The 55,345-nt window shown below is 69.9% G+C and carries 55 protein-coding genes (2 of these 55 cut by a window edge); 32 read left to right on the plus strand and 23 right to left on the minus strand.

Annotated elements, in window-relative coordinates; translation table 11 throughout:
• The 4 genes in view from C8E83_RS17735 to C8E83_RS17750 are tightly spaced (at most 44 nt apart) and all read left to right on the plus strand, a layout consistent with a single transcriptional unit that may run on beyond the window.
• A protein-coding gene (locus C8E83_RS17735; RefSeq protein ID WP_121371405.1) for a carbohydrate ABC transporter permease crosses the window boundary here: on the plus strand, positions 1 to 634 show its 3' portion. 158 nt of this gene lie to the left of the window's left edge; 634 of the gene's 792 nt are visible here — the last part of the coding sequence; the start codon falls outside the window, past its left edge; its stop codon occupies positions 632 to 634.
• A gap of 44 nt (positions 635 to 678) precedes the next feature.
• Positions 679 to 1,044 (plus strand): tautomerase family protein, encoded by a 366-nt coding sequence (locus tag C8E83_RS17740; RefSeq protein ID WP_121371406.1) that lies wholly within the window; start codon positions 679 to 681, stop codon positions 1,042 to 1,044.
• A 44-nt stretch (positions 1,045 to 1,088) separates the two neighbouring features.
• A complete protein-coding gene (locus C8E83_RS17745) occupies positions 1,089 to 2,138 on the plus strand; it encodes an NAD-dependent epimerase/dehydratase family protein (RefSeq protein WP_121371407.1) in 1,050 nt (349 codons plus the stop codon).
• Positions 2,139 to 2,166: 28 nt separating this feature from the next.
• On the plus strand, positions 2,167 to 3,090 hold the full coding sequence (locus C8E83_RS17750; protein ID WP_121371408.1) for an aldo/keto reductase: 924 nt from the start codon (positions 2,167 to 2,169) through the stop codon (positions 3,088 to 3,090).
• Between the two features lie 277 nt (positions 3,091 to 3,367).
• Here C8E83_RS17750 and C8E83_RS17755 read toward each other — a convergent pair whose 3' ends face one another.
• From C8E83_RS17755 to C8E83_RS17770, 4 genes are read right to left on the minus strand one after another with little or no spacing between them, the layout of a single operon-like run.
• Positions 3,368 to 4,291, minus strand: coding sequence for an NAD-dependent epimerase/dehydratase family protein (locus C8E83_RS17755; protein ID WP_121371409.1), 924 nt, complete (start codon positions 4,289 to 4,291; stop codon positions 3,368 to 3,370).
• Between the two features lies 1 nt (position 4,292).
• A complete protein-coding gene (locus C8E83_RS17760) occupies positions 4,293 to 4,802 on the minus strand; it encodes a ribose-5-phosphate isomerase (RefSeq protein WP_121371410.1) in 510 nt (169 codons plus the stop codon).
• A gap of 24 nt (positions 4,803 to 4,826) precedes the next feature.
• On the minus strand, positions 4,827 to 6,554 hold the full coding sequence (locus C8E83_RS17765; protein WP_121369996.1) for a dihydroxyacetone kinase family protein: 1,728 nt from the start codon (positions 6,552 to 6,554) through the stop codon (positions 4,827 to 4,829).
• Positions 6,551 to 7,447: a DeoR/GlpR family DNA-binding transcription regulator gene (locus tag C8E83_RS17770; RefSeq protein ID WP_121371411.1), complete on the minus strand. Its 897-nt coding sequence runs from the start codon at positions 7,445 to 7,447 to the stop codon at positions 6,551 to 6,553. The genes C8E83_RS17765 and C8E83_RS17770 overlap by 4 nt, the downstream gene beginning before the upstream one ends.
• A gap of 216 nt (positions 7,448 to 7,663) precedes the next feature.
• Between C8E83_RS17770 and C8E83_RS17775 the strand changes: the two genes are divergently transcribed.
• From C8E83_RS17775 to C8E83_RS17800, 5 genes are all read left to right on the plus strand, one after another.
• Entirely contained in the window at positions 7,664 to 8,986 is a 1,323-nt protein-coding gene (locus C8E83_RS17775) for an MFS transporter (protein WP_121371412.1), read from the plus strand.
• Positions 8,973 to 9,866: a cyclase family protein gene (locus C8E83_RS17780; protein WP_170159999.1), complete on the plus strand. Its 894-nt coding sequence runs from the start codon at positions 8,973 to 8,975 to the stop codon at positions 9,864 to 9,866. The genes C8E83_RS17775 and C8E83_RS17780 overlap by 14 nt, the downstream gene beginning before the upstream one ends.
• A 68-nt stretch (positions 9,867 to 9,934) precedes the next feature.
• Positions 9,935 to 10,975, plus strand: a complete 1,041-nt coding sequence (locus C8E83_RS17785) for a four-carbon acid sugar kinase family protein (protein WP_170160000.1) — start codon at positions 9,935 to 9,937, stop codon at positions 10,973 to 10,975.
• Entirely contained in the window at positions 10,972 to 12,018 is a 1,047-nt protein-coding gene (gene pdxA / locus C8E83_RS17795) for a 4-hydroxythreonine-4-phosphate dehydrogenase PdxA (RefSeq protein ID WP_121371414.1), read from the plus strand. Before C8E83_RS17785 ends, pdxA begins: the two co-directional genes overlap by 4 nt.
• The gene (locus C8E83_RS17800; protein WP_121371415.1) at positions 12,015 to 13,196 is read left to right on the plus strand and encodes a mandelate racemase/muconate lactonizing enzyme family protein; all 1,182 of its coding nucleotides are present in this window, start codon (positions 12,015 to 12,017) and stop codon (positions 13,194 to 13,196) included. The genes pdxA and C8E83_RS17800 overlap by 4 nt, the downstream gene beginning before the upstream one ends.
• Here C8E83_RS17800 and C8E83_RS17805 read toward each other — a convergent pair.
• The gene (locus C8E83_RS17805; RefSeq protein ID WP_121371416.1) at positions 13,193 to 14,140 is read right to left on the minus strand and encodes a family 43 glycosylhydrolase; all 948 of its coding nucleotides are present in this window, start codon (positions 14,138 to 14,140) and stop codon (positions 13,193 to 13,195) included. The genes C8E83_RS17800 and C8E83_RS17805 overlap by 4 nt on opposite strands.
• A gap of 26 nt (positions 14,141 to 14,166) precedes the next feature.
• Positions 14,167 to 15,474: an ABC transporter substrate-binding protein gene (locus C8E83_RS17810; RefSeq protein WP_121371417.1), complete on the minus strand. Its 1,308-nt coding sequence runs from the start codon at positions 15,472 to 15,474 to the stop codon at positions 14,167 to 14,169.
• Between the two features lie 161 nt (positions 15,475 to 15,635).
• Here C8E83_RS17810 and C8E83_RS17815 point away from each other — a divergent pair, with 161 nt between their 5' ends.
• Entirely contained in the window at positions 15,636 to 16,676 is a 1,041-nt protein-coding gene (locus C8E83_RS17815; RefSeq protein WP_121371992.1) for a LacI family DNA-binding transcriptional regulator, read from the plus strand.
• A 33-nt stretch (positions 16,677 to 16,709) separates the two neighbouring features.
• Here the strand turns inward: C8E83_RS17815 and C8E83_RS17820 are convergent, their stop codons facing one another.
• Positions 16,710 to 18,428, minus strand: a complete 1,719-nt coding sequence (locus C8E83_RS17820) for an amylo-alpha-1,6-glucosidase (protein WP_121371418.1) — start codon at positions 18,426 to 18,428, stop codon at positions 16,710 to 16,712.
• Positions 18,425 to 20,296, minus strand: a complete 1,872-nt coding sequence (locus tag C8E83_RS17825) for a glucosidase family protein (RefSeq protein WP_147430240.1) — start codon at positions 20,294 to 20,296, stop codon at positions 18,425 to 18,427. The genes C8E83_RS17820 and C8E83_RS17825 overlap by 4 nt, the downstream gene beginning before the upstream one ends.
• Before the next feature lie 190 nt (positions 20,297 to 20,486).
• Here C8E83_RS17825 and C8E83_RS17830 point away from each other — a divergent pair, with 190 nt between their 5' ends.
• From C8E83_RS17830 to C8E83_RS17845, 4 genes are all read left to right on the plus strand, one after another.
• On the plus strand, positions 20,487 to 21,827 hold the full coding sequence (locus C8E83_RS17830; RefSeq protein ID WP_170160001.1) for an ABC transporter substrate-binding protein: 1,341 nt from the start codon (positions 20,487 to 20,489) through the stop codon (positions 21,825 to 21,827).
• Complete coding sequence (locus tag C8E83_RS17835) at positions 21,824 to 22,774, plus strand: carbohydrate ABC transporter permease (RefSeq protein WP_121371421.1); 951 nt, start codon at positions 21,824 to 21,826, stop codon at positions 22,772 to 22,774. The genes C8E83_RS17830 and C8E83_RS17835 overlap by 4 nt, the downstream gene beginning before the upstream one ends.
• Positions 22,771 to 23,637, plus strand: coding sequence for a carbohydrate ABC transporter permease (locus tag C8E83_RS17840; RefSeq protein ID WP_211331724.1), 867 nt, complete (start codon positions 22,771 to 22,773; stop codon positions 23,635 to 23,637). Before C8E83_RS17835 ends, C8E83_RS17840 begins: the two co-directional genes overlap by 4 nt.
• Positions 23,638 to 23,703: 66 nt before the next feature.
• Positions 23,704 to 24,756, plus strand: a complete 1,053-nt coding sequence (locus C8E83_RS17845) for a LacI family DNA-binding transcriptional regulator (protein ID WP_121371422.1) — start codon at positions 23,704 to 23,706, stop codon at positions 24,754 to 24,756.
• A gap of 41 nt (positions 24,757 to 24,797) precedes the next feature.
• Here the strand turns inward: C8E83_RS17845 and C8E83_RS17850 are convergent, their stop codons facing one another.
• The gene (locus tag C8E83_RS17850) at positions 24,798 to 25,409 is read right to left on the minus strand and encodes an NADPH-dependent F420 reductase (protein WP_121371423.1); all 612 of its coding nucleotides are present in this window, start codon (positions 25,407 to 25,409) and stop codon (positions 24,798 to 24,800) included.
• Between the two features lie 93 nt (positions 25,410 to 25,502).
• Here C8E83_RS17850 and C8E83_RS17855 point away from each other — a divergent pair, with 93 nt between their 5' ends.
• The 5 genes from C8E83_RS17855 (at position 25,503) to C8E83_RS17875 (ending at position 31,574) form a co-directional block, all read left to right on the plus strand.
• The gene (locus tag C8E83_RS17855; RefSeq protein WP_121371424.1) at positions 25,503 to 26,165 is read left to right on the plus strand and encodes a TetR/AcrR family transcriptional regulator; all 663 of its coding nucleotides are present in this window, start codon (positions 25,503 to 25,505) and stop codon (positions 26,163 to 26,165) included.
• A 111-nt stretch (positions 26,166 to 26,276) separates the two neighbouring features.
• Positions 26,277 to 27,935, plus strand: a complete 1,659-nt coding sequence (locus tag C8E83_RS17860) for an ABC transporter substrate-binding protein (RefSeq protein WP_245981807.1) — start codon at positions 26,277 to 26,279, stop codon at positions 27,933 to 27,935.
• The gene (locus tag C8E83_RS17865) at positions 27,932 to 29,617 is read left to right on the plus strand and encodes a dipeptide ABC transporter ATP-binding protein (RefSeq protein WP_211331725.1); all 1,686 of its coding nucleotides are present in this window, start codon (positions 27,932 to 27,934) and stop codon (positions 29,615 to 29,617) included. Before C8E83_RS17860 ends, C8E83_RS17865 begins: the two co-directional genes overlap by 4 nt.
• On the plus strand, positions 29,614 to 30,579 hold the full coding sequence (locus C8E83_RS17870; RefSeq protein WP_121371427.1) for an ABC transporter permease: 966 nt from the start codon (positions 29,614 to 29,616) through the stop codon (positions 30,577 to 30,579). Before C8E83_RS17865 ends, C8E83_RS17870 begins: the two co-directional genes overlap by 4 nt.
• Positions 30,576 to 31,574: an ABC transporter permease gene (locus C8E83_RS17875; protein ID WP_121371428.1), complete on the plus strand. Its 999-nt coding sequence runs from the start codon at positions 30,576 to 30,578 to the stop codon at positions 31,572 to 31,574. The genes C8E83_RS17870 and C8E83_RS17875 overlap by 4 nt, the downstream gene beginning before the upstream one ends.
• A 37-nt stretch (positions 31,575 to 31,611) precedes the next feature.
• Here C8E83_RS17875 and C8E83_RS17880 read toward each other — a convergent pair whose 3' ends face one another.
• Genes C8E83_RS17880 through C8E83_RS17890 form a run of 3 tightly spaced genes read right to left on the minus strand, consistent with a single transcriptional unit; the run spans position 31,612 to position 34,609 of the window.
• On the minus strand, positions 31,612 to 32,625 hold the full coding sequence (locus C8E83_RS17880) for a substrate-binding domain-containing protein (RefSeq protein ID WP_121371429.1): 1,014 nt from the start codon (positions 32,623 to 32,625) through the stop codon (positions 31,612 to 31,614).
• The gene (locus C8E83_RS17885; RefSeq protein WP_121371430.1) at positions 32,622 to 33,611 is read right to left on the minus strand and encodes an amidohydrolase family protein; all 990 of its coding nucleotides are present in this window, start codon (positions 33,609 to 33,611) and stop codon (positions 32,622 to 32,624) included. The genes C8E83_RS17880 and C8E83_RS17885 overlap by 4 nt, the downstream gene beginning before the upstream one ends.
• Positions 33,611 to 34,609: a substrate-binding domain-containing protein gene (locus C8E83_RS17890; protein WP_121371431.1), complete on the minus strand. Its 999-nt coding sequence runs from the start codon at positions 34,607 to 34,609 to the stop codon at positions 33,611 to 33,613. Before C8E83_RS17890 ends, C8E83_RS17885 begins: the two co-directional genes overlap by 1 nt.
• Before the next feature lie 118 nt (positions 34,610 to 34,727).
• On the opposite strand from C8E83_RS17890, the gene C8E83_RS17895 reads away from it, so the two are divergent.
• Entirely contained in the window at positions 34,728 to 35,363 is a 636-nt protein-coding gene (locus C8E83_RS17895) for a TetR/AcrR family transcriptional regulator (RefSeq protein WP_121371432.1), read from the plus strand.
• A 6-nt stretch (positions 35,364 to 35,369) separates the two neighbouring features.
• Here the strand turns inward: C8E83_RS17895 and C8E83_RS17900 are convergent, their stop codons facing one another.
• Positions 35,370 to 35,786: a VOC family protein gene (locus C8E83_RS17900; RefSeq protein ID WP_121371433.1), complete on the minus strand. Its 417-nt coding sequence runs from the start codon at positions 35,784 to 35,786 to the stop codon at positions 35,370 to 35,372.
• A gap of 100 nt (positions 35,787 to 35,886) precedes the next feature.
• Here C8E83_RS17900 and C8E83_RS17905 point away from each other — a divergent pair, with 100 nt between their 5' ends.
• Positions 35,887 to 36,873 carry a helix-turn-helix transcriptional regulator gene (locus C8E83_RS17905; protein ID WP_121371994.1) on the plus strand — a complete coding sequence of 329 codons (987 nt, stop codon included), beginning with the start codon at positions 35,887 to 35,889 and terminating at the stop codon, positions 36,871 to 36,873.
• 79 nt (positions 36,874 to 36,952) lie between these two features.
• Here C8E83_RS17905 and C8E83_RS17910 read toward each other — a convergent pair whose 3' ends face one another.
• Positions 36,953 to 37,558 (minus strand): TetR/AcrR family transcriptional regulator, encoded by a 606-nt coding sequence (locus tag C8E83_RS17910; protein ID WP_121371434.1) that lies wholly within the window; start codon positions 37,556 to 37,558, stop codon positions 36,953 to 36,955.
• Positions 37,559 to 37,642: 84 nt separating this feature from the next.
• Here C8E83_RS17910 and C8E83_RS17915 point away from each other — a divergent pair, with 84 nt between their 5' ends.
• Positions 37,643 to 39,217, plus strand: coding sequence for an FAD-dependent monooxygenase (locus C8E83_RS17915; protein WP_121371435.1), 1,575 nt, complete (start codon positions 37,643 to 37,645; stop codon positions 39,215 to 39,217).
• 20 nt (positions 39,218 to 39,237) lie between these two features.
• Here C8E83_RS17915 and C8E83_RS17920 read toward each other — a convergent pair whose 3' ends face one another.
• Together C8E83_RS17920 and C8E83_RS17925 are read right to left on the minus strand one after the other, a co-directional pair.
• Positions 39,238 to 39,642, minus strand: coding sequence for a hypothetical protein (locus C8E83_RS17920; protein WP_121371436.1), 405 nt, complete (start codon positions 39,640 to 39,642; stop codon positions 39,238 to 39,240).
• Between the two features lie 153 nt (positions 39,643 to 39,795).
• Positions 39,796 to 40,218: a MerR family transcriptional regulator gene (locus C8E83_RS17925; protein ID WP_121371437.1), complete on the minus strand. Its 423-nt coding sequence runs from the start codon at positions 40,216 to 40,218 to the stop codon at positions 39,796 to 39,798.
• 96 nt (positions 40,219 to 40,314) lie between these two features.
• Here C8E83_RS17925 and C8E83_RS17930 point away from each other — a divergent pair, with 96 nt between their 5' ends.
• Entirely contained in the window at positions 40,315 to 41,139 is an 825-nt protein-coding gene (locus C8E83_RS17930; protein ID WP_121371438.1) for an SDR family oxidoreductase, read from the plus strand.
• Positions 41,140 to 41,295: 156 nt separating this feature from the next.
• The gene (locus C8E83_RS17935) at positions 41,296 to 42,063 is read left to right on the plus strand and encodes an SDR family NAD(P)-dependent oxidoreductase (protein WP_121371439.1); all 768 of its coding nucleotides are present in this window, start codon (positions 41,296 to 41,298) and stop codon (positions 42,061 to 42,063) included.
• 17 nt (positions 42,064 to 42,080) lie between these two features.
• On the opposite strand, the gene C8E83_RS17940 is transcribed toward C8E83_RS17935, so the two are convergent.
• Together C8E83_RS17940 and C8E83_RS17945 are read right to left on the minus strand one after the other, a co-directional pair.
• Positions 42,081 to 42,527, minus strand: a complete 447-nt coding sequence (locus tag C8E83_RS17940; protein WP_121371440.1) for a VOC family protein — start codon at positions 42,525 to 42,527, stop codon at positions 42,081 to 42,083.
• Between the two features lie 39 nt (positions 42,528 to 42,566).
• Positions 42,567 to 43,514, minus strand: coding sequence for a DMT family transporter (locus tag C8E83_RS17945; RefSeq protein ID WP_121371441.1), 948 nt, complete (start codon positions 43,512 to 43,514; stop codon positions 42,567 to 42,569).
• An 89-nt stretch (positions 43,515 to 43,603) separates the two neighbouring features.
• On the opposite strand from C8E83_RS17945, the gene C8E83_RS17950 reads away from it, so the two are divergent.
• The 3 genes from C8E83_RS17950 to C8E83_RS17960 all read left to right on the plus strand — a co-directional run bounded on the left by C8E83_RS17950 (position 43,604) and on the right by C8E83_RS17960 (position 46,689).
• Positions 43,604 to 43,945, plus strand: a complete 342-nt coding sequence (locus tag C8E83_RS17950) for a VOC family protein (RefSeq protein WP_121371442.1) — start codon at positions 43,604 to 43,606, stop codon at positions 43,943 to 43,945.
• A 116-nt stretch (positions 43,946 to 44,061) separates the two neighbouring features.
• A complete protein-coding gene (pgi, locus tag C8E83_RS17955; RefSeq protein WP_121371443.1) occupies positions 44,062 to 45,807 on the plus strand; it encodes a glucose-6-phosphate isomerase in 1,746 nt (581 codons plus the stop codon).
• 354 nt (positions 45,808 to 46,161) lie between these two features.
• Positions 46,162 to 46,689 carry a hypothetical protein gene (locus tag C8E83_RS17960; RefSeq protein ID WP_121371444.1) on the plus strand — a complete coding sequence of 176 codons (528 nt, stop codon included), beginning with the start codon at positions 46,162 to 46,164 and terminating at the stop codon, positions 46,687 to 46,689.
• Between the two features lie 18 nt (positions 46,690 to 46,707).
• Here the strand turns inward: C8E83_RS17960 and C8E83_RS17965 are convergent, their stop codons facing one another.
• Positions 46,708 to 47,547: a trypsin-like serine peptidase gene (locus C8E83_RS17965; protein WP_121371445.1), complete on the minus strand. Its 840-nt coding sequence runs from the start codon at positions 47,545 to 47,547 to the stop codon at positions 46,708 to 46,710.
• Positions 47,548 to 47,620: 73 nt separating this feature from the next.
• The gene (locus C8E83_RS17970; RefSeq protein ID WP_121371446.1) at positions 47,621 to 48,349 is read right to left on the minus strand and encodes a class I SAM-dependent DNA methyltransferase; all 729 of its coding nucleotides are present in this window, start codon (positions 48,347 to 48,349) and stop codon (positions 47,621 to 47,623) included.
• An 87-nt stretch (positions 48,350 to 48,436) separates the two neighbouring features.
• Between C8E83_RS17970 and C8E83_RS17975 the strand changes: the two genes are divergently transcribed.
• Together C8E83_RS17975 and C8E83_RS17980 are read left to right on the plus strand one after the other, a co-directional pair.
• Entirely contained in the window at positions 48,437 to 49,273 is an 837-nt protein-coding gene (locus tag C8E83_RS17975) for a tryptophan-rich sensory protein (protein ID WP_121371447.1), read from the plus strand.
• 178 nt (positions 49,274 to 49,451) lie between these two features.
• Positions 49,452 to 49,916: a riboflavin kinase gene (locus C8E83_RS17980; protein WP_121371448.1), complete on the plus strand. Its 465-nt coding sequence runs from the start codon at positions 49,452 to 49,454 to the stop codon at positions 49,914 to 49,916.
• 98 nt (positions 49,917 to 50,014) lie between these two features.
• Here the strand turns inward: C8E83_RS17980 and C8E83_RS17985 are convergent, their stop codons facing one another.
• The 3 genes from C8E83_RS17985 to C8E83_RS17995 all read right to left on the minus strand — a co-directional run bounded on the left by C8E83_RS17985 (position 50,015) and on the right by C8E83_RS17995 (position 52,864).
• Positions 50,015 to 50,881, minus strand: coding sequence for a hypothetical protein (locus tag C8E83_RS17985; protein ID WP_211331726.1), 867 nt, complete (start codon positions 50,879 to 50,881; stop codon positions 50,015 to 50,017).
• A 26-nt stretch (positions 50,882 to 50,907) separates the two neighbouring features.
• Entirely contained in the window at positions 50,908 to 51,771 is an 864-nt protein-coding gene (locus C8E83_RS17990) for a helix-turn-helix transcriptional regulator (RefSeq protein ID WP_121371449.1), read from the minus strand.
• 73 nt (positions 51,772 to 51,844) lie between these two features.
• Positions 51,845 to 52,864, minus strand: coding sequence for a LacI family DNA-binding transcriptional regulator (locus C8E83_RS17995; RefSeq protein ID WP_170160002.1), 1,020 nt, complete (start codon positions 52,862 to 52,864; stop codon positions 51,845 to 51,847).
• A gap of 136 nt (positions 52,865 to 53,000) precedes the next feature.
• Here C8E83_RS17995 and C8E83_RS18000 point away from each other — a divergent pair, with 136 nt between their 5' ends.
• The 3 genes in view from C8E83_RS18000 to C8E83_RS18010 are tightly spaced (at most 10 nt apart) and all read left to right on the plus strand, a layout consistent with a single transcriptional unit that may run on beyond the window.
• Positions 53,001 to 53,948, plus strand: coding sequence for a carbohydrate ABC transporter permease (locus C8E83_RS18000; protein WP_211331727.1), 948 nt, complete (start codon positions 53,001 to 53,003; stop codon positions 53,946 to 53,948).
• Between the two features lie 10 nt (positions 53,949 to 53,958).
• Positions 53,959 to 54,861, plus strand: a complete 903-nt coding sequence (locus C8E83_RS18005) for a carbohydrate ABC transporter permease (RefSeq protein ID WP_121371451.1) — start codon at positions 53,959 to 53,961, stop codon at positions 54,859 to 54,861.
• On the plus strand, positions 54,858 to 55,345 hold the start of the coding sequence (locus C8E83_RS18010) for an ABC transporter substrate-binding protein (RefSeq protein ID WP_121371452.1). The gene runs 877 nt beyond the window's last position; the window shows 488 of its 1,365 coding nt (coding positions 1-488); its start codon is at positions 54,858 to 54,860; the stop codon falls past the right edge of the window. The genes C8E83_RS18005 and C8E83_RS18010 overlap by 4 nt, the downstream gene beginning before the upstream one ends.

Consider the following 55,345-nt stretch of genomic DNA (forward strand, 5'->3'; position numbering starts at 1 on the left):
CTTCGCGCTGTTCTTCCGCAACAGCGCGATCATCGCGGCCATCACGATCGCCCTCGTGCTCGCGGTGACGATGCTCGCGGCGTTCGGCTTCTCGAAGCTGCACATGCGTGCCCGCGAGATGTACTTCTGGGCTCTGCTCGCCTGCCTGACACTGCCCGAGGTGGTGCTGCTCACGCCGCTCTTCGTGACCGCGTCGACGCTGGGGCTCTACAACACGTACTGGTCGGTGATCCTGCCCCTCGCCGCCCTGCAGGTACCTTTCGCGGTTCTGCTCGCAAGGAACTTCGTCAACGGGATCCCCGATGAGCTCTTCGAGGCGTCGCGAGTCGACGGTGCCAGCGTTTATCAGTCGTTCTGGTACATCATCGTGCCGCTGACTCGTCCGATCATGGCGTCGATCGTCATCATCACCCTCATCGCCGCGTGGAACGACTACCTGTTCCCGCTCGTGTTCTTGCAGGACACGGGGACGCAGACAGTGACTCTCATCCCGCAGTTCTTCGTGGGCCAGTTCACGAACGACCAGACGAAGGTCCTCGCCTCGGCGGTCATCACGGCCCTGCCCGAGGTCGTCGCCTATCTCTGCCTGCAGCGCCTGTTCGAACGCGGCCTCGCCGCGGGCGCTCTCAAGTAAGACCAGCACACCCCACCGATCAGAAACCCCTCCGAAGGAGAACCATGCCTCTCATCCGAGTCGACCTCGACCGAGCCCTGTTCGACGAGAAGCACGACCAGATCAGCACCGAGATCCACCAAGCGCAGATCGATGCACTCGAGATCCCCGCCGACGACAAGTTCCAGACCTTCCATCCTCACGGCGCGGGCGAGCTCAAGTTCGACCCGACCTACGGCGGCGTCGACCGGCAGAGCCTCGTCATCATCCAGATCCTGATGGTGCGTCGCTACACCGTCGAGATCAAGCGTCGCCTGTACCGCGCGATCGTCGAACGGCTCGAAGCCATCGGGATCAGGCGCGAGGACATCCAGATCGGCGTCGTCGAGAACTACTACGAGGACTGGTTCGCCGGCACGCTCGCCGACTGACGAGCACTCGCGACCGACCGAACCACCGATCACAAGGGATCATCATGACTTTCCACACTCCGCTTTCCGTGCTCTTCATCGGCGGCACAGGAACCATCAGCGCCTCGAGCGTGCGCCGAGCCGTCGCCGACGGCATGACCGTCACCGTCCTCAACCGGGGCGTCAACGCGGCCTCCCGCGACCTGCCCGACGAGGTGACGTGGCTCACCGCCGACGTCCACGACCCCGAGGCGGTCACGAATGCGGTCAGGGACAGGACGTTCGACTCGGTCGTGAACTTCCTGTCGTTCACCGCGGAGGACACGGCCGCGTCCGTCGACCTCTTCCGCGACCGGACGAAGCAGTACATCCACATCAGCACGGCCTCTTTGTACGGCAAACCCGTGTTGCAGGTGCCGATCACCGAGTCGACGCCGATCCACAACCGGTTCGTGGCCTACTCCCGGGCCAAGATCGAGGCCGAGAGAGTGCTCCAAGAGGCCTACGCGACGAGCGACTTCCCGATGACGATCGTGCGTCCCTCGCACACCTACGATGACGCCAACCCACCGCTTCCCGGCGGGTGGACCGTCGTGGACCGCATCCTCCGCGGCGCCGAGATCCCCGTGCACGGAGACGGCACGTCCCTGTGGACCCTCACCCACTCCGACGATCTCGCCCAGGGTCTCATCGGCCTGATCGGCAACCCCCGTGCCATCGGCGAGGTGTTCCACATCACCAGCGATGACGTCTACACCTGGGACCAGATCTACACGATCGTCGCCGAAGCCCTCGGCACGAGGGCGAACCTCGTGCACATCGCGTCCGAGATGTTCACCGTGGCCGCACCCGAGTGGGGCTGGTCGGAGCTGTACCGGGGCGACCTGGGCCACAGTGCGATCTTCGACAACACGAAGATCCGCCGCTTCGTCCCGAGTTATTCGCCGCACCTGACGTTCCATCGTGCGGTCCTGAGAATGCTCGAGTGGCGCTCCGCCCATCCTGAGTCGACCGGATCCGACTCGAGCACCGAGGCGATCCTCGACCGGATGGTCGAGGGCTACCACCGTTCGCGGGCGGTCTTCGAGTCGCTCACGCCGGCACTCGCTCACTGAGTCCCCCAGTGCACACAGGGGCGAAGAGATGACGCAGGGGCCCGGCCGACGTCGACTCGGTCGGTCGGGTCTCCCCGTTACGGCGATCGGCATCGGCACGAGCCCTCTCGGTGGCATGCCGAGCCTCTACGGGTACGACGTCGGCGAAGAGCAGGCCATCGCCACGGTCCTGGCCGCCCTCGAAAGCCCGGTCCGTTTCCTCGACACGTCGAACGGCTACGCCGATGCAGAGCGTCGAATTGGAGCAGCCATCGGCCGCCGAGGTGGCCTGCCTGACGACTATGTGCTCGCAACAAAGGTCGATCCGTTGCCGGGGAGCCTCGATTTTTCCGGCTCCCGCGTCCGCGCCTCGTTGGAGGAGAGCCTGACCCGACTGGGCGTTTCCCGCCTCAAACTGCTGTACCTTCACGACCCGGAGAGAATCAGCTTCGAGACGGCCATGTCGACCGGTGGGCCGGTCCGCGAGCTCGTCCGTCTCCGAGACGAAGGAGTCGTCGACCATCTTGGCGTCGCCGGCGGCGACCTGACCCAACTCGCCGCCTATATCGACACGGACATCTTCGATGTCATGCTCACCCACTCCAGGTTCACGCTGCTGGACCGCTCGGCGTCAGAGTTGATCGACATCGCGCACGCCAGGGGAATCGGGGTCGTGAACGCGGCCCCCTTCGCAGCCGGCCTCCTCTCGCGCGGGCCCGGCAAGCAACCCGGTTATGCCTATCCCGCCGATGACCAACGACTGAATCGCAAAGTCGACGAGATGATCGAGGCGAGCAGCAAGTTCTCGATCCCGCTGGCCGCGGCAGCTCTCCAGCTCTCGCTGCACGACGAGCGCATTTCGTCGACCGTCGTCGGAATGTCGTCGCCCACGCGCCTGCAGTCCCTCGTCGAGCTCGCACAGGTGCCTATACCCGAGGAGCTGTGGACGGCGTTACACAGAATCAGCCGATGATCCTCCGAGTACGAGCGAGCCGAGCGACTCCAACAGGACTCATGCAGCCGTACATGCAACCGAGAGAACCGATGACTCTACACGAGCAGAAGTCGTCGGGCTGCAGAGAAGTCGGACCCCTTCGTATCCAGTCCCGGTCTCCAGAGTCGAGGCCGATCCCGACGTATCCGGCCCGTGGGACCGCATCGTCACGTTCACGGAAGGCATCGGACTTTCGTCGGCAGGGCGCGCGGCCGCACGTCGCCGGACGAGGTCCAGCCCGTCGCCAGCTAGTGCGTCATCGACCTGACGACGGAGTTCCGGGTGAGGTCGAGGAACGACCCTGCAGCGACCTTCCGTCGGAATCCAGGTAATCCCGCCACGACCGAGTCGGTGTCCAGCCGAGCAGGCGGCGAGCCTTCTCGGTCGTGATGCCCGAGGCATCCGGTCGTTCCAGAGGACGAAGCTCGATGCCTTCGCCGTAGTAGCGGCGCAGGATCTCGGCGAAGTCGTGGCCGCCGGCGTTGTCAGCCGCAGCTATGTAGAACACCTCATGGCCGGGGAGATCCGATTCGGCCGCGAGAACGAGCGCGTCGGCGAGGTCGTACACGTCGATGTAGCTGCCGAAATTGGCGCTCACCTCTGACGCGTCGCGAACCTTGGGTCCGAGGTTGGACTCGTAGTTGTCCTCGTTGTGCACCGTGCTGGGCCGGATCGAGATGGCACGCAGATCGGAGCGCCGAACAGCGGCGTCCATCAGCTGCTCGCCGAAGGACTTCGAAAGCGCGTAGGGATCCTGCGGGTACAGCGGGTGCTGCTCGTCGACGGGCACGTAGTCGGGCAGGAAGTCCCTTTCCGGGAAGAAATTGCCGACGATGCTCTCGCTCGACACGTTGACGAACCGCTTCACCCCGAATCGGACCGCCGCTTCCACGAGGTTGAACGTCGACATCAGATTCGTCTGGAAGACCACGTGCGGCGGATGCCCCGTCGGCTGCGGGATCGCCGCGACGTGCACGACGGCGTCCGCTCCTGCGACGACGGAGAACGCGGACCCGGCATCGGTGAGGTCTGCCATGACGTAGCGGCCCGGCACCACCTCACCCGCGTCGAACACCGGGCGGACGAGGTCGACTCCGACCACGTCATGGCCGGCATCGACGAACGCCCGGACCGTGGCGCGGCCCACCTTGCCACGCGACCCCGTCACGACGACGCGCACGTCAGCACCCTTCCGCGACTGAGAGCGCTTCCGAAGGGTTCGAGTGGGCGTTGGATTGTTCGTAGTCGGTGAGCACCTGGACCTTCTCGGCCGAGGCGCTGGACTCGTCGAAGCGGTAGGTGAGCCACTCGCGCACGTTGCGGCGCGCCAGTTCGATGCCGACGACGCGCTGGCCCATGCACAGGATCTGCACGTTGTTCGAGAGGATCGACCGCTCGACCGAGAACGAGTCGTGCGCGGTGACGGCGCGGATGCCGGGCACCTTGTTGGCGCTCATCGCGACGCCGAGGCCGGTGCCGCAGATGAGGATCGCACGGTCGGCGTCGCCGCGGGCGATGATCTCGGCGGCGGCGATCGCGACCGACGGGTACGGGGTGTGGGAGTCGGCGTCGACGCCGACGTCGATCACGGAAGCGACGCCCTCGTTCTTCTCGAGGTCGCCCTTGATGATCTCCTTGTAGTCGAAGCCGGCGTCGTCGGCGCCGATGACGAGTCGAAGCTGATCGGTCATGATGCTCTCCTTCTGTCTGGTTTGTTACGAGCGGGCGTCGGCGAGGACGCCTGCGATGGTCTGGGTGATGAGGGCGAGCGAGACGGCGCCCGCGTCGGGCGTGCCGAGGCTCTTCTCGGCGTGCGGGCGGGCGCGGCCCATCTTCGGCAGGAGGTCCTTGGTCGCGTCCGCGGCGGCGGTCGCCACGTCGGCGGCGGCCTTCCAGGCGTCGACGAGGGTGTCTCCGGCGTCGATGCGCTCGGTGAGGGTGTCGCTGAACGGCACGAGCACGTCGACCATGGTCTTGTCGCCGACCGTGGCGCCGAAGTCGAGGATCTCGGACTTCGCGCTCGCGACACCTTCGGCGATGCGGTGCCGCGACGCGGGCTCGGTGTCGGTGAGTGCCGCTCCGACGGCGGCGAGGGCCGAGCCCCAGAGGGCGCCCGAGGTGCCGCCGGCCCGGTCGGACCACGCGTCGCCGGCGAGGTTCAGCACCGTCTCGGCTCCTGCGCCCTTGCCCGACGCGTCGCGGGCGGCGTCGACGGCGGCGTGGACTCCGCGCTGCATGCCGATGCCGTGGTCGCCGTCGCCGGCGACCGCGTCGATGCGGCCGAGCTCGTCGGCGTTCTCGTCGATGGTGCCCTTGATCGCTTCCAGGGCGGTCACGACGAGCGCGGCAGCCTCCCGCGATTCGGGCGAGGAGTCAGGGATGGCGGCGGCGAAGTCGTCCTCGTCGTGGATGTCCGCTGCTCCTGCGACCTCGGCGACCGCGCCCTTCTTGTAGGCGGGAGCGTCGCACGGAGCCGACCAGAAGCCCTCGAGCTCGTCGTCGAGCCAGAACAGCGTCAGCGAGGCGCCGGCCATGTCGAAGCTCGTGACGAGCTCGCCGACCTCGGGCTCGACGATCTCGATGCCCTTCTCGGTGAGCAGCTGGTCGATCTTCGCGTAGACGACGAAGAGCTCTTCGTACTTCACCGAGCCGAGACCGTTCAGGATCACGGCCACCCGCTGCCCGGCCGCCTGCTCGACCCCGTCGGGCAACTCGGCCAGCAGGGTGTCGACGAACAGCTCGGCGAGGCCGTTCGCGGTCGGGATGTCGGTCTCGGAGATGCCGGGCTCGCCGTGGATTCCGAGGCCCACGGCCATGCGGCCCTCGGGCACGGTGAACAGCGGCTCGTCGGCACCGGGCAGCGAGCAGCCGGTGAAGGCGACGCCGAACGACCGGGTGCGCTCGTTGGCCTTCTGCGCGACCGCGACCACCTGGTCGAGGTCGTAGCCGGCGTCGGACGCCGCGCTCGCCACCTTGAAGACGGTGAGGTCGCCGGCGATGCCGCGACGCTTGTGCTTCTCGTCTTTCGAGGCACTGGCGACGTCGTCGGTGATCGTGACGGTCTGGGTCGGGATGCCCTCGGCGCGCAGCTTCTCTTGCGCGCGGTCGAAGTTCAGCACGTCGCCGGCGTAGTTGCCGTAGCTCAGCAGCACGCCGCCGCCGTTGTTCGCCGACTTCGACACGGAGCGCACCTGCTGCCAGGACGGAGACGCGAAGAGGTTGCCGAGGGCGGCGCCGTGGGCGAGGCCCTGGCCGACGAGGCCGCCGAACGCCGGGTAGTGGCCCGAGCCGCCGCCGATGACGACTGCCACCGATCCTGGTGTCGAAGCGGTCGACCGCACCACCCCGCCGTGGACCTTGCGGACCCAGCGCTTGTTGGCGGCGACGAATCCGTCGGTCGCCTCGTCGGCGAAGTCGGTGGGCTCGTTGTAGAGACGAGTCATGAAACGCTCCCTTGGGTTGGTGTCGACGGCGACTCGATATTCGGATCGAGCCTCTTCTGGCCTCTGTTCCGTGTGGTCGCGGCGTGGTCATCGTCAGCGCCCGAAATCACGATCGTGACGTCACCCCTCGCACGGAACGGCGCGAGCTGGACCTCGGTGACGCCCGAATCCGTGATGAGTGTCCATGGCTTGTCCAGGGGCGCCCACGCGTCGAACGCCGCGAGGCCGAATTTCGAGCTGTCGGCGAGGACGTAGATGTCGCGGGCGTGGGCCATCATCAGCTCTTTGAGGCGGGTCTGCACCGGGCTCGCCTCGCAGATTCCGAACCGTGCGTCGATGCTGTCGGCCCCCAGGAAGACGCGATCGGCCGTGAGCCGCGTCAGGGCGAGTTCGGCGAGCGGGCCGACGAAGCCCTGACTGATGCCACGGAGATCGCCCCCGAGGGAGATCACGTGGATGTTCTCTGCATCCGCGAGCTCGGCGAGGGCTGTCATGCCGTTGGTGATGACGGTGAGTCCGCGTCGTGACCTGACGCGCCGGGCCAGCCGCCCCACGGTCGTCCCTGCGTCCAGGATGACGGTCTCGTCGTCGAGGACGAATCTCGCTGCCGCTCGCGAGATGTCTTCCTTCTGCGCCACAGCCATGACGGCGCGCTGACCCAGCGACGGCTCGCCTGACGGCGATGCGGCGATCGCCCCGCCGTAGGTGCGGGTGAGTTCGCCATCCGCGGTCAACGTCGAGAGATCTCGCCGGATCGTGGAGGCCGTCACGTCGAAGAGCCGGGCCAGGTGATCGACATCGACGAGACCATCACGCGTGGTGACGTGCACGATCTGCGCACGTCGCTCGCGGGGCCTCAGCCGGTCGGGCTCGTTCGTCACTCGAGCTGCCATGGCGACCTCCGCTTCGCTTGCGCGTAGTGCGCACCTGTGCATCCTACCGGCTCGGATTGCGCGCATTCGGGGGACCGTCTCCTTCGCGCCATCTCCCTTACGCCACGACGCAGGGGGCTTGAGATGTGCGCGTAATGCGCAGTATGGTCACACAGTGCGCGATTCGCGCAGACTCGACGGGCGACGAAGTCGTCGTCCCAGCGACCGGAGGTCTTTGTGAACGACACACGCAAGTCGTCATCAGGCGGAGTGTTCCTCGTCTGGCTCACCGTGTTTCTCGGTTGGGCGGTGACGACACTCGATCTGCAGATCGTGAGCTTCGTGCAGGCGCCCATGGCGGAGTCGCTGCACATCAGCACGAAGGAGGTCGGCAACGCCTTCTTCCTCTACGCCGTCGGTCTCGGACTCGGCGCCCTCGTGCTCGGGTACTTCAGCGATCGACTCTTCGGACGCCGGAAGGCGTTCCTCTACGGCATCCTGGGCACCGTCCTCATGACGGGGCTCACGGGTCTGGTCCAGAACGGCCCGGAACTCATGGTCGTAAGGTTCCTCGCGGGGTTCTTCTCGGGCGGTGAGTGGGCGATGGGCCTCGCGATGCTCTCGGAGTTCGCTCCGACGAGGCGCCGGTCGATCCTCCTCGCCGGAACCCAGGCCGGCGTCGGCGTCGGCTACGGCCTGGCCAACGTCTTCGCGCAGACCTTCGGTTCTCCGACGGCTGCGGGCTGGCGCGTCGCCTACCTCGCTTCCTTCGCCTTCGCGGCCCTCGCCTACCTCGTCCGTCTGCGCCTGCGCGAGTCGCCGCAGTGGAGCAAGCTCCGGGACGATCAGGCGGCGCGACCAGGCGAGTTCTCGCAGGGCCTACGCGCCCTCTTCGCCAAGAAGCAGATCCGCTACACCGTCATAGCCCTCGTGGTTGCCTTCCTGATCGGCGCACCTCAGGGCGGATGGGACTTCAACTACCCCGCCTGGTACGCGCACGGTGGCATCACCGGCCACTCCATCCCGGCAGTGTCGGGCAACACGCTCACGTACGCGTATGAGATCGCCCTCATCGTCTCGACCGTGTTCGGCGGATGGTTCATGGACCGGGTGTCAGCGAAATGGACCCTTCCCCTCGTGTGGATCGCGGTACCGTTCACGCTTCTCATCTGGCTCGCCCCCTTCACCCAGGGCGTCTTCCCGATCGCGTCGTACCTGTTCGTCGCCGGATTCTTCCGCCAACTGGGCTGGAGCGTGACGGCCGCCTACTTCGTGCTGCTGTTCCCCACCCGGATCCGCGGCGTCGGCATGGGCCTCGCGGTCGTCGCCGAGTGGTCGCTCGGATACGGCACGTCCGCCTTCTGGGGCACCGGCCTCGTCAGCGCCGGCAACTGGAATCTGTTCTGGCTCCTCCAGGTCATCCTGCTCGCGCTGATCCCGATCCCGATGGTGATAGCAGGTATCGAGACACGCGGTCGCAGGCTCGACTTCCAGGAGGAGCCCCGGCCGCTTGACAACGCGGCACCGGAGCCGGATGGTGGCGTGCGTGCGCACGCCTGAGCCTGGCGAGATCGGCCGCGTGGGCGACGTCGGCGAGGACGACGTGCTCTCCGCGCTCGCCAGGGTCCGCGACGGCCGGATCTACGATCTTGATGCCGGACGATTCGTGGGCATGCCCCAGTGGGACGGCCATCCGACCTTCACGCTGACCCCGTACCGGACTCCGCGAGGCATCCGGCAGGCCCGCGACATCGAGCTGTTCGCCGAAGAGGGCAACGCCGCCGGCGTGAACATGATCACCGAGCTGATGATCGCGGGCATGCACACCGGCACCCACCTCGACGCCCTGTGCCACATCACCGACGCGGACGACACCATGTACGGCGGATACGGCGTCGACGACCACTGCGGCGACTTCGGTCCTGACCGGGCCGACGCCGCCACCATCCCGCCCCTGGTGCTCCGCGGGGTCCTCCTCGACGCGGCTCGTCACTTCGGCGTGCCGTCACTACCGGCCGGGCGTGGCCTGTCGGCCTCGGACCTCCGCGACATGGTCGAGGCGCAGGGCATCACGATCCCCGAGAAGTCGTGCGTGCTCGTCCGTTCCGGACTCATGTCGGTCTGGCCGGATCGAGAGCGCTATCGGGAGAGCGACGGCGCCGGCATCGACCTCGATGCGGCACGATGGCTGATCGACGACCTCGGCTGCGCCGTGATCGGCTCGGACACGTCCACGGTCGAGCAGATCCCCTCGACGGCGCCGGGGAACCCTCACCCCGTTCACGAGTTCGCACTGCGGAACCGTGGCGTGCACCTTCTCGAGAACGCCTACCTGGAAGACCTCGCCGCCGACGGTGTGTACGAGTTCGCGCTCGTCTGCCTGCCGCTGAAGATCGCGGGAGCCACCGGCTCCATGGTCCGTCCGGTGGCGATCGCGTGACGTGCTCGGCCCTCCCGGGCGCGGGGGATCGATCGACCGCGCCCGCTCGTGTGCTGCCTTCCTGGCTCGTGGTCGCCGATGACGTCACGGGAGCACTCGACTCGGCAGTCGGATTCGCGGGAGCGGGCGTCGTCGAGTACGGGGTGACCGCGCCGGCCTCGGCCGACGTCGCCGCAGTCAGTACCGGATCACGCGCGATGGCCTCGCCTCCTGTCGCGCTTCCGGCCGGGGTTGATCCCGCGCGGTTCGAGCGCCTCTACATCAAGATCGACTCGACTCTCCGAGGCTGGCCACGCGAACACGTCGAGGCGGTCATGACCCACTGGCACCCGGGGTCCACGGCCATCATCTGCCCGGCCGCACCAGCACTGGGCAGGATCGTGCGGAACGGTCGCGTCTACGTCGACGACGAGCCCGCCAGTCTGTCCGCGGCGGGCCGCGATCCGATCTCTCCGGCGCGTGCGGATCTGCTGACGGACCTCTTCGGGGCGGCTCTGATCCCGGTGTCAGCGCTTCCCGGCGCGATCGGACGAGTTCCGGCGGTCGTGGTCGACGCCGCGACCGATGCCGATCTGGACGCCATCGCCGCCATCGTCGCCACCGCGGGACCGAAGGCCGTCGCCGTCGGTTCGGCCGGTCTCTCCGCAGCCCTGGGCCGGACGTTCCCGCGTCGGCCGTCCCGGCTCGGGCGAGTCGAAGACGTGATGCTCGTCGTCACGTCCGTGCATCCGGTGACTCGGGTTCAGGTCTCCGAGCTCGACCCGGGCGCGCTCGTCGTTCTCCCTCCGCAGCTGGACGATGAGCGCATCACGCACGACGACGCCCTTCGGACCGCGCGCTCCACCGCGACGCGGGGAGCGGAGCTCCTGCGCTCCAAGCCGGGTGCGGCCGTGATCGTCGTCGGAGGCGACGGCACGGACTCCTTCCTTTCAGCCGTGGGCGCCGAGGGCATAATCGTGAACGGCGCCCTCCTGCCCGGTGTCCCTTTCGGTCGGGTCCGTGGTGGTCCGGCCGAGGGAACCATCATCGTCACCAAGTCCGGAGGCTTCGGCACTCCCGACACTCTAAACGACCTCATCCACATCCTGACCGAGGAGACCCCGAAATGACGCTTCCCACCCTGGCTCTCACCCTCGGCGACGTCGCCGGGATCGGCCCGGAGATCACCGCGAAGACCCTGCTGCTACACCCCGACCTGCGGCGGCGCGCGCGTCCGGTCGTGATCGGCGACGCCGACGCGATGCGACGGGGCATGAGCTTCGCGGGCCTCGATCCCGAGCGCCTGCTCGTGATCGACGATCCGCGCGCCGCCCGCAACGACCCGGAGACGATCGAGCTCGTCCAGACCGGTCCGTCGCTCGCCGACGTGACGGTGGGCCAGCTGAGCGAGGCCGCGGGAGACGGCGCCTACCGCTTCGTGGTCGAGGCGTGCTCGCTGGTGAAGTCCGGCCGCGCCGACGCCATCGTCACCGCCCCACTCAACAAGGCGGCCATGCATGCAGCGGGCCACGACTTCGCGGGGCACACCGAACTGCTGGCGCACGAGTTCGGCGTGACCGACTTCAGCCTGGTGCTGTCGGCCGACGACCTCTACGTGTTCCACCTCACGACGCACGTGTCGCTGCGACAGGCGATCGAGGATGTCACCCCGGAGCGCACCGGTCAGGTGATCCGCCTCGCCCACGGTCTCGCGCGCGCGCTCGGCCGCCCCGACGAGACGATCGCCGTCACCGGGCTCAACCCGCACGCCGGCGAGAATCGTCTCTTCGGCGACGAGGACGCCGACATCCTGCTGCCCGCCATCGAGAGAGCGCGGGCCGAGGGCATTCCGGTCGACGGCCCCATCCCGGCCGATGCGCTCTTCCCCGCCGCCATGCGTCGCGGCCGCTGGAAGCTCCTCGTCGCCTGCTACCACGACCAGGGGCACGCTCCGTTCAAGTCCGTCTACGGCGACGACGGAGTCAACATCACCGTCGGCCTGCCGGCTGTGCGGGTCTCGGTCGACCACGGCACGGCGTTCGACATCGCGGGCACCGGGTCAGCGAACGAGGCGAGCATGCTCCTCTCCTGCGAGCGGGCCGCCGAGCTCGCGCCAGGCTGGGGCGCCGTCGTCGAGGCCTTGCAGGAGCCGCGCGGCCGGGTCTCGCGATGAGGCTGACGGGCTTCGAGGTCCTCGACTGCGACCTCGGCTGGCGCACGATCTCGTTCGTGAAGATCAGCGCCGACGACGGCTCGACGGGCTGGTCGGAGTGCACCGACAGCTTCGGCTCGGGAGGGCTCCAAGCGGTGATCCTGTCGCTCCGCGACCGAATTCTGGGACAGGATCCGAGACGGCTCACGCACCTGATCGGCTCGCTGCGCTCCCTGCTCTCACCGGCGCCCGGCGGCCTCAACCAGATGGCGGTGGGGGCGGTCGAGAACGCGCTCTACGACCTCGTGGCCCGGCACCACGGCATGTCGGTCGCCGAGATGCTCGGCGGCACGGTGCGCGATCGCATACCCGTCTACTGGTCGCACTGCGGCGGGTACCGGACGGGGGCTGCGGCCGCCCTCACGGGCAACGAGGCCCTGACCTCCTACGACGACGTCGAGCGTCTCGGCCGGCAGGTGCGCGATCGCGGCTTCCGCGCTCTCAAGACGAACGTCATCTCGTTCGCAGAGAGCGACGTCTCGGGCAGGCCATTCGCGTGGGCTCGGCACCCGGCGGCGGGCGGGCGGGCGTACGACGATCGCATGATCGCGGACACGGTCGACACTCTCGCCGCCTTCCGGCGTGGGGCGGGGCCGGATCTCGCGATCCTGCTCGACGTGAATTACAACTACCTGGCCGACGGGTACCGGCGCATCGCGCGGGCCGCCTCGGCCTTCGACCTCGCCTGGCTCGAGCTCGATGGCCTGGCGCCCGGTGAGCTCGCGGCGCTGCGGGCGGCGGCGGGCATGCCCGTGGCGTCGGGGGAGTCACTCTTCGGACTGCCGCAGTACCTGCCGTACCTCGCGGGCGGAGCAGTCGACGTCGCGATCGTCGACGTGGTGTGGAACGGCATCGCCGAGGCGGTGTCGGTCGCTCGCACGGCGGCCGCGCACTCGCTGGCGGTCGCTCCGCACAACTTCTACGGCCACCTGTCGACGATCATGTCGGCGCATTTCTGCGCCGTGACGCCGAACCTGGCGCTCATGGAGGTCGACGTCGACGGCGTGCCGTGGCGCGACGACCTCGTCGACGTGCCGCCGGTCATCGAGCGCGGCGAGCTCGTGCTGCCCTCCGGCCCTGGCTGGGGTGTGGAGGTGAACGAGGAGGCGATCCGTGCCCACGCACCGCGGCGGCGCTAGGCGCCGACGTGCGGCACGCCTCCGTCGAACGAGAGTCGCGCCGCGCCGATCGACCACGTGAAGCCGTCGTCGGGATCGCCCTGGAAGAAGAGATACTCCTGCCCGTCGGCGTCGCGGAAGTAGCCCGGGTGGCCCGACTCCGATGAGTTCCAGGTGCCCGGTGCACCGGCCGCGACGAGGGGTTCGGCGGAGCCCCGGGTCCACGTCCGACCGTCGGGGCTCGTCGCCCAGCCGATCTGCTGCGGGCGGTTGTTGTAGGCGCCGGCGTAGAACATGGTGAACGTCGAGCCGTCCCATCTCAGGGTCGGCGCCTCGACGCATTCCTCTTCCCATTCGAGCTCGGGCGCCAGGGCGGGCCCGTCGACCGAGAGCTGCTCCCACGCGTCGCGTCCGAAAGTGCTGTCGCGGGAGGCGCGGCTCGTGCCGATCATCTGGATCCGCATGTCAGGATCGCGGGTGACCCACGCGAGCAGCACGTGCTCGCCCGTGTCGACGAGGTCGGCGTCGATCGCACGGCCGCACGTCCAGTCGCCCTCGGGCCGGAAGACCGGGTTCTCGGGGTTGGCCTCGAACATGAGCCCGTCGTCGCTCACGGCGTGGCACAGGGCGTCGAGTCGGCCCTGGCCGTAGGTCTGGAAGAAGAGGTGCACGCGGCCGTCGATGACGATCGCACCGGGTGCCGCGGCTCCCGTCGCGTCGTAGTCGCCGAACGGAGCGAGGGCCGCGACGGTCGACCAGGAGACGAGGTCGCGGCTCTCGGCGATCCCCACCGACCAGCCCGCGGGCTCGTCGTCGCTCGGGGAGGGCAGCGAGAAGTACATCAGGTAGCGCCCGCCGAAGCGGATCACGCTGGGGTCTTTGGCGTATGGGCGGCCCCGCCGCGAGGTGTCGCCCCACGGCGGGCCCAGGAGGGTGACGGCGCTGCCGTCTTCGAGCGCGTCCATTCCTCTTCTCTACTCCCGATCGCGTGTCAGCTCTTGATCTGCGAGGTGAGGGTGTTCTGGAGCGTCGTCAGGGACTCCTTGGGCGTCTTGCCCGAGAGCACGTTCTGCCCGAACACGGACATGGCCGGGGTGCTGTCGACCTTCGAGACGTTGGCGAAGAGCGCGGTGTTGCCGGGGGCCGCCCAGGTCTTGGCGATGGGCTGCCAGTCCTGCACGATCTTCACCTGGTTCGGGTCGGACTGGAACTCGGGCGTCGAGGCGATGGACTTCAGGACCGGGAGGCCGATGCCGGTCTTCTGCGTCCACAGCTCCTTCATGTGCTGGTAGTAGTAGGTCACGAACGCCTCGGAGTCCTTCTGGCTCGGGGTGTTCTTGTACATCATGATGTTGTTCGGGAAGTACAGCGCGCCCTTCTTCCCCGCCGCGCTGACGAGCGGGTCGCCGACCACGAGCTGCGAGGCGACGGAGCCGCCGACGTTCGCGGCGAGTCCGGGCACGTCGATGCCCATGCCGAACTTGCCGGCCTTCCACTCGGAGTTCGAGTTGGTGGCGGTGTAGCTCACCGAGCCCGGGTCGACGTAGCCCTTGCTGATGTTCTCCTTGATGAACTCGAGCGCCTCGATGTTCGCCTGCGTGACGAGGTTCGGCTTGCGCTCCTCGTCGAAGATGCCGCCGCCGTTGTTGATCATGAAACCGGTGATCATCTGGAAGGCGTTGCCGGCGCTCGAGTCGCCGTTGGCCGCGAACCCGTAGACGCCGATCTTCTTCAGAGCCGCAGCGGCGTCGAGGTACGACTGCCAGTCGGTCGGGGGAGTGGCGCCGGCCTTGTCGAGGAGGTCCTTGTTGTACCAGAGCACGCGCATGTCGAGGTTGTAGGGGATCGCGACGTAGCCGTTCGGGGTCTTCATCGTGTCGAGGAGGCCCGGCAGGAAGTCGTCGTAGAGGCCGTTCGACTTCCAGCTGTCGAGGAGGTCGTCGGCGTGGGCGATGAAGCCCTGCTTGTCGAAGAGGAACGCCTGCGTGCCGCCGCCGCTGCTCACGGCGGGGTTGGTCTTCGACGCGACCGAGGTCGCGAAGACCTGGTTGAAGTTCGCCCACTGCACGGCCTGGTAGGTGGCCTTCGGCAGGCTGCCCGAGGGCTTGTAGGCCTCGGTGATCTTCTTGTCGAGCGGGTTGAACGCAGGGCCGCCCCAGGGCATGTTCCAGAACTTGAGCGCGCCGCCGGATGCAGATGCGCCTCCGGTGGTGCACGCGGCGAGGGCCGTCACGGCGGCCGCGCCTCCGACCAGGCCGAGGAATCCTCGGCGCGACACTGATGCTGTGGAAGTCTCCATCGATTCTGTCTCCCTTTCTCGACGTAGCGTTGAGGCCGCAGTTGTTTTGCGCAAGATAATGGGACCTTGCGGGCGGGGAGAGTATGCATGCCCGACTCTGCATGGTCAAGATCGAGGTCTTTGCGCAAAGCATTCGGCATGAGGCGCGCTACGCTGTGGCCATGCCCGGTCGTCCGACCTCCACGAAGCCGACGCTGGCGACCGTCGCGAAGGCAGCCGGGGTCAGCGTGCCGACCGCGTCGAAGGTGCTGAGCGGAGGCACGGACGTCTCGGCGGGCACCCGCGACCGCGTCATCCGCAGCGCCGAGCGGGTCGGCTACCGGCGACCGGGATCGCGGCCCGCGCGCCGGGGCGAGGCCTCGCGGATCCGTCTCGTGGACCTCGTGGTCAGCAACATCGAGGGGACGTGGGCGAACGGCATCCTGAGCGGCGTCGAGTACGCCGCCACCGCCGCCGAATGCGACGTCGTGATCACGATCGCCCGGCCCGGTCGCGACTGGGCGGCGCGACTGCTGCGTCGGCCCTCCGAGGGAGCCGTGGTCGTGCTCGTCGACCCCACGTCCGCACAGCTCGCCGGCCTGCACGCCGCGGGGATCCCGGTCGTGATCATCGACCCCATCAGCCGCCCGCCCGGCTCGGTGCCCAGCGTGGGCGTGACGAACTGGCAGGGGGGCCGGGATGCCGCGCTCCACCTCCTGGAGCGGGGCCATCGACGCTTCGGCGTGATCGGCGGCACGCGCTCCCATCTCTACAGCCGCGCCCGGATCGACGGATTCCGGTCGGCCCTGGACGAGTCAGGCGTCGAGCTCCCCGCCGCCTGGACGGGCGTGGGTGACTGGGATCGCGAGACCGCCCGCGGTGTCGCCCGCGAGATCCTGGGCGGGCGGCAGCGGCCGTCGGCGCTCTTCGCCTGCTCCGACTTCATGGCCGTCGGAGCCTACGAGGCCGCAGCCGAGCTCGGGCTGCGGATCCCCGACGACCTCAGCATCGTCGGCTTCGACGACGTGCCCGAGGCCGAGTGGGCGCGCCCCCAGCTCACGACGGTCCACCAGCCCATCCACGAGATGGGCGCGGCGGCGCTCCGGATGCTGCTGCGACTCCAGCAGGAGGAGCGGGTGCCCGAGGGCGCACCGGCGCCGCGCATCGAGCTCGCGACGCATCTCGTCGTGCGGGGCTCGACCGGCGTGTGGGTCGAGCCGTGAACTCGAACCGTGCCGGGGTCGACTACGCCGAGCTCAGCGCACGACACGGGAACTTCGAGTAGCCCCGACCCTCTCCACCAGCGAGAGGAACACCGACGCCGTCCAGGTCATGCTCCGGTCACGGAGCCCCGCACCTGTGACGGCGTCGAAGTTCTCGGCCATGCCGGCGTCCGCGCAGGTCGCGACGAACCGGTCGGTGACGTCGTCGGCGAGGTCGCCGTGCCCCGCGCGGCGGAGGCCGTCGACGAGCAGCATCGTGGAGGGCGCCCAGATCGGCCCGCGCCAGTACCCGTCGGCCTCGTAGAAGGGGCTGTCGACCGGCTCGGTCGCGAACCCGTGACGGGTCAGGTAGCCGCCCTCGAGGAGCCGGTCGACCGTGGCGCTCCGCTGCGGCTCGGGCAGCATGTCGCCCAGCACGAGCGGCATCGTGAGGATGAGGCTGTCGGAGTCGATGACCGCGCCGGTCAGGGTGTCGCGGGCCACGAAGCGCCCGTCGACCCAGAAGCGCGAGCAGAGGGTCTCGATGGTCCGCTCGGCGCGTCCGCGCCAGTCGACGGCGTCGGAGGGGCGGCCGAGGTGGTCGGCCATCCGCGCGAGCGCCAGCATCTGGAGGGCGAGATAGCTCAGCAGATCCGGGCTCTGCACGGGCACGCCGACCCCGAACGTGGTCGCGTTGTCCCAGCCGGAGTCGTTGCCGTGGTTGTACGACGGAATCGCGTCGTCCCCATAGACCCGGTGCTCGAACCACCAGTCGGTCCAACGGCGCAGCGGCTCGTACAGGGCGGCGATCGCGTCGTCCGAGAGGCCGTCGCGGTCCATCAGGTGCGAGATCGACCATCCGTGCACCGGCGGCTTGACGAAGTTCCGCTCCACGCCGGCGTCGTTGACGTAGTCGGGGAGGCACCCGTGCTCGTCCTGGTGGTCGAAGATGGCGAACAGCTGGTCGGCCGCCGCCTCGGGGTCGCGCCACAGGGCCATCGCGTTGAAGCAGTGGTCCCAGCTCCACACGTTCGTCATCCGGTTCTTCGACATGAGCATGCTCTCGCGCCGGAGCTCGCCCCCGGCCGGCACGATGGCGGCCCAGGTGACGAACGCGGCGAGCCTCACGGCGTCGGCCATGCGGTCGTCGTCGGCCGCCTCGCCGCCGTGGACGGCGCACCACCGGTCGAAGTCCGCCTGCGCGACCTCGGCCGTGCGGTCGAGATCCTGCACGGCGTCTCGGGGCACCGCGCTGCCGTACTCGTCGATGACGAGCGACACCGGGCCGTCCGCCGCCGAGACCCGCAGCTTCGCCTCGGAGTTCCGGATGCCGTCCCACCGGGCGTCGAAGCGGGTCCGCCCGCCGACCACGCGGATCCGGTAGTTGCGGTTGGCGCCGCTGTCGACGAAGCGCCACGCGTCCGCCGACTCCTGAAGGACGGCGTCGTACTGAGACACGGCCCGGAAGTCGAGGGTGAGCGAGCCGCCGGTGACGCGCAGCTGGGCTCGACCCGGGCCCGACAGCACCACCTGCACCGTCGTGCCGTCATGGCGCAGCAGGAGCCGGCCGGCGTGCGTCTCGCTCGAGGCGTCGGCGCCCCCGTCGAGCAGCAGCCGGAGGATCTCCCGGTGACGGGCGTCGCCCCGCACCGTTCGCAGGTAGACGCCGGACTCGTGCTGGTCGACCATCCGGGAGACGGCGAAGTACGAGCCGCGTCGGCTGAACGGCGTGGTCGCGAGGTCGACGGCGAGGGGGCTGCTCTCCGGGCTCACGCGTGCACCCGCTCCCCGTCGAGGACGGCCCGGTGGCTCGCACCGGCCGCGATCTCGACGACGTAGGGCTCGGGCGCTTCGGCGCGGAGGGTGCGGAGGTCGATCTCGAACGTCCGCGCGTGATCCGCCTCGTTGACCAGCGTGAAGGAGTCGCCGTCGACCGTGTAGGCGAGGCGGTAGGCCTGCTGCCCAAGCGACACGCGACCGGTTCCGGTCAGGCGCGGCGTGACGGCGAGGTCGGCGGTGAGGCTCGGCTTGATGCCGAGATACTCGGTGAACAGCACCCACGAGAACACGCACGGGTACTCGTAGTAGTGGGCGGCCCCGTGCCACGGCGAGCCGTCGACGTAGTACACGTGGTCCATGTCGTAGCGCTCGCCCATGGCGAAGTCGTCCAGCGCCCCCTGCGCGGCCACCCGGCGCAGCTGGTCGAGGAGCATGGCGCCGTCGCGTCGCCAGGACCAGAAGGCAGCGTCCCAGCTCCAGTAGCGGCCCGCCGCGCAGAGGTCGTACGGGCCGGCGTCGCCGATCTCGTCGTCGGTGTAGTCGGCGATCCGCGCGGCCAGGAAAGTCGGGAAGCGCTGGAACTCGTCGAGCTCCGCGTCGACCAGGTCGATCACGTGCGACGTCTGCTCGGCCGACGCGAGGCCCAGCACCACCGGGAGCACGTTGGCGAGGAGGTGGATGTGGTCGTGGACGACGCCCGACCGGTCGACCCAGTCGACGAAGCGCCGGGCGTCGTCGTCCCAGTGGCCGAACGGCACGGGCGCGCCGACCGTCGACGCGATGCGCTCGGCGAGCGAACGGTAGGCGCCCGCCCGGTCGTCGCGGTCGAGCATCGCCTCCAGCTCGGCGAGCAGCCGGAACGAGTGCACGGCCAGCGCAGCGGCCATCGTCTCGCGGCCGTCCTTGATCACCTGGTCCTCGTAGTAGACGTCCGACCAGAGGCGTCCCTGCCGATCGACGCAGTCCTCGATCGCGGACGCCGCGCCCTCGATGTCGGCGATGTTGGCGGCGAGCCAGGCAAGGTCCTTCGTGCGCGCGACGTGGAGCCAGATCGACTCCAGGACCTCGACGTTGCCCGTGACGAGGAACATCTCGGCGTTGGCGCTGCCGTCGACGCTCGACCGACGCACGTGGTACTCGCGGTCGCCGTTCGGCTGGATCGCGCACGGGTCGCGCCACAGCTCCTGTGGGTCCTCTCGCATCACGCGCAGCTGCAGCTCGATCATGCGGCGGACGACGTCGTCGTCGGTCCGGTCGCCCCAGGCGACCCGGCCCTTGATCTGGAACTCGTGGTCGACGTCGGGGTAGGTGCCGACGTACTTGTCGGCCAGCGTGCTGACGACGAAGCCGCTCGAGTCGGCGAATCCGGCCGCCACGGTCCGCTCGATCACCGAGGGCAGCATCGTGCCCCAGTAGAACGCCGCCGCGGCGTCGGCCAGCTCGCCGCCGTGCTCCAGGTCGAGGTCGAACTCGCCCCCGTCGACGTCGGCGTGCGGCCTCGCCCGGTGCGCGCGGAGAGTGGCCGAGTCGCCGCGCAGGAGCACGCGAGTGCCGCCCGGCACGGCCGTCGCCTCGACGACGCCCTCGCCCGTCAGATGCCAGGCCGGCTCGTCGGCCGTCGGCGACGGCGGGAGTACCCAGCAGGAGCCGCTCCCCGACAGCGAGACGGGGCCGGCCCCGCTCGGCAGCACCCAGCGTCGCCCCTCGCCGTCGATGTCGGTCACGACCACCGGCCCCTCGGCGAACAGCAGCTCGATGGCGTCGCCGCCCTCGGCCGCGAGCACCCAGGTGCGATCGTCGAGCGATCGGAGGGTCGAGGGAGCCGTCGGCGAGGGCGGCAGGGGAAGGGCGGTCGTGGACATCGGCGTCGTGACTTCTCTCGGATGGAGTGGACGGTGCGGGGGAGTGCGAGTGCGCGGCCGGGTGTTGACGATCCGGCCGATGTAGCCCATTATGCAAACTTGTAACGAAAACTTGCAAGACGGTTGCAACGTGTTCAATGATGATCCCATCACCCACGCTGCCCGTCACGATCGAGGAGGATCGAGAGATATGACCGCAACGACGCGTCACCCCTGGCGCACCCGAGCCGGCGCGCTCGCCGCAGGCGTCGCCGTTCTCGCGGCAGCCCTGACCGGCTGCTCGTCGTCGCCCTCCGGCGACACCGGCTCGAAGACCCTCACCGCCTGGGCCTGGGGCGCACCCGCCGTCGGCATGAAGGCCACGGCCAAGGCGTTCGAGAAGACGCACCCGGGCGTGAAGATCACGGTGCAGGACGTCGGCAACCCGGCGATCTGGGACAAGATCACCCCCGGCATGGCGGCCGGCGGCACCGGACTCCCCGACGTCATGGACATCGGCGGCGACTACATGTCGAACTACGTCGAGACCTTCCCCGACGGCTTCGCGAACCTCAGCGACCAGGGCGCCGACTCGCTCGCGAAGGACTTCCCGAGCGGGCTCTGGAAGGGCGGGCAGGACGCCAAGGGCACCCAGTTCGGCATCCCGTTCGAGGTGAACACGAACCTGCTGTTCTACCGGAAGGACCTCTTCCAGAAGGCCGGCGTCGACATCGACTCGATCACCACGTGGGACCAGCTGCTCGCGGCGGGCAAGAAGATCAAGGCCGCCACCGGTGCGCAGCTCTTCGCCGTCGACAAGGCGGCCTCGCAGGCCGACGCGGCGAACCTCTTCGAGATGCTCGCGCGGCTCGAGGGCACCTTCTTCTTCGACAAGAAGGGCGACATCGCCCTCACCGACAAGGGAAACCTCGCAGCGCTGACGTTCCTGAAGGAGGCGAACGACGCCGGCCTCATCGCCGACATCCCGCAGTCCGCCGGCACGACGTCGCAGATGCTCGGACAGAAGCCGGTCGTCGCCACGATGCCGTACGCCTCCTGGCTCGCGGGCACCTTCCAGAGCACGGCGCCGGCCATGAAGGGCAAGTGGGGAGTGCGCCAATCGCCCGCCATGACCGAGGGCGGCTACACCTCGTCGTCGGCCGGTGGCACCTACCTCACCGTCGCCAAGTCGAGCAAGAACCAGAAGCTCGCCTACGAGTACGTGAAGTACAGCATGGCCACTCTCGCCGGCCAGCAGGTGATGACGAAGGCCGACCAGCTCTTCCCGAGCTACGAGCCGATGTGGAAGACGTCCGCGTTCAACCAGACCGACCCGTACTTCGGGATCAACACCAACGCGCTCGTGATCAAGGCCCTCAGCGAGAAGACCCCGCCGGACTACTACACGAAGGACTACCCGAAGGCGCTCAAGGTGTACGACGACGCTCAGACGCAGGTGCTCGTGAAGGGCGCCGACCCGAAGGCCGCGCTCGAGTCGGCCGCCAAGCTCCTGGCGCAGCAGACTTCGCGGAAGATCGCGGGCAGCCGATGAGTTCGAGCTCTCTGACGAGGGCGCCTCAGGCCCCGGCCCAGCGCCGGCCCGAGGCGCCCCCGCCCGGGGTGCGCCGGCGCTCGTGGGCGAGCCGACGCGCCCGGCTCACGCCGTACGTGTTCCTGCTGCCCGTGATCGTCCTGTTCATCGGGTTCAAGATCTACCCGGTGCTCTCCGCGCTGTACCTCAGCTTCACCCAGAGCGTCGACGGCCTCACGAAGTTCGTCGGGGGTGCGAATTACGGCAGGATCCTGCACGACCCGCTGTTCTGGACGGCCCTCGGCAACACCGTCGAGATCCTGCTCATCCAGGTGCCGATCATGCTCGTGCTCGCGATCCTCCTGGCCGTGGCGTTCAACTCGAAGCTGCTCAAGGCGCGGGCGTTCTTCCGGGTGGCCTACTTCGTCCCCATCGTCATGGGGCTGGTCGCCTACGGGATCCTGTTCTCCGCGCTGCTGGCGCAGAACGGCTTCGTCAACTTCCTGCTGAACGAGGTCGGCCTGCCGAGCGTGCCGTGGCTCGCGGACCCGTTCTGGGCCAAGATCTCGATCGTGCTGGCCATGACCTGGCACTACACCGGGCAGAACTCGGTGATGTACCTGGCGCAGCTGCAGTCGATCCCCGAGGAGCTCTTCGAGGCGGCTCAGATGGACGGCGCGAACCGGCGCCAGCAGTTCTGGCACGTGACGCTCCCCGGGCTCCGGCCGGCGATCCTGCTCACCGTCGTGCTGTCGACCATCGGCACCCTGCAGCTGTTCGACGAGCCGTTCGTGCTCACCAACGGCGGGCCCGACAACGCCACCCTGACCATCGGCATGTACCTCTACCAGAACGCCTTCCGGAACTTCGACTTCGGCTACGCCTCGGCGATCGGGTACGTGCTCGCCATCATCGTCGCCGCGATCTCCGTCGCCCAGATGATCGTGCTGAGGAGGCGCGCCCAGTGACCGTCCAGATCCCCATCCGAAGCAGCTCCCGGCGATCCGGTGCGTCGAGCACCGCGCTGAGCACGCTCGTCACCGTCGTAATCGCCCTCGGTGCCGTGTTCATGCTGGCGCCGTTCGCCTGGCTCATCATCGCCTCGACCCACGACACCGCCGAGATCTTCTCGTCGCCGCCCGCCCTGCTGCCCGGCGGACGGTTCTGGAGCAATCTCTCGGGCCTCTTCACGAACCTCGACTTCGGCGCCGCCTTCAAGAACTCGCTCATCGTGTCGGTGACCTACACGGTCCTCGGCATGCTGGTGTGCAGCTGCGCCGGCTACGCCTTCGCGAAGTTCACCTTCCGAGGCCGCGACGTGATGTTCACGATCATCGTGGCGTCGCTCGCCCTCCCCGGGCAGGTGACGCTGGTGCCGCTGTTCAAGATCATGGTCGACCTGGGCTGGCTGAACTCGTACCAGGCGCTGATCCTGCCGAACCTGGCGCTGCCGTTCGGCATCTTCCTGATGCGGCAGACGATGCAGTCCGTGCCCGACGAGCTGATCCAGGCGGCCCGCGTCGACGGGGCGGGGGAGTTCCGCGCGTTCTTCCAGATCGTGCTGCCCACGATGCGTCCGGCTCTCGCGGCCCTGGCGATCTTCCTCTTCCTCGGGCAGTGGAACGACTTCGTGTATCCGCTGATCATCCAGCGAACGCCCGACGCCTACACGCTGCCCGTCGCGCTGGCGACCCTGCACGGGGTCCAGGCGACCGACTACGGCCAGCTGCTCATGGGCACGTTCGTCTCCGCGATCCCGGTGCTGATCCTGTTCCTCTTCCTCCAGCGGTACTTCGTCGCGGGCCTTCTCGCGGGATCGGTCAAGCAGTGACGACGCCGCAGGATCGAATGCACCTGTCGCCGTTCTCGTGCACTAGTTTCGAGCCAGGAGAGTGACATGGCGACAGTGAGAGGCGCGGAGCCGGCCAAGCGCCGCACCGGCGCGCGGACGCCCGTGGGGAGCACGAGCCTCGCGGCCGTGGCGCAGGTCGCCGAGGTCAGCGAGGCGACGGTCAGCCGCGTCCTCAACCGCAAGTACGGGGTCTCCGCCGCGACGCGGCAGGCCGTCGAGGACGCCCTGAAGCAGGTCGGCTACGAGCGGCCGCTCGACAACCGGCTCGTGCTGATGCTCACGCCGAACCTCAAGAACCCGATCTTCGCGCAGCAGGCCGAACGGGTCGAGAACGAGCTGAACCCGTACGGTCTGAAGTCGATCATCTGCCCGGTCTACCCGGGAACCCCGCGCGAGCGCGACTACGTCGAGTCGCTCGTCGATGCCGGCGTCGCCGCGATCGTGTTCCTGTCGTCGAGCAACACCCTCCGCGACGCCGACCACCGCGTCGTCCAGCTCATCGAGTCGCGGGGCATCCCGTACGTGAGCATCAACGGCGGGTTCCCGGAGTCCGACGCGCCCGTTGTCTCGACCGACGACTGGCGCGCCGCCGAGATCGCCGTCGGCCATCTGCACGACCTCGGGCACCGCAGGATCGGGCTGCTCGCCGGCCCGGTCGACAACGTCCCTGCCGATCGTCGCGTCGAGGGCTTCCTCCGCGCGATGGCCAAGCGCGGCATCGAGGACGCCGAGGCGCTCGTCTCGCGCCAGCACTTCAACTTCGAGGGCGGGCAGCAGGCGGCGTCGGCGCTCCTCGCCGACGGGGTCACGGGAATCGTCGCGTCGAGCGACGAGATGGCGCTCGGCGCCTACCGCGCCGCCGAGCGGGGTGGCCTCAGCGTGCCCGCGGACGTCTCGATCGTCGGCTACGACGACTCGCCCATGCTCGACTTCACGGCCCCGCCGCTGACCACCGTGCGGCAGCCCACCGAGCGGATCGCCGAGAACGTGGGCCGGATCCTGACGGCCCTCATCGGCCACCGCGAGGTCAACAGCGAGGAGATCCTCATCGACCCCGAGCTCCGGCTTCGCGGTTCGACGGCGCCCGTCCGTCGCTGACGGGCGTCACGCCGAACCGCGGTCTCCGCGACGGCCGCCGGTCAGACGACAGCCAGCGCGCTGTCGAAGCCGGCGCCGTTGCTCGCGACGCCGACCAGCAGGATCCCGGCCCACTCGAGCGCGTGCGCCATACCGAGGCCGCCCGCGTCGCGCGGCTGCATGCCCATGCTGCGCAGGAGCCCGGCCACCGCCGCCTTGGCCTCGGCGTCCCCGCCCGCGAAGAGCACGTCGAGCGGCTCGTCCCTCTCGATGACCCCGCCGAAGATCGTGTTGAACGCCTTGACGACCTGCGCGTCGTCGGGCGCGACGGCGGCGATCCGCTCGGCGACCGAATGGCCCGGCGTGCTCACGAGGCCGGTGGCGTCGGCCGTGAACGGGTTGGTGATGTCGACGAGGATCTTCCCGGCCAGCGCGTCGCCGAACCGGGTGACGGCCTCGACGGCCCCCTGGTGGAGCACGGCGACGATCACGATGTCTCCGGACGGGCGGGCGCCGTACTCGCCGACGGAGGTTCCGTGGCCGATGCCGTCGGCGAGCTCCTGCGCCGCCGTGGTGTTGCGGCTCAGGATCTCGACGGTGTGGCCGTGCCGCGCCGCCCGAGTGCCGATCGCCCGGGCCATGCTTCCCGAGCCGATGATGCTGATGGTGCTCATGTGTCTGTCTCCTTCGTGTGCGCGGTTGCGTCGACGTCGTTAAGCGGAGGGGTGCCTCCTGTTATTCCCGCGGTGCTCGGTTACAGTGGCCGGGTGAGCATCACGCAGGGGCAGACGGCGCGGGTGCCGCGGCGGCGCGACGGCCTCGAGACGCACGCGAAGCTCATCGGGTCGGCGCAGCGCGAGTTCGCCGAGCGCGGCATGGACGCCTCGCTCGAGGCTGTCGCGCGAGAGGCGGGCGTCGCCATCGGCACGCTCTATCGGCACTTCCCGACGCGTCTCGACCTCCTCCTCGCCGTGCTCGACTCGCGCCTGGGCGAGTTCCTCGACGGTGCACGCTCGGCCCTCGAGATCGACGACCCGTGGGAGCGGTTCGTCGCCTACCTCGAGAACCTCTTCCGCGTGCAGGCGGGCGACCGGGGGTTCAACGACTTCCTCTCGCGTCGGTTCCCGGGCAGCGCCGAGACGGAGCGGATCCACGATCTGATGTGCCTGCAGATCGCCGAGGTCCTCGCCCGCGCTCAGGAGGCCGGGGTCGTGCGGGGCGACATCGCGCTGGCGGACATCGTCGAGCTGATCTGGTCGAACGGGCGGATGATCGACGCGACGCGCGCCTCGGCTCCTGCCGCCTGGCACCGGCAGCTGCACCTCATGCTGGACGCCTACCGGGCCGACCGCGCGCACCCCCTGCCCGAGCCAGCGCTGACCGACGCTCAGCTCTACGACGCGATGGTGCGGCTCAGCGCCTCCGAGTGACATGCGGCGTCACCGCACGCAACACGGATTCGGCCTCGAAGCAGGAGCCTGGGAACATTACAGGCGCTGCAACGATTGCAGTGTGCGATGAGCAAGGAGCACGAACCCCGTATGAGACGCCTGACAGGAATCAAGATCGCCGCGGTCGCGGCCGCCGCCGCACTGATGCTGGCGGGCTGCACGTCGACGAACAGCGGCAGCGGGTCGTCATCCGGCGGCAAGGGCGGGACCCTCACGATCCTGACCGACCAGACGGCGGTCCACCTCGACCCGGCGACCAGCCAGAACCTCGCGATCACGACCCTCGGCCTGATCGCCCGCCGCCTCACCACGTGGGACATCCAGCCGGGCAAGGCCGCCAAGGTCGTGCCCGACCTCGCCACGAACACCGGCGTCTCGAGCGACGACGGCAAGACCTGGACGTATCACCTGAAGCCGGGCATCGAGTTCCAGAACGGCAAGGCGATCACCTCCCAGGACATCAAGTGGGGTGTCGAGCGCTCGTTCGCGCCGACTCTCACCGGCGGCCTGAGCTACCACAAGTCGCTCCTCGTCGGCGGCGACACGTACAAGGGCCCGTTCACCGGTCAGTCGCTCGCCAGCATCGAGACGCCCGACTCGTCGACCATCGTCTTCCACCTGAACGCGTCGTACGGCGACTGGCCGTGGCTCGTGTCGATGCCCGCCTTCACGCCGGTGCCGACCGGCGACGGAACGACCCCCTCCTACGACACGGCACCGGTCGCCTCCGGGCCGTACCAGGTGCAGTCCGACCAGCAGGGCTCGCAGATCACCTTCGTGCGCAACAAGCACTGGAGCGCGAAGACCGACTCGGTGCGGACCGCCGGGCCCGACAAGATCGTGCTCAAGGAGAACCAGAACGACTCGACGACGGCGCAGACCCTCATCGCCGACGCCGGCAGCGCGAAGGACAGCTTCGACGCGACCTACCTGGGCGCCGCCGAGCTGAACCAGGTCCGCGCCAGCAGCGACGCCCAGAGCCGTCTCGCGACCAGCCAGGCCGGGCCCATCACCTACCTCGCGATGAACACGTCGAAGGGCGTGCTCAAGAACCTCGACGCGCGCAAGGCGCTCGAGTACGCGGTCGACAAGCAGTCCTATCGCCTCGCCGCGGGCGGCGCGACGGCCGGCACCTACGCGTCGACCCTCATCACCCCGGGCATCGCGGGGCGCCAGAACTACGACCTCTACAAGACCAAGGCGACCGGTGACGTCGCCAAGGCCAAGTCGCTCCTGAAGCAGGGCGGCGCCTCGTCCGCGAGCCTCACCCTCCTCACCCCGAACGACAGCTCGTCGCTGTCGGAGGCGCAGGCGCTCCAGGCCGGCATCGAGCGCACCGGCGTGAAGGTGACCCTGAAGCCCGAAGACACCGACTCCTTCTACACCGACGCGACGACGGGCGACGACTACGACCTCGTCCTGTTCAGCTGGCAGCCCGACTTCCCGTCGCCGAACGCCAACATCCAGCCCCTCTACGCCTCGTCGCAGATCGGCGACGGCGGCTACAACGTCTCGCACTACTCGAACGCGGCCGTCGACAAGCTCATCGAGCAGGCCACCGGCACCGTGAACCAGAAGGACGCCCAGACGCTCTGGGCCCAGGCCGACAAGGCCATCATGGCCGACGCGCCGGTGGTGCCGCTCACCTACGCGAAGCAGTCGTTCCTGCGCGGCTCCAACGTGCAGAACTTCGAGATCGCCGACTTCCCGGCCTACCCGAACTACCTCAAGGTGACCCTGGGGCAGTGAGCCCGTCTGTGGAACCGGTCCTCGTCGTCGACGGCCTCCGCGTCCGCTTCGGCGACGCGGAGCCCGTCGTCGACGGCGTCTCGTTCGAGCTCACGCCGGGCAGGGTGCTGGCCGTGGTCGGGGAGTCGGGTTCGGGCAAATCGGTCAGCGCGATGAGCCTTCTCGGGCTCCTGCCGCCCACGGCCGAGGTCTCGGGCAGTGCCACGTTCGACGGCGCCCAGCTCATCGGGGCGTCCGAGCAGGCGCTCCGCGAGGTGCGCGGGGCGGGCGTCGGCGTCGTGTTCCAGGAGCCGATGGCCTCGTTCACCCCCGTCCTCCGCCTCGGCACCCAGATCGCCGAGGCGGTGACCGCCCACCGGCCGCACCTGGCGAAGGCGGAAGTCCGCACGCGCGTGCACGAGCTGCTCGTCGCCGCGGGCATCGACGAGCCGGAGCGCGTCGCGCGGTCGTACCCGCATGAGCTCTCCGGCGGCCAGCTGCAGCGGGCCATGATCGCGCAGGCGCTCGCCGGCGACCCGAAGGCCCTCATCGCCGACGAGCCGACGACCGCGCTGGACGTCACGGTGCAGGCCGGGATCCTCGACTTGCTCCGCACGCTGTGCCGGGAGCGTTCGCTCGCGGTGCTGCTCATCACGCACGACATGGGCGTGGTCGCCGACGTCGCCGACGACGTCCTGGTGATGCGTCGCGGCGTCCCGGTCGAGCAGCGGCCCGTCGCCGAGCTCTTCGCCGACCCCTCGGCCGACTACACGCGCGAGCTGCTGGCGGCCGTACCCGAACTCGAGGCCGCGGAGCCCGACACGGCGATCCGTGGCGACGCGTCGCGCGGCGTCGACGCCGAAGCGGGCGAGATCGTCGCCGAGCTCCGCGACGTCGCCGTCCGCTACGCCCGCTCGGGCGAGCCGACGGTCTCGGGAATCGACCTCACCCTCCGCGCAGGTCAGACCGTGGGGCTGGTCGGCGAGTCAGGATCCGGCAAGTCGACCATCGGCCGAGCGCTCGCCGGCCTCGTGCCCGTCGTCGCCGGATCCGTCACCGTCGCCGGCATCGATCTCGCCACGGCCCGAGGAAGGCGGCTCCGCGAGCTGCGGAGCCGCATCGGGCTGGTGTTCCAGGACCCCGCGTCGTCGCTCAACCCCCGGGCGACCGTCGGGGCGAGCATCGCCGAACCGCTGGCGATCCACAGCGACCTCGGCGTCGAGGCCCAGCGCGAGCGGGTCTCCGGGCTCCTGCGGGCCGTCCGCCTCGACCCCGGGTACGCCGAGAGGTTCCCGCACGAGCTCTCGGGCGGGCAGCGGCAGCGCGTCGCCGTGGCCCGAGCCCTCGCGCTCCGGCCGTCGCTCGTGATCGCCGACGAGCCGACGAGCGCCCTCGACGTCACCGTGCAGGCCGCGGTGCTCGACCTGCTCCGCGAGTTGCAGGAGCAGTTCGGCTTCGCGTGCCTCCTCGTGAGCCACGACCTCGCCGTGGTCCGCTCGCTCGCCAGCGAGGTGGTGGTGCTGCGGCACGGCCGCGTCGTCGAGAAGGGCCGCACCGACGAGATCCTCTCGTCGCCGACCGAGGAGTACACGCGCATGCTGCTCGCCGCGGCCCCCGTCGCCGACCCGGTGCGGCAGGCCAGGAGGCGCGAGGCCTGGCAGCGGTTCGCCGACGAGGAGCGCCGAGGGGAGTCGGCGGCATGACCGCGAACGTGGCGACCGCCCCGGTGGCGGCTCCGACGGCCACGGGGTTCCGAGGCGTCGTGTCGCGGGTGCGTTCCGACCGCTGGGCCGTCGTGTCGGCGATCGTGATCGTCGTCTTCGCGCTGGTCGCGATCCTGGCGCCGGTGCTCGCGAAGCTCACCGGTCAGAATCCGTACAGCTATCACACCGGCACCCTGGGCGGCATCGGCGCACCCCGGGGCGCCTTCGGCGGGGTCAGCGCGACGCACTGGTTCGGGGTCGAGCCGCTCACCGGCCGCGACCTGTTCGCGATCGTCACCTACGGCGCGCGCACGTCGCTCGGCATCGGCCTCGCGGCCACCGTCGTGTCGATGGTGATCGGCGTCGCCGTCGGCGTGACCACGGGTTTCCTCGGCGGCTGGTACGACCGGATCATGAGCCGCGTGATCGACGTGATGTTCGGCTTCCCGTCCCTCGTCTTCATGATCGCGCTCACCGCGATCGTGCCGTCGAAGTTCCCCGCGACGGTGCTCGTGACGATCGTGATCGGCTTCTTCGGCTGGCCGTCCGTAGCCCGGGTGATCCGCGGGCAGACGCTCTCGCTGCGCGAGCGGAACTTCGTGGTCGCCTCGACCGCCATGGGAGCGGGCACCTGGCACACGATCCGCACGCAGCTGCTGCCGAACCTCGCCGCCACGATCACGGTCTACGCGACGATCTCGATCCCGTCGATGATCGGCGCCGAGGCCGCCCTGTCGTTCCTCTCGGTCGGCGTCACCCCGCCGACGCCGTCGTGGGGCCGCTCGATCGGCGACGCGATCGGATGGGTGCAGACCGACCCGATGTACCTCGTCTTCCCGGGAGCAGCTCTGTTCGTCATCACGCTCGCCTTCAACATGCTCGGCGACGCGCTCCGCGACGCTCTCGACCCGCGTCGCACGGTCACGGTCCGCCCGCGCCGGCGAGAGGGGGTGCGCGCGTGAGCACGACCCGGTTCCTCGTCACCCGCATCCTGGGCGCCGTGCTGGTGCTCCTCGTGATCGCCGCCATCACCTACGCCCTGTTCACCCTGCTGCCGACCAACCCGGCGAGGGCCATCTGCGACAAGCCCTGCACGCCCGACCGGCTCGCCCAGGTGAAGGCCTTCCTGGGCACCGACAAGCCGTGGGTCGTCCAGTTCCTCACCTACCTCGGCGGGATCTTCGCGGGCAGGAGCTTCGGGACCGGCTCCACGGCCCTCCACTGCGCCGCCCCCTGCTTCGGCTACTCGTTCCAGCTGCACGAGAGCGTCACGTCGCTCATCATCGAGCGGCTCTCCGTCACGGCCTCGATCGCCGTCGGAGCGGCGGTCCTGTGGCTCGTGGTCGGAGTCGCGGGCGGCGCCCTGTCGGCCCTCCGCCGGGGAAGCGCCGTCGACCGCGGGGTGATGGGCGTGGCGGTCGCGGGAGTCTCGGCGCCGACGTACCTCGTAGGGCTCCTGCTGATCCTCTTCTTCGGCTTCACCCTGAGGGTGCTGCCGACGAGCGGCTACGTGCCCTTCTCCGACGATCCGGTCGGCTGGTTCTCGCACCTCGTGCTGCCGTGGGTCACGCTCGCGTTCGTGAGCGCGGCGATCTACGCCCGGCTGACGCGGGGCGAGATGCTCGAGGCGATGAGCCAGGACTTCATCCGCACGGCCAGGGCCCGAGGGCTGTTCGAGCGGCAGGTGGTCGTGCGGCACGGGCTGCGGACCGCGATCCTGCCGGTGGTCACGCTCTTCGGTCTCGACCTCGGGTCGCTGCTGGGCGGGGCCATCATCACCGAGAAGGTCTTCTCGATGCAGGGCATCGGGTCGCTGCTGATCAGCGCGGTGTCGTCGCTCGACCTCCAGGTCGTCGTCGGCGTGACGCTGTTCGCCGCCTTCATGATCGTCGTGGCGAACGTGATCGTCGACATCGTCTACGGGGTGGTCGACCCGCGGGTGCGGCGTCGGGCCTGAGCTGTCGGCTGCCGCCGCGCTCACGTGAAGTCGCCGCTCAGGTGTCGAGCAGCTCCTGCGCGAACACCTCGTCGACGGCGAACCGCCGCGACAGGCCCTGCTCGTGGTGGTAGCGCAGGAAGGTCTCGATCGCGACGCGGTTCGCGGCCACTCCGAAGGCGAACGGGTCGGGCCCCAGCAGGGCAGCGTCGCGATCGGCGAGGTCGTTCAGCCAGGGGAGCATCGACGTGGCGAAGTTCGTCACGCGGCCGAGTGTCGCCCGCTCCTGCGCCCTGGCCTTCGCCTCGGCGCACGCGTCGGAGACCGCATGCGCCAGACCGGGCCTCGCCTCGACCAGGTCGCGGCGCATGACGAGCACGTGCGCGGGCGGGAAGATGCCGGTGCGCGCGAAGTACTCCTGCTCGACCGAGCGGTAGTCGACGAAGAGGCGCCGCACGCGAGGCGACCCCTCGAGGACGGCGCGAGGCACGTTGCCCGAGAACAGCGCGTCGATCTCACCTTGCTCCAGCATCGCGCCGAGGTCCGCGCCGCGAGTCGCCGTGCTCACGGCGACGCCGTCGGGGCGGGGCTGCGACACGTAGTCGGCCGGCGGCAGGGACCGCTCGAGCCCTCCGACGATCCAGCTCATCGACGCAGGATCGACGCCGAACTCGTCGGCGAGAACCCCCTTGGCCCAGACACCGGCGTCGTGGCCGTAGAGCGCGAACTCGCCGACGCGCCGGCCGGCGAGATCGGCTGGACGGTCGATCCCGCCGCCCTCCCGCACGAAGATCGACGACTGCCGGAACACTCGCGCCGGGAAGACCGGCAGAGCGACGAACGGCGGAGTGGTGCCCGCGGCGGCGGCCGCGTCGAGCGTGCGGAGGTAGTACGTGAGGCCGAGCTCGGCCACGTCGAAGGCCTGGTCGCGGATCATCGGCTCGAAGACGTCGGTGGCGAGGTCGCAGGTCGTGTACTCGACCCGGTCGCCGTCGACCGTGACGTCGCCGTCGATCAGGCCGCGCAGCATGTCGTACGGCATCGAGCCGAACCGCAGCCGTGCCGGGCTCATCGTCGGATCCCGTCGACGAGACGCTGCCAGTTCCGCCCCGCGATCGCCTCGCGCTCGGCCGCGCTGATCGGTGCGGACTCGAGGAACTCGCGGGCGCCCGCCTGCGATGACGCCTCGAACGGGTAGTCGGTGGCGAACAGGATCCGGTCGGCGCCGATCACCTCGATCGCCCAGCGCAGGTACCGCTCGCTGAGCATCCCGCTCGGCGTCACGAGCACATTGCGCCGCACGTACTCGGCGAACGTGTGCGGCAGCCCCGCCATCGCGGCCAGGTGCTCGAGCCGGTCGAGGTAGAAGAGCACGAGCTCGCCCCAGTGGCCGACGACCATCTGCAGCCCGGGGTGACGATCGAAGACGCCGCTCAGGATCAGGCGCACCAGCTGCACGCCCGAGTCGTAGTGCCATCCGATGCCGTGCGTGGCGAACCCCGCCGAGACCTCGGCGTCGAAGCCGTCGTAGTAGGCGGCCCGCACCGCGCGCGGCGGCGACTGCGGGTGGAGGTGGAGGGGCACGTCCATCTCCTCCGCGGCCGACCACAGCGGGTCGAGGGCGGGGCCGTCGAGGCTGGCGGCACCGGTGCGGCCGTAGAGCATGGCGCCGTCGAGGCCGAGGGTGGTCACGGCCCGGCGGAGCTCTCGGGCGGCGGCCTCCGGCGATCCTGCGGCCAGGGTCGCGAGGCCCCCATAGTGCTCGGGGTCGCCCGCGACCACTGCCGCGATGGCCTCGTTCGTCTCGATCTGCAGCGCCTCGACCTCGTCGGGCAGGAAGTTCTGCAGCCCCGGCGTGGTGAGCGAGAGCACCTGCACGTCGAGCCCGGTGGCCTCCATCGCCTCTCGGCGGTCGGCCCCTGTGCTCAGGAGCCGGCGCCCCGAGTCGCCGCTCGTCGACGGCTCGTACGCGAGGTCGCGTCGCTCGGGCGGGAGGTGCCCCCACGCGGCCAGCACGGCCGGGGTGACGACGTGCTCCTCGACTCCGACGAGGCGCATCAGGTGTCCAGGAGGCTCGGGACGAACACGTCGTCGCTGGTGAGCAGCTGCTTCGAGAGTCCCTGCTCGTGGTGGTAGCGGAGGAAGGTGTCGACGGCCTTCCGGTTGCGCTCGACGCCGTAGGGCCACCAGTCGTCGCCGAGCAGCTCGCGGTTCTGGGCGAAGAGGGCGCTGAACCACGGCGTGATGACGCCCATGTGCTGCTTCGACGCCTGGTCGAGGTAGAAGGCCTCGGTGGCGTCCTTCGCCGCGAGGAAGGCGTCGTAGATCGCCCGGGGCACCGCGGGGTGCTCGGCAACGATCTCGCGCCGGATCGCGACGACGTGCATCATCGGCTGGATGCCGGTGCGCCGGTAGTAGTCGCGCTCGACCGACGGGTAGTCGGGGAAGAGGCGCCGGATCGTGCCGCGCCCCTCGAGCAGTGCCTTCGGCACGTCCACGGAGAGCAGCGCGTCGATCTCACCGGCCTCGAGCATGTCGGTGAGAGTGCGACCGTCGGGAGCGTGCGTGATGTCGACGCCGTCGGGGACGGGCTGCGGGATCCAGTCGAACGCGGGGATCGGGAAGTCGGTGCCGCCGATCACCCAGCGGCACGCATCGGGGGCGACGCCGTACTCGTCGGCCAGGATGCCCTTCATCCAGACGCCGGGGTCGCTGCCGTAGAGGGCGAACTCTCCGATGGTCTTCCCGGCGAGGTCGCGCGGATCGCGGATGTCGCTGCCCTCGGCGACGAAGAGCGCCTCGTGCCGGAAGTTGCGGTTCGGGAAGATCGGCAGGGCGACGAACGGCGACTCGTCGGTGTCCCAGGAGCGCAGGAAGTACGTGAGGCCGTACTCGGCGACGTCGAGGTCGCCCCGGGCCATCGACTCGAACACGTCGGAGATGAGGGGCGACGACTCGAAGGATGCGTCGACCCCGTCGATCGGGATCTCGCCGTCGAAGACAGCGCGGGTGTGCTCGTAGCGGTAGCCGCCGATGCGGAGGTGCAGGTCGGTCATGTCGAACTCCTGTCGGACTCATTAGGTGAATGACTGTTCGCTTAACCACTGTGAACCCGATTCGACGGCGCGTCAAGATGAATTACTATTCACTGACAGGCGACTGTCAGGAGAGACCATGCCCCGCATCACCGAGCGCCGCCGCGTAGCGAACCGAGCCGCGATCGTCGCCGCCGCGCGCCGCTGCTTCTCGCGCGACGGGTTCCACCAGACGACGATGCCCGCCATCGCCGCTGAGGCCGGGGTGTCGACAGGAGCCCCGTACAAGTACTTCTCCGGCAAGGACGAACTGATCAGCGAGATCGCCGGCGACGCGTTCCGCGTGATCTTCGCCCCGCTCGAGCGTGCGGTGGCTCGTGGCGAGGCGCTGTCGATGACCGACCTGGTGCGGGCCTCGGTCACGCGGGCGACCGATGCGTCGGTCGTGGATGCCGCGGGCGACGACGTGCCGGTCGACGAGCTCCTGCGCTGCGCCGTCCAGGCCTGGGGCGAGTTGCTGCGCGACGAGGCGTTCCGGTCGCACGCGCAGGCCGGCTTCGACGAGATGCGGAGCAGGATGGCCGACTGCCTCCGCGCCGGGCAATCGGCGGGCATCACGCCCGCCGACCTCGACATCGATCAGGCGACGCGCGTCGTCATGGCGCTGTTGCACGGGTTCGTGCTGCAGCGCACGGCGTTCGGGCTCGCCGACACCCGCGGGTTCCTCGACGACGTCGATGCCGTCTTCGCGCGGGTGTCGGGGTCGGTGGGCTAGCCTGAGCTACGCGGCCGGCCGGGCGTCGAGCGCCCAGATCACGCCGAAGCGGTCGCGCAGCTGCCCGGCGAGCGGCGCCCACGCCGAGGCGCCGAGGGGCTGCCGGATCTCGGCACCCTCGACCAGGCCCTCCCATACACGAGTGATCTCGTCGGCGTCGTCCCCGCTGAGGTACACGTAGAACGAGTTCGACCCCTGGTCGTACGGCTGGCCCGGCCACACGTCGAAGGCCATCACCCGCACGCCCGACTCGGTCGCGACCTGGCCCCAGACGATGCGATCGGCCCACGCCGGGTCGTCCGACGCACCCATCTGGCCGTAGGTCATGGTCACTGCCTCGGTGCCGAGCGCCGCCGCGTAGAAGTCGAGGGCCTCGCGGGCGCGGCCGTCGAAGTTGAGGTGAGGGGTGGTCTGGATCGTCATGTCGACTCCTGTCGTGAGGCGGGCCGGTCGGCCGCGCTGAGAACACTCTCCTCGGTGATGCGGTCGGATCCTGACCGCATCTCGACGGAGAATGGACGACATGGCCGGCCCCTCCTCACGAATGCTCGAACTGCTCTCGCTGCTCCAGGTGCGGCGCGACTGGGGCGGCGACGTGCTCGCGTCGCGGCTCGACGTCAGCCCGCGGACCGTCCGGCGCGACGTCGAGCGGCTCCGCGACCTCGGGTATCGCATCGACTCGCTCCGCGGGCCGGCCGGCGGCTACCGTCTCGCGAGCGGGTCCGAGCTTCCGCCCCTGCTCTTCGACGACGACCAGGCCGTCGCCGTCGCTCTGGCGCTCGCCGTGGCTCCGGCGTCCGGCGCCGACATCGGCGAGGCGGCTGCCCGGGCCCTGGCCACGATCCGTCAGGTGATGCCGCAGCGGCTGCGGCACCGGGTCGATGCCGTCGAGGTGCAGACGTCGGGGCGGCAGGGTGTCGCTGATCCTGCGACCCTCGTGGCGGTGAGCGAGGCGACCCGCGCGCACGAGGTGCTCCGGTTCGACTACGCGTCGCCCGAGGGCACTGAGGGGGCGCAGGAGCGACCACCGCGCCGCGTCGAACCGCACGCGGTCGTGGCACGCTCGGGCCGCTGGTACCTCGTCGCGTGGGATCTCGACGCGAGCGACTGGCGGACCTTCCGCATCGATCGGATGACGCCGCGGACTCCCACGCGCCGCGCGTTCGCGCCGCGGGAGATCCCCGGCGGCGATGCGCTCGCGTTCGTCGCGGCGCGCTTCCGGGGCTCGTCGACGTCGGCCTGGCCATGCGTGGGCACCTGCGTCGTCGACCGGGCCGTGCGCGACGTGGCGCCGTACCTCGACGACGACGCGACCGTGGAGGCGCTCGGGCCGGACCGCTCGCGCGTGACGATGGGGTCGTGGTCGTGGGGGGCGCTGGCGGCGCGCTTCGCGGGGTTCGACGCCGCGTTCGAGGTCGTCGGGCCCGCCGAGCTGCGCGACGCCGTCGGCGCGGTCGCGGGGCGTCTTGCCGCCGCTGCTGGGGACTCGCGCCGCGCAACGTCGCGCTGAGCACGTCGTTTTGGCGTGTGCGCCGCTCCTAGGAGGCGCGCGCACGCCGGTCTGGCGCGCGGACACCGGTCGGCATCGATTAACCGCGACGGACGAGCGGCAGGAACAGGTCGTCGACGATCGAGCGGATCCGCTCCGGCCCCGGCACCTCCAGGCTCATGAGCAGGTCGTGGCGCACGAGGTCGAACGGCATCTCCAGGACGGCGCGGGGGACGGCGCCGAGGTCGAGCTCGCCCCGCTCGGCTGCCCGGCAGAAGATCGCTCGCACGGCCGCGTCGCCCTCGGGTGCCATCACGTGCTCGCGCACCTGTGTCGGCGTCATGCCCGTGTCGGCGAGGAGCCCGGCGAAAGACGCCGCCGCGGCGATCGCGTAGAACCCGGCGAGGGCGGTGCCGACGGTCGTGAGCTGCTCGAGCAGATCGCCGCGGAGGCTCCCGGTATCGGGCACGGCGATGGGGTGTCGGGCCCGCTGCCGTTCGAGTGCCGCCAGCACGACGCGGTCCTTGTTCGGCCAACGGCGGTAGAGCACGGGCTCGCTCGTCCCCGCTCGAGCGGCGATCGTGGCCATCGTGAGCCGCCCGTAGCCGACCTCGACGAGTTCGTCCCAGGCGGCGTCGAGCAGCGCGCCCTCCAGCTTCTCGCCGGAGCGGCGCCGGCGGACGGGTGTCGGGGTGTCGGTGGTCACACCGCCAGCCTAGAGAAGTTTTTCCTATCTTGACAATTCGTCAATCACAGTAGATAGTGATTGCTATCTACAGGAGGAGAAACCATGAGCGACACCACCGTCCTGATCGTCGGCGCCGGCCCCACCGGCCTGACCCTCGCCTGCGAACTCGCACGCCTCGGCGTGGCCTTCCGCATCGTCGAGGCGGCGCCCGGGCCGCAGCCCGGCTCCCGCGGCAAGGGCATCCAGCCGCGCAGCCTCGAGGTCTTCGACGACCTCGGCATCGCCGACCAGGTGATCGCGCACGGCCGGATGGGCATGCCGATCACCGCGCACCTGCCCGATGGCACCGAGCGTCGCACGGAGGCCGACGCCTTCACCGGGCGGCCCGACATTCCGTACGGGGCGTCGCTCATTACGCCGGAGTGGAGGGTCGAGGAGGCTCTGCGCGGGCTCCTGCGACGCTCGGGCGGGCAGGTCGGGTTCGGCACCGCCCTCGAGTCGTTCACGCAGTCGGGCACAGGGGTGACCGCGGTCGTGCGGGGTGAGGCGGGCCCCGAGACGATCCGCGCGGACTGGCTCGTCGGCGCCGACGGCGGGCACAGCGTCGTGCGGAAGGGCTCGGGCGCGGCGTTCGACGGCGAGACCCTCGACGAGGTCCGCATGATCGTCGCGGACGTCGACGTCGACGGGCTCGACCGCGACTCGTGGCACACCTGGCGCTCCGACGAGGGCATCGTGGTGCTCTGCCCGCTGCCGTCGACCGACGTGTTCCAGTTCCAGGCGAGCATCGCTCCGGGGCAGGATCCGGCACTCACCCTCGAGAACATGCAGGCGATCCTCGAGAGGCGCAGCGGCAGCACCGGCATCCGCCTGCGCGAGCCCGAGTGGCGCACGCTCTGGCGCGCGAACATCCGCCTCGTCGACCACTACCGCGAGGGCCGCGTGCTGCTCGCCGGCGACGCGGCGCACATCCACTCGCCCGCGGGAGGCCAGGGCATGAACACCGGTATCCAGGACTCCCACAACCTCGGCTGGAAGCTCGCCGCCGTCGCGAACGGTGCCGACGAGGCCCTCCTCGACACGTACGAGGACGAACGGCGTCCCGTCGCCGAGGGCGTCCTCGCCCTGTCGAACGCCCGCCTGCGCGAGACCCTCGAGAAGAAGGCGATCCCCATCCGCGGCAACGCCGACACCATGCAGCTGACGGTCGGCTATCGCGGGTCGTCGCTGGTCGCGGACGACCGGGGCGCGGCTGCCGACGATGTCGGCTCGGCTCCCGGCGACGCCGCTTCTGCTCCCGGCGACGCCGCTTCGGCTCCTGACGGCGTTCTGCGCGCGGGCGATCGGGCGCCCGACGCGACCGGGCTCGAGACCCTCGCCGGGACTCGACGGCTGTTCGAGCTCACCGCGGGCGGGCGGTTCACGCTGCTGGCCTTCGGGCCGGTCGACGACGCCGGGCTGCCGGGCATCGAGAGGCTCAGGATCCTGCGCATCGTCGACCGCCCCGAACGCGACGGCGACGTGACCGACACCTCGGGCGCCCTCGCCGCCGCCTACAGTGCGGGCCCGCGCACGCTCGTGCTCGTGCGGCCCGACGGCTACGTGGGGTGCGTGTCGGACGCCGGCGACGTCGGGGCCGTGCGGCGGGTGCTGGCCGCGTGCGGCGTCGCCGTCTGAGGGCGGGTCGGGCGGGCGGGTTACGCGATCCTGCGACCCCGGGCGCCCTCGACGACGCGGCCGTTCGCGCGCACGGTGAGCGTGACGGTGTCGTAGCGGGGGTGGCGCATCGAGGGGATCCAGCGGATCAGCCAGAGCCCCGCGGTGACCACGCTGAGGGCGAGGTTCGCGCACCAGCCGAGGTCGCGCTTCCGCTCGAGAGTGATCCGGTCGCCGGAGCGGTCGACGTAGATCCAGCCCCAGTCCATCCACTCCTTGAGGCCGGCGGGCAGCTCGAGGGCCGTGCGGGTCGCCTCGCGGGCGGCGGGCCGGTGCGACGGATCGAACACGCACGAGCAGTTGTGGGCGACCGGGCAGGTGATGCCGGCGCGGGGCCCTGCACCTGCGCGCGGCCCGGCGTCGATCGTGACCGCGATCGTGCTCATGTCGTCACTCTACTGCCGGGCCGCCGGCGACACTGCAGGGCCCCGAGGCACAGCCTGGCCCCGCGACACAGCCTTGCCCCCGGCGACAAAACGCGACACCTGCGACGTGCCGCGGCGTCGCAGGTGTCGCGTTTTGTCGCGCCGGGGCAGGCGTCAGCACTCGGGCCCGTTCGTCCACAGCCGGTCGGCAGTGCCTGCCGCGAGATGCCGCTGGTAGATCTCGACCTTGTGGTGGATCACGCCGAGGGCCTCCTGCAGATCGGCGACCTGCCGCTGCACGCGCAGCTCGTGCTCGCGGAGGAGGGCCAGCCGCTCCTGCTCGTTGCCGGATCCCTCGAGGACGAGCTCGGCGTACCGGCGGATCGCCGGGATCGGCATGCCCGACGACCTCAGCTTCGTGCAGACCCGCAGCCACTCGACCTCCTCGGTGCTGAAGACGCGGCGGCCGGCCGAGTCGCGCCGGATCGGCAGCGGGAACAGCCGCTCCTTCTCGTAGAAACGGAGGGTGTGCGCCGTGAGGCCGGTCTGCTCGCCGACCTCGCCGATCGAGAACGTGCGCTCCTGGGTGGTCGTCATGCTTTCACCGTAGCCGCTTGACCTCGAGTCGACTCGAACTCGTAGCGTCGTCCCGTCGTCGACCGTAGATCGTGCCGGCGACGGGAAGGACACCCCATGCAGACCTGGTTCATCACCGGCACCTCGACCGGATTCGGCCGTCTCCTCACCGAGCGGCTCCTCGCCCGCGGCGACCGTGTGGCCGCCACTCTCCGCACCCCGTCGGCCCTCGACGACCTCGTCGCGCAGTACGGCGACCGGCTCTGGGTCGATCGGCTCGACGTGACGGACGCAGGATCGGTGAAGGCCGTCGTCGACAGGGCCTTCTCCGCGCTCGGCACCATCGACGTGGTCGTGAACAACGCCGGGTACGGCGTCTTCGCCTCCGTGGAGGAGGCGTCGGACGAGCAGATCGAGCGGGTGGTCGAGACCAACCTGCTCGGATCAATCCGCGTGGCTCGCGCTGCCCTGCCGCACCTGCGCTCGCAGGGAGGCGGTCGGATCCTGCAGGTGTCGACCGCCGGAGGCCAGACGACGTACCCGAACTTCGCCTATTACCATGCGTCGAAGTGGGGTGTCGAGGGGTTCGCCGAGACGCTGGCGGCCGAGGTGCGGCCGTTCGGGATCGACGTCACCATCGTGGAGCCGGGCGCCACGCCCACCGGCTTCGGCGCGGGCCTCGACCGTGCGCCGGTCATGCCGGAGTACGACGCGACCCCCGCCGGCGACGTGCGGCGGGCGCTCGCCGACGGGGCGTTCCCGCTGCCGAACGACCCGGCCCGGATCGCGCAGGCGATGATCGACCTCGTCGACTCGGGCGAGGCTCCCTTGCGTCTGCCGCTCGGGTCGGACACCTGGCGCGACGTGCGGGCGTCTCTCGTGGCGCGGCTCGCCGAGCACGACGCCGCGCGGGAGGTGGCGCACTCGGTCGTCGCCGGGTAGCGGTGCCTTGCGAGTGTCGCCCGCCAGCCCGTGCGACAAAACGCGACACCTGCGACGCCACCGTGCGTCGCAGGTGTCGCTTTGTGTCGCGGGCGGGCACTATCGCAGGGAGGGCCCGCTCGGCGCGGGTCGCGGCGCTCATGTCGAAGGAGACCCATGCCCGTTCTCGAGAAGTTCAGTCTGCAGGGCCGCACGTCGGTCGTCACCGGTTCCACCCGCGGGTTGGGGCGCGCATTCGCCCTGGCGCTCGCGGAGGCCGGGAGCGACATCGTCGTCGTCGGACGCGATGAGGAAGCCGCTGCCGCCGCGGCAGCCGAGGTGGAGTCGAGGGGAGTCCGCGCGCACGTCGTGCTCGCCGACGTCACGAGTCGCCCCGACGTCGAGGGGCTGCTCGCCTCGTCGGTCGACGCCTTCGGCCGCGTGGACGTCCTCGTGAACAACGCCGGCGCCTGCATTCACCGGCCCGCCCTCGAGGTGACCGACGAGGAGTGGCGCGAGGTGATGGGCGTGAACGTCGACGGGCTCTTCATCGCGAGCCAGGTCTTCGGCCGGCACATGATCGAGCGCGGCGGTGGAACGATCGTCAACGTCGGCTCGATGTCGGGCGCGATCGTCAACCGGCCGCAGTGGCAGCCCGCGTACAACGCGTCGAAGGCCGCGGTGCATCACATCACGCGCAGTCTCGCGGCCGAGTGGGCGCCCCTCGGCGTGCGCGTCAACGCCATCGCGCCGGGGTACATGCGCACCGCGATGGCACCGGTCGACGATCCGAGGTTCCACCGGCACTGGATCGAGGACACCCCGCAGGAGCGCGCCGGCGAACCGGACGAACTCGGCCCGGCGATGGTGTTCCTCGCCAGCGACGCCTCATCGTTCATGACCGGCTCGGTGCTGACGATCGACGGCGGCTACAGCGTGTTCTGAGTTCGGGCGCTGAGGGCTCAGGATCGCGGAGACTCGCCCAGCTCCTGCGCCAGCATCACGATGATGCCGCTCGGGCCCCGCAGATACGTGAGGCGGTAGAGGTCGAGGTACTGCGCTACGCCGCGGAGCGGCAGGCAGCCGTGCCGGGCTGCCGCGGCAAGGGCGGCGTCGAGGTCGTCGACCCGGAAGGCCACCCGGTGCATGCCGATCTCGTTCGGCAGCGTCGGCTCGGTCTCGATCGCGTCGGGGTGGATGTACTCGAACAGCTCGAGCGCAGGGCGGCCGTCGGGCGTGTTGAGGACGGCGATCCGCGCGTGGTTGCCGTCGAGGCCGACGGCGGTGTCGGCCCAGGAGCCGCTCACCTCGTCGCGCCCGGCGACGACCAGGCCCAGATCGGTGAAGAACGCGATCGTCTCGTCCAGGTCGCGGACCGCGATGCCGACGTTCTCGAATGCGATCGTCATGTCGGGAGGCTACCGACGGCGGGGCTGTCGCGCCCGCCTTCAGCCGAGCGCGAGGACGGCGCTGGCGGCGAAGCCGAGGGCGAGCCCGCCGATCTGCACGGCGGTCAGCCGCTCGCGCAGCACGATGGCGGCGAGAACGACCGTGCCGATCGGGTACAGCGCGTAGAGCACGCTCACGGTCGGCAGCGTCGCGGCCGTGCCCGTGGCGTGCAGCGCCGCCTGGATCAGCGCGTTCGCCGTGGCGTCGGCGAGCCCGCAGGCGACGACGACCAGCGCGAGGCGGCGCGGGCCGCGAGACCGCAGCGGTCGCAGCGGCCCGAACTCGTCGGCGAGACCACCTCGAAAGGCATGGGGCGCAGGAGCAGCGGATCGCCGCACGACCAGAGCCACCCCCGCGCTCATCGCGATCGTCTGCAGCACCCGCGACACGACGAGCGGGGCGAGGCCTGCGTGCGACCCCGACGCGTCGTACGCCAGGACGATGCCGCCGAAGCCACAGCCCGCCACGGCGGCGCTGATGAGGCCGCGCGGCGTGAGCCGGGCTCCTGAGGCGTCCTTCACGCTGGCCACGAGGATCATTGCCACGAGCGCCGCGACGATCGCGACGTCGCCGAGCGGCGACAGCCGGGAGCCGGTGAGGAGCGAGACGGTCACCGGCAGGAGGGCCGAGAACACCGACGTGACGGGCGACAGGATGCTCATCGGCCCGATCGCGAGCGCCGAGTACAGCAGGACGACGCCGACCGCGCCGGAGGCGCCGGCAGCGAGACCCCAGACGAGAGTCCGCCCCGTGAAGCTCGCCCCGAGCAGCGGAAGGGCGATCAGCAGGGGCACGATGCCGATGCCCGCGGTCACGGCCGTCACGACGAGCGGGCGCAGCGAACGGGAGGCGAGGCCGCCCAAGAAGTCGGCGACGCCGTAGATGAGGGCGGCGCCCAGGCCGAGAGCGACGGTGATCAGGGGTGTCCTCCGTTCCTTGCGGCTCAAGCCTGGCAGACGAGTCTCGACAGGGGGCGGGCGGGGGAGGAGACTGTGCGCGACGCCGGGGTGCCCGGCATTCGGGCGAGGAGGATGTCATGGCGAAGGTGGACTACTTCGAGATCGGGTCGCCGGATCCTGCGACCACCAAGGCGTTCTACGAGGGCGTCTTCGGCTGGGAGATCGAGGCGCCGCAGGGCCCGATGCCGTACAACATGGTGAACGGCGGCGACGGCGGCGTGTGGGACACCACCGACCTCGGCGGCGGCTCGTACGCGATCTTCTACGTGAACGTCGACGACGTCGCGGCGACGGTCGAGAAAGCGGTCGCGTCGGGGGCTTCGATCGTGGTGCCGGTGACCGACAACGGGCAGATCCTCTTCGCGCACCTGGCCGACCCGCACGGCAATCGCATCGGCGTCTGGCACCCGAAGGCCTGAAGCGGTCGCGCCCGCGAGGTTCTCCACAGGCGGCGGTCGCGGGGGTCTCGGCGGCAATAGAGTTGTGCGTGGCCCGCCTCGCAGCGTCGCGATGAGTCGCGAGCCAGAACTGTTCCATGGTTCAGGAGGACCAAGTGACCGAATCCGCTCCCGTCGACCCCACCCAGACGCCCGGCTGGCAGAAGCTGGAGGGAGTGGCCGACGGCTTCGCCCCCGACCTCCGCGCCTGGTTCGACGCCGACCCCCAGCGGGCCGAGCGCTACACGTTCGAGGCGGCCGACCTCACCGTCGACCTGTCGAAGAACCTCGTGACCGAGGAGATCCTCGGCGCGCTCATCGAGGTCGCGAAGTCCGCCGGCGTCGCCGAGCGCTACCAGGCGATGATCTCGGGCGAGCACATCAACGTCACCGAAGACCGCGCCGTGCTGCACACGGCCCTCCGCCGCCCGAAAGACTCGGCCGGGCTCGTCCCGCCGGCCCCGTTCGTCGTCGACGGCGAGAACGTCGACGACGAGGTGCACGCGACGCTCGACAAGGTCTACGCGTTCGCCGACAAGATCCGCTCCGGCGAGTGGACCGGCGTCACCGGCAAGCGCATCGAGACCGTCGTCAACATCGGCATCGGCGGCTCCGACCTCGGCCCCGTCATGGTCTACGAGGCGCTCAAGCCCTACGTGCAGCCCGGCCTCGAGGCCCGCTTCGTCTCGAACATCGACCCGGCCGACGTCTTCGAGAAGACCGCCGACCTCGACCCCGAGACCACGCTGTTCATCGTCGCGTCGAAGACCTTCGGCACGCTCGAGACCCTCACCAACGCGCGTCTCGCCCGCGAGTGGCTCTGGGCGAAGCTCGCCGAGGCCGGTGCGATCGACGACACCGACGAGGCGCGCAGCGGTGCCGTCGCCAAGCACTTCGTCGCGGTCTCCACCGCGCTCGACAAGGTCGCGGCGTTCGGCATCGACCCCGAGAACGCCTTCGGCTTCTGGGATTGGGTGGGCGGCCGCTACTCGGTCGACTCCGCGATCGGCACGAGCGTCGTCATCGCCGTGGGCCGCGAGAACTGGCAGAGCTTCCTCGCCGGGTTCCACGCCATCGACGAGCACATGCGCACCACTCCGCTCGAGAAGAACGTGCCCGTGCTCATGGGCCTGCTCAACGTCTGGTACACCAACTTCCTCGGCGCTCAGAGCCACGCGGTCCTGCCCTACACGCAGTACCTCCACCGCTTCCCCGCCTACCTGCAGCAGCTCACGATGGAGTCGAACGGCAAGAGCGTCCGCTGGGACGGCTCCGCGGTCGTCACCGACACGGGCGAGATCTTCTGGGGCGAGCCCGGCACCAACGGCCAGCACGCGTTCTACCAGCTGATCCACCAGGGCACGCGGATCATCCCGGCCGACTTCATCGCGGTCGCGAACCCCGCCCACCCGCTGAAGGACGGCACCGGCGACGGCGGCGCAGTCCAGCCCGGCGCCGACGTGCACGCGCTGTTCATGGCGAACTACTTCGCGCAGACCAAGGCGCTCGCGTTCGGCAAGACCGCCGACGAGGTCCGCGCCGAGGGCACGAAAGAGTCGGTCGTCCCGGCGCGCGTGTTCTCGGGCAACCGGCCGACCACGTCGATCCTGGCGCCCGCTCTCACCCCGAGCGTCGTCGGCCAGCTGATCGCGCTGTACGAGCACATCGTCTTCACCGAGGGCACCATCTGGGGCATCGACTCGTTCGACCAGTGGGGCGTCGAGCTCGGCAAGCAGCTCGCCCTGCAGATCGCTCCCGCGGTCGACGGCGACTCGGCCGCGCTCGAGTCGCAGGACTCGTCGACCAAGGCGCTCATCGCCCGCTACCTCGAGCTGCGCAAGTAGCCCGGGCGCGGTCCGCCGCGAGCACGCCGCCGCGCTCCCGCTCTTCGGGAGGATCTTCGTGGTGCCCGGGAGGAAGATGTCGCCGTTCGTCACCTCGGCGGAGGAAATCGCGCCAGGATGGCATGTTCCGGAGGAACGACCTCGGCGATCTCCTCCCGAGCGTGACCAGACGCGGTTGCGCGGGCGGCGAGCGCAGCCCCCGGAGGAGAAAGCTCCTCCCTCACGTGCGAAAGCGGGCCGCAAGCGTCAAAGCAAGACGCTCCGGCGGACGCAACTCCTCCCGAGCGGCGGCGCGGTGCTCGAAGCAGTCGCGAACACGCGGGCCGAACGGCGACGCAAGGTGTAGATCATGAAGTGCGCGCGACGGCCGCGCGCGACGTCGCTGATCACGACGACGAGCGAAGCGGGGTGCAGCCTGTGGGTGGAGTCTTCGCCGCCGCGCTCGGGGCCATGGTCGCCGTGTTCGGCACGCTCGTCTGGCTCGGGTTCCGCAACGGCGACCGCCCGGACGACGCGAACACGTCCATCTCGGCATTCGTCCGGCCGGGGCCTCCGGGGCGTGCTGCGTGGGTGCGCATCTCGATCGCGAATCCTGCGCCCACCCCCATGCTCGTCTCGTGGCGATGCACGCCGATCGGCCATTCGCCGTGGGCCACCGCGCGCACCCTCCGCTCGCACACCGTGCTGCCGTGGAGGCTCGACGAGCGCTCGTTCACTCTTCTGGGAGGGGTCGACGCGTCGGCGACGCACGTCTGGGAGGTGCCGCTCGAGCTGACGGAGCGCGCGCGGATCCACTCGCGCGCGATCCGGATCGAGGTGCGCCTCGACAAGGACGCCCGGCGGCCGCGAGTGCAGACCGTCGACCTCGCCCTCGCGTCGTAGGGGTCGGGTGGCGCGGCGTCAGCAGCCGTCCGACCCCGGGGGCACGACCGTGTCGGGTCGGGCGTGCAGCACCGCGCGCAGGTACGTGGCGTACACGCGCGTCGTCAGTCGCGGCGAGTACGAGGTGTAGTCGAAGCACCCGCCCTGGTGCAGGCCGGCGATGAGCCCCACGACGACGTGCGTGCCGTGCGGCCCGGCGGCGAGGAAGGGCGAGCCGCTCACGCCGCCCTGGTAGTTCGAGCAGTTGAAGCCCGGGTACCCGTCGGTGTAGTACACCTTCGCCGTACAGGTGATCGGCTGGTCGTCGACCCCGGCGTTGTAGGCCGGGTCGGTGATCGTGGTGCCGGCGCGCGGCGCCGTGCCGAGCAGGTTCGCCCCGGTGAGCTGCTGGATCCTGCGGGCCCTGCCATCGATCGTCTGAGGGGCGATGCGCAGGATCGCATAGTCGCTCTGCGTATCGCCCTCCTTCTGCCAGGCCGGGTCGACGTACGCCGCGCTGATCTTCCACACGCCGTAGGGCGCGCGCCCGTCGACGTAGCCCGGCACGAAGCTCCAGGCGGAGGTGTCGCCGTAGACGCAGTGCGCCGCCGTGAGTACGAGGTCGTCCGTGGGGCTCGCGATCACGCTGCCCGAGCACTCGTGCCCGTCGGCGAGCGGCCCGCGGAAGATCGCGCCGACGGTCGGCGTGCCGTCGAACGAGTGGGCCGTGGGGGTGCCGGGAGGGGCGCCGTCGGCGGCGGCCGGGGCGGCAGCAGTCGCAGCGGCGGCGTCGGCCGAGGCCGACTGTGGCGCGAGCAGCCCGGCTGCGACGAGAGCGAGCGAGGCGAGGGCGAGAGGGACCGCGTGTGATCGGCGCATGGCCAGACGCTACTCCGGCGGTTCGACGTCGCGGGTTTCGGTCGTGTGACGCATCGAACGATGCGCCCGTGCATCACGCGCGACGGGCCACGAAGACGTTCTCGAGACCCGGCCGATCGGGAGCGTCGCGGACCTCGAGCACCTCGAAGCCGGCGGCTACGAGGTCGCCCGTGATCGCCGACCCGTCGCGAAAGCGCAGGGTCGACGTCGACTCGAGCGACTCGCCCGAGTCGAAGAGGTACCTGTCGACGAAGGTCACGAGCGGCGGTGCGACCATCGTGACCTCGAACCGGTGGGTCACCCGGCCGACGCCCGGCACCTCGTGCGTCGTCGTGGTCGGCGCCGAGGCCCACGCCTCCCAGGCGCGTGCCTCGGGGCGCCTCGCCTCGAACACGAGATGGCCGCCCGGGCGGAGCGCGGCGGCCGCGCCGGCGAGGGCCGCGTGCCACGCGTCGTCGGCCACGAACACCTGCGCGACGTTGCCCGTCATCGCTGCGAGATCGGCCCTGAGGCCGAGCTCGGCGGCGGTGACGGCGTCACCGTGCACCCAGGCGACCGCGTCGGCGCCGGGCTTCGAGCGTGCGACGTCGAGCGAGGCGAGAGCAGGATCCACACCGGTCACGTCGAACCCTCGGCCGGCGGCGAGCAGGGCGAACTCTCCGGTGCCGCAGCCGATGTCGACGATCGAGTGTGCGCCGAGCTCCTGCGCCAGGGCGAGGTAGGGGTCGAGATCGTCTCGCGGGCCGTCGAGGGCGTCGTAGAGCACGGCGAGGCGCGGGTCGTCGAACTTGGCGTCGGGCACGGCTCGAGCCTAGGCACGGGGAGGTTCGACGCGCCGCACCGCGGTGCACGACCGGACAAAACTCAGCAGGCTGAGTATCGTCGGGTCATGAGCACCGCAACCGCCGCCACCGGCCGCCGCACCGCCACGAGCGGCGACCGCACCCGCCAGATCGTCGTGGCCGTCAGCGCCCTCGTGGCCATCGTGGGCGACTTCATCGGCGCCGGCATCGTCGTCGGCACCCCGATCAATCAGGCCGCAGGAGGGGCGCTCGCCGCCGACGCCACCCTGATCGCCCCGGGTACGGGCGCCTTCCAGATCTGGGGCGTCATCTACCTCGGCCTCGTCGCCTACGCGGTCTGGCAGTTCCTCCCCGCGCAGGCGACGGCCCAGCGGCATCAGCGTCTCGGCTACCCGATCGCCTGGTCGATGCTGCTGAACGCGGCGTGGATCCTGAGCATCCAGGCCGACCTGCTGTGGCTGAGCATCCCGGTGATCGCGGCGCTGCTGGTCGTGCTGGTGATCGCGTTCCTGCGGACACGCGACGGCGCCAGCGACAGGGCCCTTCGCCCGACCGGCCGCCTCGACGCACTCATCACCGACGGCACGGTCGGCCTCTACCTCGGCTGGGTGTCGGTCGCGACGGCCGCGAACGTCACGGCGGGTCTCCAGGCCGCAGGATTCGACGGGCTCGGCATCGCTCCGGAGGCCTGGGCGGTCGTCGTGGTCGCCGTCGCCACCGCTGTCGGGGTCGCTCTCGCGCTCCGCGGTGCCGGGCGGATCGCGCCGGCTCTGTCTCTGGCGTGGGGTCTCGCGTGGATCGCCGAGGCGCGGCTCGCAGGCGCGCCGCATTCGGTGGCGACGGGCGTGGCCGGGCTCCTGGGCGCCCTGATCGTTCTCGCGGTGACCGTGGCGGTGCGTGCGCGGGCGGCGGAAAAGCACTGACCGCCCCGTCGTTCCGGGCGACAGGGCGGCGAGGCACGGCGAAATAAAAGTTAACGCGGGGGCCCTTGCGACGAAACGCGTGGACGCTTGACTTGATGGTGTCGGGAGGAGTGCAGACCTCCCGGCGCAGCATCATCCACCGCCCGCGAGATCACGCTTCGTCGAAAGGCAGCAGCGAATGTCCCTTCCTCTCATCGACACCTCGCCGACCTCGACATCCGTCGGTGCGCGCCGCGGTGCCGGCCTTCGCACCGTCGCCGACCTGACGCGGTACCCGTCGGTGCGGGGCGAGGTCGTGCACGGTGAGATGCGCGGTCGCGAGCTGGGCTTCCCGACGGCGAACATGGCTCAGGATGCAGTCGGTACCGTCCCCGAGGACGGCGTCTACGCCGCGCGGGTCATCATCGAGGGGCGCCTCTACGACGCCGCCGTCTCGGTGGGCGACAACCCGACGTTCGAGGGCGTGCCCGCGCGCCAGATCGAGGCCTACCTGCTCGACGTGAGCCTCGACCTCTACGGCAAGCAGATGGCCGTGTACTTCGTCGAGCGGATCCGCGGCAACGTCCGGTTCGAGGGCCTCGAGTCGCTCGTGGCGCAGATCGCCGCCGACGTCGAGAACGTGCGCCACCGGCTCGCCGCCTGACCCTCCCTAGTCCTCCCAAAAACGACTCTCCCGGCGTGATTTCACGTCGGGAGAGTCGTTTTCGGGAGGGCAAAAGGTCCTGTTACCGCAGCAGGGCCTCAGCCGAAGAGGTGCGCCCGCACGTGGTCGAGCGGCATCGCGTGCCCGGTGAAGAGCTCGAACGACGCCGCGCCCTGGTGCAGCATCATCGGCAGGCCGTTCATCGTGCGGCATCCGGCGGCCCGAGCGTCGAGCAGCAGCGCCGACGCGGCGGGCTCGTAGACGACGTCCGACACGAACAGCGACGGCCGCAGCACGTCGACAGCGGGCACGGGCAGCGGCGAGAGCCCCTCGAGCGGCTTCATGCCGACACCGGTCGCATTGGCCAGGATCGACGACTCGCCCACGGCCGACACGAAACCGTCGGCATCGTCGAGGTCGCCCACCGTTACGGGCACGCCGGTCGCCGCAGTGACGCGCGACGCCAGCGCGAGAGCTGCGTCGAAGAAGCCGTCGCGCCGATTGACCACACGCACCCGGGCCGCTCCCTCGAGCGCGGCCTGCGTCACCATCGCCGACGACGCCCCGCCCGCCCCGATGATCGTGACCGTGGCGCCCGTGACGGAGACCCCGTTCTCGCGGAGCGCGGCCGTCCAGCCGAGCCCGTCGGTGTTGTAGCCGGTGAGCACTCCGTCATGGTTGACGACGGTGTTGCAGGCGCCGATGAGGCGCGCGGCTTCGTCCACGTCGTCGAGGAGGTCGAGCACGGCGACCTTGTTCGGCATGGAGACGTTGAACCCCCGGGCGCCCAGGGCTCGCAGCCCCGAAACGGCGTCCGCGAGCTCCTGCGCCCCGACCTCGAAGGCGAGGTAGACGTAGGGGAGCCCCAGGTGCTCGAGCGCGAGGTCGTGCATGCGGGGCGAGCGGCTGTGCCGGATCGGGGTGGCGATCAGCCCGAGCAGCTCGGTGGCCCCATCGATTCGCACTCGGCCACCCTAGCGGGGGCGCGCCGCTAGACCGATGGCTCGGCCAGGGCCTCGGTCGCGGCCCACACGGCCAGCAGCCGCAGCTTCTCCTCCGACGGCGACGCCGGCTCGGCCGAGTAGGTGAGCACGGTGAGCCCCGGGTCCATGACGAGCTCCATGGCCTCGTAGGTCAGCTCGAGATCGCCCACCTCGGGGTGCCGCATGCGCTTGACGCCCGATCGGTGCATGCCGACGTCGTGCGACGCCCAGGCCTGGCGGAACAGCTCGCTGCGGGTCGACAGCTCGCCGATGAGGTCGCTGAGCGCCTTGTCGTATGGGTTGCGGCCGGCGGCAGCCCGCAGGATCGCGACCGAGTCGTGCGTGACATCGCTCCAGTCGACGTAGAAGTCGGGCGCCCCCGCGTCGAGGAAGGTGAAGCGCGCCGTGTTCGGCCTCCGTGCCGGATCGGCGAACACGGGGGCGTAGAGAGCTCGCGCCATGACGTTCGCGCCGAGGATGTCCATGCGGTCGTTGCGCACCCACGCCGGCCCCGAGAACGAGTCGAGCATGCGCTGCACGCTCGACCGGATCGTCGTCGTGACGGCGCGGCGACGCGTGCCGATCGAGGCGTTCGCGGTGCGCGAGAGGTCGAACAGGTGCATGCGCTCGACGTCGTCGAGCTGCAGCGCCCGCGAGATCGCCTCGAGCACGCCCTCCGAGACTCCGCCGAGGTTGCCGCGCTCGAGGCGCACGTAGTAGTCGACGCTCACGCCGGCGAGCAGCGCGACCTCTTCTCGGCGCAGGCCCTTCACGCGGCGGTTGCCGCCGAACGTCGGCAGTCCGACCTGCTCGGGCGTCACGCGAGCGCGGCGGGTCGAGAGGAACTCGCGGATCTCGGTCTTGTTGTCCACGGGTCTACGGTACGACGCCCCGTCGCGGGCAGACAGGGCCTGCCGGTACCCGTTCAGTGCGAAGGCCACCCGTTCAGCGGGCCGGCGGCGCGGTGCTGTCCCCGAGGACGAGCTCGGGCACGACGAGGCGCCCCTCGACGGCGGCAGTGGGATCCTGCACCTCGCGCACGAACCGCTCGACGACGATGTGCGCGATCGTCGAGACGGGCACCTTGAGCGACGTCAGGGTCGGCACGAGCGACCGCCCGATCACGCTCGAGTCGAACCCCGAGACCGACAGCTCCGGCCCGACGGCGAGGCCGACCGCAGCGGCGGCCCGGTAGACCGACACCGACAGCAGGTCGGACGAGCAGACGATGGCGGTCGGCCGAACGGCGGCCGAGCCGGCGGCAGGGCGCAGGAGCCGGGAGACCGCCTCGGTCATGTCGACGTGATCCCCCGGAGACTCCAGCACCCGCGCCGGAAGCCCGTGCTCGCGCATCGAGGTGAGGTAGCCGCTGCGTCGCTCGTCGTCCCAGTACGCCGAGGGCTCGTAGCCGAGGTAGAGGATGTCGCGGTGCCCGAGCGCGATCATGTGCTCGGTGGTGCGGTGCGTCCCGGCGACGTTGTCGACGTCGACCCAGGCCTGCCGGAGGCCGTCCGGCACCCGGCCGAACGCGGCGAACGGCGTGTGGGTCTCCTCGACGATGGCGAGCCGCTCGTCGTACCCGAACATGTCGTTGAAGACGAAGCCGTCGACGCGGCCGGAGCGGACCAGGTCGCGCATGCCCGCGGCTCCTGTGCTCGTCACCAGCACGTGGTAGCCCTGCTCGCCGGCGGCGCCGATGAGCGAGCGCATGAAGTCCATGACGATGACGTTGTCGGGGGCGAGCGAGGTCTCCATGAGCGGGTACGCCAGCTGCCCGCTTCGCTTCGACCGCATGCTCGAGGCGCCCGGATGCGGCGCGTAGCCCAGCCGGTCGACGACCTCCTGGATGCGTGCGGCCGTCGCCGACCCGACGCGCCCGGTCCCGCGCAGCACGTTCGACACGGTCTGCCTCGACACACCGGCGGCGTCGGCGACCTCGTCGATCGTGACGCGACGGGCGGCCATGGCAATCCTTCGAACGCTGTTGACACCGGGATCGGTGCGGTGACACTCTATCGGCAGCGGTGGTAGAACGTTCAACCTGAGTAGCCACGAGACACCGCAGCCGTCACACAAGGGAGTGAATGATGGGAACAATCGCATGACCCAGATCGCACTGGGCCGGTCGTCGACCGAGCAAGCCGCGCCGCCGAAGACGGCGGCAGATCACCGGACCAACCGCCGTCGCACCCTCACCGCCTACGGCCTCCTGGCCCCGAGCCTCTTCGGCACCGTGGTCTTCCTCGGCATCCCGGTGATCCTGGTGCTGATCTTCTCGTTCCTCAAGTGGAACCTCCTCACGCCGCCGAAGTTCGTCGGGCTGTCGAACTACCTCGACGTGTTCACCCATGAGGGTGCCGGGCACGCGCTGCTCGTCACCTTCTACTACTTCCTGCTCAACATCCCGTTCCAGACGGCGTTCGCGCTGCTCATGGCGCTCCTGATGAACCGGCAGGGGCGCTTCACCTCGATCATCCGCGTCGCCTGCGTGCTGCCGTACCTCGCGACCCCGGTCGCCATGGGCGTCGTGTGGCAGTGGATCTTCGCGCCCTCCACAGGTGTCGTCAACACGCTCCTGCACCTCGTCGGCGTCACCGGGCCCGACTGGCTGAACTCGCCCGGCTGGTCGATGCCCGTCGTCGCGTTCGCCAACATCTGGCAGTACGTCGGCTACAACATGCTCTTCTTCCTGGCCGGCCTGCAGGCCGTGCCGCCGACTCTCTACGAGGCCGCGGCGATCGACGGCGCGACCACCGTCCAGCGGTTCTTCCGGGTGACCCTGCCGCTCCTGCGCCCCACCATGCTCTTCGTGCTGGTGACCGGCGCGATCGGCTCGTTCCAGGTCTTCGACTCGGTCTACGTCATGACCAACGGCGGCCCGGGCACCTCGACGACGGTGATGAACATGCTCATCTACCAGAACGGGTTCATCGGGTTCAGGATCGGCGCAGCGTCCGCACTGAGCGTCATCCTCTTCGCCGTGATCCTGGTCGTCACCCTCGTCCAGTTCCGGTACTTCAACCGCCGCACCGTCTACGAGATGGTCTGAGGAGGGCATCATGACCGCAACCGCTTCTTCTCGCTCCGTGTCGGCCTCGGCGTCGGCCTCCCGCCGCACGGCCTCGCCCCGGCCGACCGCCGGCCGCGGCGTGCGCCGCGTCCTCTACGTGATCGTGCTGCTCGCCATCGCGGCGATCTTCATCACGCCGTACCTGTTCAGCGTCATGGCCGCGTTCAAGCCGTTGTCGGAGATCCAGGGCGACCGCGCCTGGGACCTCCCCAGCCACTTCACCCTCGACAACTTCGTGACGATCTTCACCCAGTACGACTTCGGCGGGTACCTGCTGAACACCGCAATGGTCACGATCATCATCACGGTCGGCCAGGTCGTGTTCTCGCTGCTCGGGGCGTACGCGTTCGCGCGCATCCAGTTCCCCGGCCGCGACGCGATCTTCTGGGGCTACCTGAGCATGCTGATGGTGCCGAACGTCGTCACGATGATCCCGCTGTACGTCATGATGTCGCGCGTCGGCCTCACCGACACCTACTGGGCGCTGTTCCTGCCCTACGTCTTCGGCACGCCGTACACGATCTTCCTCATGCGGCAGTACATCCAGTCGATCCCGTCGGAGGTCATCGAGGCCGCGCGTCTTGACGGCTGCTCCGAGCTCGGCGTGCTGCGCCGGGTCGTGGTGCCGATCTCGCGGCCGATCATCATGACCGCGACGATCATCGCCGTGATCTTCTCGTGGAACAACTTCCTCTGGCCGCTCATCGCGACCTCCTCGAACGGCCTCCAGGTCCTGAGCGTCGGCGTCGCGAACTTCAACTCGAACTTCGCCGCGCAGTGGAACCTCGTGCTCGCCGGCTCCCTGGTCGCGCTGATCCCGATGGTGATCCTGTTCGTCCTCTTCCAGAAGCACATCGTCAACTCGGTGAACCTGTCAGGAGCCAGCCGATGACCGCCATCACACGCCGACGCTTCCTCGGGCTCGCGGGCCTGGCCGCAGGATCCACGGCGCTCGCCGGGTGCTCGGCCGCCAACTGGGGGTTCCGCGGAGGCTCCTCGAGGACCGCCGAGATCACCTACGCGCTCTGGGACGCCCACGAGCAGGTCGGCTACCAGAAGTCGATCGACGAGTTCATGAAGCGCAACCCCGACATCAAGGTGACGATCGAGCAGATCCCGTACAACAACTACCAGCAGAAGGTCACCGCGCAGTACATCTCGGGCGACGCCCCCGACGTGTTCTGGGTCAACACCCCGTGGCTCGGCGACTGGGCGAAGGGCGGGCTCATCACCGACATCGCGCCGAAGGTGAAGAAGGCCGGGATCGACCTCGGGCAGTACCTCCCGAGCCTCGTCGACCTGCACCGCGACGGGTCGAAGCTCTACGGCCTGCCGAAGGACTGGGACACCATCGCGATCTACTACAACAAGAACCA

The organism is Frondihabitans australicus (assembly GCF_003634555.1).
In the GTDB taxonomy this organism is placed as follows: Bacteria; Actinomycetota; Actinomycetes; order Actinomycetales; family Microbacteriaceae; genus Frondihabitans; species Frondihabitans australicus.

Bases quoted from the DNA above. Each gene is read 5' to 3' on its own strand.
- pgi (WP_121371443.1), top strand. From the start codon at position 44,062: ATGGTTCAGGAGGACCAAGTGACCGAATCCGCTCCCGTCGACCCCACC.
- C8E83_RS17900 (WP_121371433.1), bottom strand. From the start codon at position 35,786: ATGACGATCCAGACCACCCCTCACCTCAACTTCGACGGCCGCGCCCGC.
- C8E83_RS17765 (WP_121369996.1), bottom strand. From the start codon at position 6,554: ATGACTCGTCTCTACAACGAGCCCACCGACTTCGCCGACGAGGCGACC.
- C8E83_RS17750 (WP_121371408.1), top strand. From the start codon at position 2,167: ATGACGCAGGGGCCCGGCCGACGTCGACTCGGTCGGTCGGGTCTCCCC.
- C8E83_RS17850 (WP_121371423.1), bottom strand. From the start codon at position 25,409: ATGAGCACCATCAGCATCATCGGCTCGGGAAGCATGGCCCGGGCGATC.
- C8E83_RS17835 (WP_121371421.1), top strand. From the start codon at position 21,824: ATGAGTTCGAGCTCTCTGACGAGGGCGCCTCAGGCCCCGGCCCAGCGC.
- C8E83_RS17800 (WP_121371415.1), top strand. From the start codon at position 12,015: ATGAGGCTGACGGGCTTCGAGGTCCTCGACTGCGACCTCGGCTGGCGC.
- C8E83_RS17930 (WP_121371438.1), top strand. From the start codon at position 40,315: ATGCAGACCTGGTTCATCACCGGCACCTCGACCGGATTCGGCCGTCTC.
- C8E83_RS17995 (WP_170160002.1), bottom strand. From the start codon at position 52,864: ATGGCCGCCCGTCGCGTCACGATCGACGAGGTCGCCGACGCCGCCGGT.
- C8E83_RS17935 (WP_121371439.1), top strand. From the start codon at position 41,296: ATGCCCGTTCTCGAGAAGTTCAGTCTGCAGGGCCGCACGTCGGTCGTC.
- C8E83_RS17830 (WP_170160001.1), top strand. From the start codon at position 20,487: ATGACCGCAACGACGCGTCACCCCTGGCGCACCCGAGCCGGCGCGCTC.
- C8E83_RS17760 (WP_121371410.1), bottom strand. From the start codon at position 4,802: ATGACCGATCAGCTTCGACTCGTCATCGGCGCCGACGACGCCGGCTTC.
- C8E83_RS17770 (WP_121371411.1), bottom strand. From the start codon at position 7,447: ATGGCAGCTCGAGTGACGAACGAGCCCGACCGGCTGAGGCCCCGCGAG.
- C8E83_RS17925 (WP_121371437.1), bottom strand. From the start codon at position 40,218: ATGACGACCACCCAGGAGCGCACGTTCTCGATCGGCGAGGTCGGCGAG.
- C8E83_RS17810 (WP_121371417.1), bottom strand. From the start codon at position 15,474: ATGGAGACTTCCACAGCATCAGTGTCGCGCCGAGGATTCCTCGGCCTG.
- C8E83_RS17915 (WP_121371435.1), top strand. From the start codon at position 37,643: ATGAGCGACACCACCGTCCTGATCGTCGGCGCCGGCCCCACCGGCCTG.
- C8E83_RS17805 (WP_121371416.1), bottom strand. From the start codon at position 14,140: ATGGACGCGCTCGAAGACGGCAGCGCCGTCACCCTCCTGGGCCCGCCG.
- C8E83_RS17815 (WP_121371992.1), top strand. From the start codon at position 15,636: ATGCCCGGTCGTCCGACCTCCACGAAGCCGACGCTGGCGACCGTCGCG.
- C8E83_RS17860 (WP_245981807.1), top strand. From the start codon at position 26,277: ATGAGACGCCTGACAGGAATCAAGATCGCCGCGGTCGCGGCCGCCGCC.
- C8E83_RS17890 (WP_121371431.1), bottom strand. From the start codon at position 34,609: ATGACCGACCTGCACCTCCGCATCGGCGGCTACCGCTACGAGCACACC.
- C8E83_RS17825 (WP_147430240.1), bottom strand. From the start codon at position 20,296: ATGTCCACGACCGCCCTTCCCCTGCCGCCCTCGCCGACGGCTCCCTCG.
- C8E83_RS17745 (WP_121371407.1), top strand. From the start codon at position 1,089: ATGACTTTCCACACTCCGCTTTCCGTGCTCTTCATCGGCGGCACAGGA.
- C8E83_RS18000 (WP_211331727.1), top strand. From the start codon at position 53,001: ATGACCCAGATCGCACTGGGCCGGTCGTCGACCGAGCAAGCCGCGCCG.
- C8E83_RS17895 (WP_121371432.1), top strand. From the start codon at position 34,728: ATGCCCCGCATCACCGAGCGCCGCCGCGTAGCGAACCGAGCCGCGATC.
- C8E83_RS17950 (WP_121371442.1), top strand. From the start codon at position 43,604: ATGGCGAAGGTGGACTACTTCGAGATCGGGTCGCCGGATCCTGCGACC.
- C8E83_RS17880 (WP_121371429.1), bottom strand. From the start codon at position 32,625: ATGAGCCCGGCACGGCTGCGGTTCGGCTCGATGCCGTACGACATGCTG.
- C8E83_RS17885 (WP_121371430.1), bottom strand. From the start codon at position 33,611: ATGCGCCTCGTCGGAGTCGAGGAGCACGTCGTCACCCCGGCCGTGCTG.
- C8E83_RS17975 (WP_121371447.1), top strand. From the start codon at position 48,437: ATGAGCACCGCAACCGCCGCCACCGGCCGCCGCACCGCCACGAGCGGC.
- C8E83_RS17845 (WP_121371422.1), top strand. From the start codon at position 23,704: ATGGCGACAGTGAGAGGCGCGGAGCCGGCCAAGCGCCGCACCGGCGCG.
- C8E83_RS17740 (WP_121371406.1), top strand. From the start codon at position 679: ATGCCTCTCATCCGAGTCGACCTCGACCGAGCCCTGTTCGACGAGAAG.
- C8E83_RS17920 (WP_121371436.1), bottom strand. From the start codon at position 39,642: ATGAGCACGATCGCGGTCACGATCGACGCCGGGCCGCGCGCAGGTGCA.
- C8E83_RS17905 (WP_121371994.1), top strand. From the start codon at position 35,887: ATGGCCGGCCCCTCCTCACGAATGCTCGAACTGCTCTCGCTGCTCCAG.
- C8E83_RS18005 (WP_121371451.1), top strand. From the start codon at position 53,959: ATGACCGCAACCGCTTCTTCTCGCTCCGTGTCGGCCTCGGCGTCGGCC.
- pdxA (WP_121371414.1), top strand. From the start codon at position 10,972: ATGACGCTTCCCACCCTGGCTCTCACCCTCGGCGACGTCGCCGGGATC.
- C8E83_RS17940 (WP_121371440.1), bottom strand. From the start codon at position 42,527: ATGACGATCGCATTCGAGAACGTCGGCATCGCGGTCCGCGACCTGGAC.
- C8E83_RS17965 (WP_121371445.1), bottom strand. From the start codon at position 47,547: ATGCGCCGATCACACGCGGTCCCTCTCGCCCTCGCCTCGCTCGCTCTC.
- C8E83_RS17980 (WP_121371448.1), top strand. From the start codon at position 49,452: ATGTCCCTTCCTCTCATCGACACCTCGCCGACCTCGACATCCGTCGGT.
- C8E83_RS17870 (WP_121371427.1), top strand. From the start codon at position 29,614: ATGACCGCGAACGTGGCGACCGCCCCGGTGGCGGCTCCGACGGCCACG.